The following is a 57215-nucleotide window of genomic DNA, read 5'->3' on the forward strand; positions in this document are numbered from 1 at the left end:
AATTTACTTTCTGCAAGAACATTGTCAGCACTAGATAAGTATAATAATTGTCTTACGAACGACGTGAGTAAGACCAGCGCTATGCGTTTCCGATAATTGTCTTACGAACGACGTGAGTAAGACCAGCGCTATGCGATTCCGATAAATTGTCTTACGAACGACGTGAGTAAGACCAGCGCTATGCGATTCCGATAAATTGTCTTACGAACGACGTGAGTAAGACCAGCAATATGCGTTTCCAATAAAACAGGAAGAGGCCAACCAGAGAGAGACTTCAATGCGCATGCATTGCGTCTCGAGTCGGTTGGACTCTTCCTGTTTTTAGACTGTCTTAGTGCGACAGCCCCTAGTTTTGGTAAATATAATTTAGTGAATAACTGATTTTCCTTGAAAAGTAACCTTGTCAACTGGTTTGCAGGTGTCAAGATCGTAGACAAGAATATTAAGTCCATTTATGCCCCTACTTTGTTCTTCGCCTTCAATCAGCATTGAGCTAGAGGCGAATAGGTCTTTTCCACTACTCTGGAGCGAGTATACCGAGCGCCCGTCTCTGAAATTGCTGTTAAAACTTAGTGGCTCTCTTGAAGCCTGTTCCTTGACAACATTTCCTTCGATTATTGCCGCCATATATGATTTCCACGGCGAGCGATTGTATGAGCACTTAAGTCCCAGTTTTTTTAGCCCGCTCTTGATAGCGTGTCGCCTTAATATTGATGAGCAATCGCCGTGGGCAGTCATAAATACTGCGAATCGATTATTATCTAAAGCCTGCAAATATTCCGATTGGTCACCTATTCGAAGAAGATTAGCACATTTTTTTGTTTGCTCATAGTCTGCCTTTGTTGCTTCATACTGTTCGTCATGAGTAGGTGGCAATCCGTAGGTGCTTTGAAGCATGTCACCAAAGAAGCGGCTGGTTTTAATTGCTCCCCAGATATTATTGTGACCTACGATACTTTCTTCAGGGAGTTTTGCGCCAATTTGGTTATAGTAATCAGTTCGGCAAATATTATAATAGTCAATTCCCATATTCTTAGCATATTCTTCGTGTGTATTATTTATTCCGTCGTTCATTGTATTTCCCGGGAGATCAACGAGAATAAATTTTATATTGTTTTCCTTGCACAATTTCACAGTCTTGTCAAGATATTCCTGCATTAGTGGGACAAACTTCGCTCTTGCATTAGAATCCTTTTTTTCATATGTGGTATATGAGTTTGGACCGAGGGATTTGATTGGAGCATAGCCTTTTAATGGGGATTTGTCAACCAAATCACTTTCGAAGTCATACTCCTGCAGTTCTGTCCATCTTGCATGATATCTGATATTTGTCAGATAATAACTCAACTCAGATTGTGATTCATCTAGTTGACATAAATTGTGCACGGCTTCTGCTTTTACACCGGACCATTTCATAGGATCCAGGCACTTTCTGGCGAGTCCTTCGGTTGTATTTATAACCTCTTCCGGATGATTATTTACCATAAACTTCGCATCTAGAACAACAACTTTGGGCTTTTGGAATCTAAGTGCCTCCTTGAGCCAGTAGTAACTCAGGAATATACTTTGTTGCTCGCTTCCGAGATTGTAACTTCGTATTCCGAAGTTGTTATATATCTCTTGAGGAATAAATGCATTTACTGTTACACTTGAGCCCAAGAATAACACGTCTACTGAATTTTTCTCCATATTGTAGAACTGTCTATATGAAGAAGTTGTTGGCCAATTGGTATTTTTTAGGATGTATTTGGCTTCCAATACATGATTAATTATCAAGAGAGAAATGACGAGTATTGTCAGGAAAATACAGCTTTTTGCTATGCTTTTTACAATTTTCATTTCTTAAAAACCTCCGTAAATAAAATCCTGTGCGTTGAAGCCAAATCCATAGGAGCCAAAAATCCAGATGCTCCATATAGCTAACAAATAAGTTATCCATCTAACAGCGATGTTCTGTTTTGCGAACCAATCGCGGATTTTTACACCAGCTTCTTGTTTCGTGCTAATCACAAGTAACAATAATAGAGCAAGAATCAACACTGCGAACTCCTTCCATCCAAGACCGAGATTGAAGATCGAATCATCTCCCAGAATCCAAGGATTAAAATCAGAGAACATAGAGCGGATCATTTTCAATGATGTCTTAAAGGAAGCTGCTCGAAAAACAACCCAGGCAATCATAACAAGGAAAAATGTTCTGATTCGTCGCACATGCGTTGTTATTGCCGTGGGTTCTTTAGTGACTAGTTCAGGCTTGTGCTTCTTTGCAACTCTGAAGTACATTTCTCCACATATCTGATATACTGAATGGAGAAGGCCCCAAAATATATATTTGAGGCTGTCGCCGTGCCACAGACCGCTGACTCCAAATGTCACGAGCAGATTGAGCCATTTGCGGCCGAGACCAAACTTATTACCTCCAAGTGGAATGTATATATAATCTCGTAGCCAGAGGCTGAGTGACATATGCCATCTGCGCCAGAAGTCTTTTACTGAAGTTGAGAAGTAAGGTCTGTTAAAATTATCTGTCAGATTTATTCCAAGCATCTTTGACACGCCCTGAGAAATGGTAGTACATGATAAGAAATCAGTATAAAGCTGCAGGCTATAGAGAATTGCAGCTACCCATATATATGTGCCTCTATATGCCGGGAAGTTGTCAAAAACGGTATTTACGACTATAGATGCCTTATCAGCAATCATAAACTTTAAGAAAAATCCCCATATTACAAGTTGTATTCCCTTCATAAGGTTTTCCTGTTTGAAGTCATGGCCCTCGAATAGTTCACTTTTTAATTGACCATATCTTGGAATAGGTCCCTGTATGATTTGTGGGAAAAAAGTGGCAAATAGTGTGAATTTTAGAGGGTTTACCTGAACGGTAATCGTTCCCTTGTATATATCAACTAGGTAGGCTATGAGCTGCAGGCTGTAAAAGGACAATCCGACGGGGATTAAGATTGAGATATTTTCTGGGATTCCTTTATTTCCAAGGAGCAGACTGCCTGCTTTTTCTGCTAAAAGGGGAAGTGTTGAAAATCCTATTCCTGTAAATAATATCAGTCTCTTTTTGATAATATTACTGGATTTTTTGAGTTTTTGTAATATTAAACCACAGAAATAGGTGACGGTTAGAGAGAATAAGAGAATAAAGATTTGTCTCTTATCTGTCATTATTTGCCAATAAAAAAACAAACTTCCCGCAAGCAGAGACATCCATCTGAAGCGCTTAGGAAGTATATAATAAACTATTATTAGTAATAGTAAGAATGCAAAATATTCAAGTGAAGTGTAACTCATGATTTCCTCCTAACAAGGTATTTTTTCCAAATTTGCCATGGATAAGTGTATCATAATTATCTTGTCATGTCAATAAAACAAGGTCTTTTGCAAGGTTTTAATATAAAAGCACTTGACAAAAAAACGGTTATGCTGTTAGCTATAATATATAGAACATTTTATATGGAGTAAGAGCATGAAGTATTACTTTGCACCTCTAGAAGGGGTGACCAATGCCTTGTTTAGGCGAACTTATGACCGCGTTATCGGTGGTATTGATGCGTATTACAGTCCATTTGTGACGACACGAGATAGCGGTATCATGAAACGCAAAGAAAAAAGCGACATTGAACCGGCTAATAATCCCGGTTTTAAGCTGATTCCACAGCTTTTGACAACAGATGCATCTGCATTTATCCAATCATCTTTGCATATGGAGGAGATGGGATATGATGAGGTGAATCTTAATCTTGGATGTCCTTCCGGAACGGTGGTTCCCAAGGGAAAGGGAGCTGGTTTTTTGAGAACGCCGGATAAGTTGGATAGATTTTTGGAAGAAATCTTCGACAGATGTAGAATTCAAATATCCATCAAGACGAGGATTGGATTTGAGTCTGCAGATGAGTTTCCGAGGTTATTGGAAATCTATAACCAATATCCCGTGAAAGAGTTGACTATTCACCTTAGAACCAGAGAAGAGTTTTATCGAGGAAGTGTCCACGAAGAAGTTTTTCAGTATGCATATACACACAGCAAGGCTCCTTTGTGTTATAATGGAGATGTGAAGACGGTGGCGGACGTTAGAAGGTTGGAGGAAACTTATCCTGATTTGGAAGCAGTTATGATTGGGAGAGGCTTTCTGATAGATCCTGGATTCATAGGAAATTCCGGGCAGACTAGCGATGAAAAGCGTGCGAATATTTTCCTTGATGAGATGTGTAAGGAATACTGTCAAGTTATATCCGGAGATACTCACGTTCTTCACAAGATGAAGGAACTTTGGAATTACAGAAAAGATGCCTATGAAAATGGCGATAAGATTTTCAAGAAAATCAGGAAAGCGAGAAGCTTATCCGAGTACAAAGACATTTGCTATCAAATTAAGAGTAAGAAGGGAGAGATATAATATGGTAAAAAAGTTTAGAAAATTTGCGACAGCAGTGATGATTGCGTCGTTGGTTATGTGTGTTACGGCATGTGGAGAGAAAAAGACGGATGATGTTAGTGTAAATGATCAGACTGCACAGACTGTACAAAGTGCTGAGCCAACAAGTGCGGGAAGTGAAAAAACGGACAAAACAGAAGTAGATGAAACTAAGAAAGACGAACCTGAGAAGACAGAAGCAACTGCAGAACCTGAGAAATCTGAGGAAGGCGAGGATGAGGCAGGCGAAAGCATAGAAGGGGCATATGTTGATGGAGAAGGCACGCGCAAAATCGATGTCAAGCTCGAGAGTTCGGGTGTATACACATTCAGCGCAACCTGGGAAGTTGAAGAAGCTACTTTTTCATGGACTTTTTCTGGTAAATTGAATGGCAATACAGTTAAGTACAAAAATGGTGTTAAGACTATGACAGAAAAAGAGTCTTCTGGTCATGCTGACGCTCTTGAGGAGTACAGCGATGGTTGCGGAAAAGTGACAATCAAGGATGGAACTCTTTCCTGGAAAGATGAGGAAGAGGACTGTGCTAGGGGTATTGTCTTTAAGAAGGAATAATATGTTTTTTGCAAATGGCGCACAGACGCTCGAAAGGCGCGATGAGTGCCAGTGTTGCTATGAAGGATATGATGACGAATAGGTATTTTTCGTCTTCATTGACATAAAAATATTCTAGTATATTCATTGGGATTCTTTGGAGAATATATATTGGAAATAGATGTTTTCCAAGGAATCCTAGGAAGTTGGAATCCAATTTGATTTTAAGAGTTCCCAGTATAATTATAGCAGCAAAGAAACATGACCTTGCGGTAAAAACTATAATGCTTGTGCTATGAAGAGAGTATGTAAAGCAATATCCAAGAACAGCGCAGAAAATTAAAATCATGTAAACAGCATCATTTCGCTTTATAAGTTTTTCTATGCGCTCTTTAAGAACTGAATACCAGCAGCCAAGCGCCATCATTAGGACGGTGTTATAGCAATATGGAGGTCTGTTGACATGTCGTTGCACCAAAACAAAGACAAACACAAGGATGGTAAAAATCGTTGTGCCTGTCACCTGGCGGAACATTTTTCCTTTGTTTCTAAAAAATATAAATGAAACTATAAATAGAAGATAAGCGACAAAAATCTCGAACATATACCAGTTAGAGTTTTTGACAGATGTATAGGCAGTGAATGATAACAGTAGTTCATATGTCTTGGCATGATATTTGATAAAATGATTTACAATAAGAAAGATTACTACCGCTATGTCGAAGTTGAGTAGCGTGGGAAGAAATCTGTTCTTGAAGAGCCCGGTTATATAGCTGGGTCCTTTTTTTTCCATGGATTCCATCATGCCATAACCGGAGTAGAAGAAAAACATTACGACGACAAGTTGACCTAGATGTATTCTGAAATCTAGGTAGGTACTGTCAAGTGTTCCATGTAAATTTATGTACTGGGCGCTATGGCTTAGAAAAACCAAAAAGATAAATATTCCTTTGATAATATCAGTGTGTGCTGGAGCCATATAATCTCCATTGAATGTTTTAGGCTTTTGAAACCTTGCAGATGAAATGATAATGCATAGTAGTATAATTAAGAATATTAACATATGTCCTCCTAAGATATCCTACAGGCCGTCTTGTATTCTCGTCAAACATTTCAAAAAAATCAAAAAAATGGTTGACATGACTGGAACACTATGATATAGTGGAATATACGGTACTGTGTTATAGTAGGCTTATTAGCCCTACGTAATACATTATAAACCAGTTTCGTAATAATTACAAGGAGAGAATCATCGATGGAAAAAAACAGAATTCGCCCTGTCCCAGTGGGCAACGGTGTAAGAATGAGTTACTCGAGGCAAAAAGAAGTCTTAGACATGCCGAACTTGATTGCAGTTCAGACGGACTCATACAAGTGGTTCTTGGAAGAAGGTTTAAAGGAAGTATTTAGAGATATTTCCCCTATTTCCGATTACAATGGCAATCTCAGTCTGGAATTTGTTGATTTCGAATTATGTGAGGACGATGTTAAGTACACTATTGAAGAGTGTAAAGAGCGCGATGCCACATATGCGGCGCCACTTAAAGTTAAAGTTCGCCTCCATAATCGTGAGACCGCAGATGAGATAAGTGAACATGAGATTTTCATGGGAGATCTTCCACTTATGACAGCCACCGGCACGTTTGTAATTAATGGTGCTGAGCGTGTTATCGTAAGCCAGTTGGTTCGTTCTCCTGGTATTTACTATGGAATAGCACATGATAAAATCGGTAAGGAGTTGTATTCATCAACAGTTATTCCTAACCGTGGTGCGTGGCTCGAATACGAGACCGATTCCAATGATATATTCTATGTTCGTGTGGACCGTAACCGCAAGGTTCCTATTACGGTTCTTATTCGTGCGCTCGGAATTGGAACAAATCAGCAGATTATTGATATGTTTGGTGACGAGCCTAAGATTGAGGCAAGTTTTACAAAGGACTCATCTGAGAGTTATGAAGATGGACTCTTAGAGCTTTACAAGAAGCTTCGTCCGGGCGAGCCTCTCTCAGTAGATAGTGCTGAGAATCTTATCAATAGCATGTTCTTCGATGTGAGAAGATATGATCTTGCTAAGGTTGGACGTTATAAGTTCAACAAGAAGCTTGCGTTCCGCAACCGTATTACAGGTTTTTCATTGTCTGAGGATGTAGTTGATACTACCACAGGCGAGGTAGTTGCTGAGGCGGGCACAGTAGTTTCTGAAGAGCTTGCTGACAAGATTCAGAACACTGGAATTGATTATGTAATGATTCAGACAGAGGAGAAGAATGTCAAGGTTCTCTCCAATAAGATGGTAGATCTTCATGCTTTCCTTCCAAATGCAGATAAGGAAGCACTCGGTGTTACTGAGGAAGTTTACTATCCTGTTTTGAAAGATATATTAGAGGCTAACAGTGATGAAGAGGCAATCTATGCTGCGATTAAGGAAGAGATTGATGACTTGATTCCTAAGCACATCACTAAAGATGATATTTTTGCATCAATCAACTACAACATCCATCTTGAGTATGGTCTTGGTAGCGATGATGATATCGACCACTTGGGTAACCGTCGTATTCGTGCGGTTGGTGAGTTGTTGCAGAATCAGTATCGTATCGGACTTTCTCGTATGGAGCGTGTAGTTCGTGAGAGAATGACAACTCAGGATATCACTACTATTTCAGCGCAGTCACTTATTAATATTAAGCCTGTTACTGCAGCTGTCAAGGAGTTCTTCGGTAGTTCCCAGTTGTCACAGTTTATGGATCAGAATAACCCACTTAGTGAGTTGACTCATAAGAGACGTCTTTCAGCTCTTGGTCCTGGTGGTCTTTCAAGAGATCGTGCCGGATTTGAGGTTCGTGACGTGCACTATTCTCACTATGGAAGAATGTGTCCTATCGAGACACCCGAAGGTCCTAACATCGGACTTATCAACTCACTTGCTTCATATGCGAGAATTAATGAGTATGGTTTCGTAGAGGCACCATATCGTAAGGTTGACAAGAGTGACCCTGAAAATCCACGAGTAACAGATGAGGTTGTATACATGACAGCTGATGAAGAGGATCGTTATCATGTGGCACAGGCGAACGAAGCTCTTGACGAGAATGGATACTTTGTTCGTAAGAATATTTCAGGACGTTACCGCGAGGAGACAACAGAGTTTAGAAGAAGCATGATTGATTACATGGACGTTTCTCCTAAGATGGTATTCTCCGTAGCTACAGCCATGATCCCATTCCTTGAGAATGACGATGCTAACCGTGCTCTGATGGGATCTAACATGCAGCGTCAGGCGGTTCCACTTCTTGTTACAGAGGCTCCTGTAGTTGGAACAGGAATGGAGATGAAAGCAGCAGTTGATTCAGGAAACTGTGTAATTGCTAAAAAAGGTGGAGTAGTCGACAGAGTAGAGTCAAATCGAGTTGTTATCAAGGAAGATGATGGCAACAGAGAAACATATAAATTGGCCAAATTCGTTAGAAGTAACCAAGGTACATGTATGAATCAGCGTCCTATCGTTAACAAAGGCGATAGAGTAGAGGCTGGACAGGTACTTGCAGATGGCCCATCAACTTCAGGTGGAGAGATTGCCCTTGGAAAGAATCCTCTTATCGGATTCATGACATGGGAAGGTTACAACTACGAGGATGCGGTACTTCTCAGCGAGCGTCTTGTTCAGCAGGATGTTTATACATCTGTTCATATTACGGAGTATGAGACAGAGGCGAGAGATACAAAGCTCGGACCTGAAGAGATTACAAGAGACGTTCCGGGTGTCGGTGAAGATGCACTTAAGGATTTGGATGAGAAGGGAATCATCCGCATCGGTGCAGAAGTTCGCGCGGGAGATATTCTTGTAGGTAAGGTTACACCTAAGGGGGAGACAGAGCTTACAGCGGAGGAGAGATTGCTCCGTGCTATCTTCGGTGAGAAGGCTAGAGAGGTAAGAGATACTTCACTTAGAGTTCCACATGGAGAATTTGGTATCATCGTTGATACAAAAGTATTTACTAGAGATAATGGAGACGAGTTGTCACCTGGTGTCAACAAGTCTGTAAGAATATATATTGCTCAGAAGAGAAAGATTCAGGTAGGAGATAAGATGGCCGGACGTCACGGTAACAAGGGTGTCGTTTCCAGAGTTCTTCCGGTAGAAGACATGCCATTCCTTCCTAATGGACGTCCACTGGATATCGTGCTTAACCCATTGGGTGTGCCATCTCGTATGAACATTGGACAGGTGCTTGAGATTCACTTGAGTCTTGCTGCAAAGGCGCTTGGATTTAATGTAGCTACACCTGTATTTGATGGTGCTAACGAGAGAGATATCATGGATACTCTTAAGCTTGCTAATGATTATGTCAACACTCCACTTGAGGAGTTTGAGGCAAAATACAAGGATGTTCTTGATCCGGAGGTTATGAAGTATCTCATCGAAAATCAGGAATATCGCAAAGAGTGGGAAGGCGTTCCTATCAAAGAGGACGGAAAAGTTCAGCTTAGAGATGGACGTAGCGGAGAGTTCTTTGATGGTGAAGTTACAATCGGTTTCATGCACTACTTGAAACTCCACCACTTGGTAGACGACAAGATTCATGCTCGATCAACCGGACCATACTCACTTGTAACTCAGCAGCCACTTGGTGGTAAAGCTCAGTTTGGTGGACAGCGTTTCGGAGAGATGGAGGTTTGGGCGCTCGAGGCATATGGAGCTGCTTATACACTTCAGGAAATTCTTACAGTTAAGTCTGATGATGTTGTAGGACGTGTTAAGACTTATGAGGCTATTATCAAGGGTGATAATATTTCTGAACCTGGTATACCTGAGTCATTCAAGGTATTGCTTAAGGAATTACAGTCACTGGCTCTTGATGTAACTGTATTAGATGAAGACGACAATGAGATTCGCATGACCGAATCAGTTGATGACGAGATGAGTGATGTGGAAGATATTTCCGGCATCATTGAAGGTGATCGTTTTGAACTTGAAGAAGAGTCATTCGAAAACGCAGGATTCGTTGAACAGGACTATGAAGAGATGGTTCAAGGATCAGAAGAGTAAAGTTGTTGTTACCAAGAAAAGTCGTAGAAAGGACAGGTGCGATATATGTTACAGTCAAGTGATGAAATGCAAGAAACATTAAGATATGACAAGATTAAGATTCGTCTGGCATCACCTAGCAAGATTCGTGAGTGGTCACGAGGAGAGGTTAAGAAGCCTGAGACGATCAACTATAGAACACTCAAGCCAGAAAAAGATGGTTTGTATTGTGAAAAGATTTTTGGACCAAGCAAGGACTGGGAATGTCACTGTGGTAAGTACAAGAAGGTACGTTATAAAGGCGTTGTCTGCGACCGCTGTGGCGTTGAGGTTACTAAGTCAAGTGTAAGACGTGAGAGAATGGGACATATTGAGCTTGCAGCTCCCGTTTCACATATTTGGTATTTCAAGGGAATTCCAAGTAGAATGGGACTTGTTCTCGATATTTCACCAAAGGTATTGGAAAAAGTTTTATACTTTGCTGCTTACATCGTTCTTGAGTCTGATGTTCCGGAAATCAAGACTAAGCAGATTCTCAGCGAGGCCGAGTATACAAAGGCCCGTGAGGATTATGGTGATGCATTCCGTGTAGGTATGGGTGCAGAGTCAATTCAGGAATTGTTGCAGAGAGTAGATTTGGATGAGGAAGCTAAGACACTTAAAGCTGAACTCAAGACATCTACCGGACAGAAGAGAGCTAGAATTATCAAGCGTCTCGAGGTGGTTGAGGCATTCCGTGAGTCAGGCAATAAGCCGGATTGGATGATTCTCACAGTTATTCCTGTTATTCCACCAGATCTTCGACCAATGGTTCAGTTGGATGGAGGTAGATTTGCCACATCTGACATGAATGATTTGTACAGAAGAATTATCAATAGAAATAATCGTCTTAAGAGACTTTTGGAGCTTGGAGCCCCAGATATTATCGTTCGTAACGAGAAGCGTATGCTTCAGGAGGCAGTTGATGCCCTCATCGATAATGGACGTCGCGGCAGACCAGTTACAGGTCCTGGTAACCGTGCTCTTAAGTCACTTTCAGATATGCTCAAAGGTAAGCAAGGACGTTTCCGTCAGAACCTTCTTGGTAAGCGTGTTGACTATTCAGGACGTTCGGTTATCGTCGTTGGACCGGAGCTTAAGATTTATCAGTGTGGTTTGCCTAAGGAAATGGCAATCGAATTGTTCAAGCCTTTTGTTATGAAAGAGCTTGTTGACAAACAAATCGCACACAATATCAAGAATGCCAAGAAAATGGTAGAGAAGTTAGAGCCAGCAGTTTGGGATATCCTTGAAAAGGTAATCAAGGAGCATCCGGTAATGCTTAACCGTGCTCCTACACTTCACAGACTTGGTATTCAGGCATTTGAGCCAACTCTCGTAGAAGGAAAGGCGATAAAGCTTCATCCATTGGTATGTACAGCCTTCAACGCCGACTTCGATGGAGACCAGATGGCCGTGCATCTTCCACTTTCAGTTGAGGCACAGGCCGAGTGTAGATTCTTGTTGTTATCACCTAACAACCTTTTGAAACCATCTGATGGAGGTCCTGTGGCAGTACCTTCTCAGGATATGGTTCTCGGTATTTACTATCTTACACAGGAGAGACCGGGAAGCAAGGGTGAAGGCAAGATCTTCAAGAACATGAATGAGGCTATTATTGCATACGAAAATCAAGAGATTACACTTCATGCCAAAGTTAAGATTCGTCGCGAGGGAATTAATTCCAAGGGCGAGGTTGAGCAGCGCGTGATCGAGTCAACTCTCGGAAGATTTATCTTCAATGAGATTCTTCCGGAAAATCTTGGATTTATCGACAAGTCTCTTGATGAGAACTTCCTCAAGTTGGAGGTAGACTTCCATGTAGGAAAGAAGCAGTTGAAGCAGATTCTTGAGAAATGTATCAATAACTATGGTGCAACTCAGACTGCAGAGACACTTGATGCAATTAAGTCACTTGGTTATAAGTACTCTACAAGAGCTGCCATGACTGTATCTATTTCAGATATGAAGGTGCCTGAGTCTAAGAGTGAGATTCTCAGTGATGCAGAGAGTACAGTAGAAGAGATTACAACTCAATTCCGTCGTGGTCTTTTGACAGAGGAAGAGAGATATAAAGCAGTTATAGAGACATGGAATGAGGCTGATAATCAGCTTACACATGCCCTTATGGATGGTCTTGATGCATACAATAACATCTTTATGATGGCTGACTCCGGAGCCCGTGGATCACAGGCACAGATTAAGCAGCTTGCAGGTATGCGTGGATTGATGGCTGATACAACAGGTCGTACAATCGAACTTCCTATCAAGTCAAACTTCCGTGAAGGACTTGACGTATTGGAGTACTTTATCTCAGCTCATGGAGCTCGTAAAGGACTTTCAGATACAGCTCTTAGAACAGCCGATTCTGGATATCTTACACGTCGTTTGGTTGACGTATCACAGGAGCTTATCATCCGTGAGACAGACTGTTGTGAGGGAACTGGTGAGATTCCAGGAATGGAGATTAGCGCATTTATGGAGGGCAAGGAAGTTATCGAGTCCCTCGAAGAGCGTATCACAGGTAGATATGCATGCGAGGATATGTATGATGATAACGGCGAGCTTATCGTAAAAGCTAATCACATGATTACAAGAAAGCGTGCAGCTAAGATTGTAAATACTAAGGCTATTATCGATGCTGGTGTAAAGGCGAAAGTTAAGATTAGAACAAACTTAACATGTAGATCACACATCGGTATTTGTGCAAAATGTTATGGATCTAACATGGCAACAGGTGAGCCGGTACAGGTAGGAGAAGCAGTAGGTATTATCGCTGCTCAGTCTATCGGAGAACCTGGTACACAGCTTACAATGCGTACTTTCCATACCGGAGGAGTTGCCGGTGACGATATCACTCAGGGTCTTCCTCGTGTCGAGGAGTTGTTTGAGGCAAGAAAACCTAAGGGACTTGCTATCATCTCTGAGATTGCCGGTATTGTTGAGATCAAGGATACAAAGAAGAAGCGTGAAGTTATCGTCAGAGATGATGAAAATGGTCAGTCAAAGACTTATCTGATTCCTTACGGTTCACGTATTAAGGTAATGGACGGTCAGGACATCGAGGCCGGTGACGAGTTGACAGAAGGTAGCGTAAATCCACATGATATCCTCAAGATTAAGGGTATTCGTGCAGTTCAGGATTACATGCTTCGTGAAGTTCAGCGTGTATACAGGCTTCAGGGTGTTGAGATTAACGATAAGCACATCGAGGTTATCGTTCGTCAGATGCTTAAGAAGATTCGTATCGAGAACAACGGAGATTCTAACTTCTTGCCGGGAACACTTGTTGATATTCTTGAGTTTGATGATATGGTTAAGGAACTCACAGAGCAAGGTCTTGAGCCACCTGAAGGAAAGAGAATTATCCTTGGTATTACTAAGGCCAGTCTTGCAACAAACTCATTCCTTTCAGCAGCATCATTCCAGGAGACAACCAAAGTCCTCACTGATGCAGCAATCAAAGGAAAGGTTGATCCATTGATTGGATTGAAGGAAAATGTTCTGATTGGTAAGCTTATTCCTGCCGGAACAGGTATGAAGAGATATCGCAATATCTCACTTTACAGTGATTTGGTAGACAGTCTCGAGCCACCTGCTAAGGTTCCGGAAGAAGAGGAAGTTGATTTCTCAAGTCTAATTCCAGGTGAGAACAAGGATGAAAAGTCAGTGTTTGATTCAAGTGATTTTGACGAGGAACTTGACGAAGAATTCAATGATTCATTTGACTTTGATATTGATGACGACGAAGAGTTGGATATCGATGATGATGTAGTTGATTCAGATAATACAGAAGAATAATATATTCATGAGTTTTTAACTTGATGAATTGGTATAGAAAATGCCCCCGCCGAATGAAATCGACAGGGGCATTTTGTAAGGTGTGTGGTACAATACAAACATGATAACAAATTCAATAAAATCTAGTCTACTTTCTTATCTTCTTTTTTATACTCTATTCCGTCTCGCCACGCCTCAAGTTTTTTGATTGTTGTATCAACTGTTTTGGAGCAAATTGATGGAAGTTCACCGCCCCATGACTTAGTTGCGGCTGAAAGTCCTTTTTTTACGGCATTTATCATTTTGTCGGCCATAGTGCTATCTCCGCCGCTAAGTGCCTGGGCCATCTCAACTAACCTGTTGCTGGTTTTCTCGACTCCCCATTCGCCCTCTTCCTCATCGATGTCTTGTTTAGCTTGTTCTACGATTTGTGGATCGACTTTAATCTTGCCATTGGCAATATCATTGAAGAAATCAGAAAGTGTATTATATTTATCAGCTTGTCCAGTTAGCAATGAGTTGACTAGATTTTGCATGCGCTCAGTTTGTGCTGCTTGAGCACTTTTGAGCTGTTGTACAACTGCAGAATAATCGATAGTTGCATTTTTGTTGGTGCTGCTATTGCTTACGGTTTCATCGCTATTTGATCCGGGTTCATATACAACACCTTGATTTGAAATCTCATTGTTAGCTGAATCTGTTGTTTTCTTGGAATTTTGATTAGAGGTCTTTCCCATATAACCGCTGTTAAGGGCATTTGTTACTGCTGAAATGCTCATTACATCGCCTCCTTGCCGGTGGATAATAATCCATTTTCAATACTATTCTTAATTATTTATCGACAAGGTGGCGAGAAAAGTTTATATGTTTGTGTAAAATATTACCAATTGCTATAATGATTGCATTTCTCAGTTGGCTCAGTTCCGGCAACAAAATACTCTTTTATCTTGTTGGATGTAGAGCTGTCCTTCTTTAAAAGCTTTCCGCATTTTGTACAGATATAAGCGGATTTGATATCTAGAGGTTTTTCGAATTGTTTCTTTTCGTATTTTGAATTTATCTTTTCCATTATGGTGCGCCAAATTATTTTGTGATAGGTTGTATTGCTTTGACTATCATTGGCATCATATCCACCCCAAACACCTGCGGTTAGATAAGGTGTATAGCCAACAAACCACAAGTCTTTGTTCTTTGTTGTAGTTCCTGTTTTACCCGCTACGGGCATATCTAGATTCTTAAACTTGAGTAGACCACCTGTACCTCTTGAAATAACGGTTCTCATGGCACTTGTTAGAAGCCAAGCAGTAGTGTCTTTGATAACTCGCTTGGAGCTTGGTGTGCTCATGATAACATCTGAACCGTCTACCGAGATTCCGGTCTGCTTTGGAGTGTTGTCCAGTAAAATATTCCCATCGTGATCCACTATCTTTGTATAGAAAGTTGCATCATTATGAATGCCACCATTGGCTATGGTAGCAAAGGCTGAAGTGAGCTCGAGATTGGACACACCATTGGTTAGACCTCCCAGCGCCATAGGAAGGGCTATGTCTGAGTATATCTTGCCGCTTGGTGAAGTATATGTGTCCACCAGAGAAGTAAATCCTAAACTCATCAAATAGTCATATCCGGTTTTAGGAGTAACCTTTTCTAAAGTTTTAACTGCAACTACATTCATTGATTGCTCAATTGCTTTTCGAATAGTCACATCGCCGCGGTAGCCGCTGTACCAGTTCTTGACAGCTCTCTTTGTTCCGGGATAGTAATGTGGTTCATCGGTCATAATGGTGCCGAGGGTGAAGCCCATAGTGTCAAGTGCCGGAAGGTAGGTTGAGAGAATCTTAAATGTTGATCCGGGTTGTCGCAAGCTGGTAGTAGCTCTGTTGAGTGTACGACTTCCCGCTTTATCGCCTCGTCCACCGGCGATTGCACGCACTTGTCCATTGGCTTGATCCATGATGACAAATGAAGCCTGTGGTTCAAGTGAGAAGTGTATATTTTCACCTTCAACTTTAGATTTTTTGCCCTTGCTCATAGCTTTTTTGAATGCTTTAATAAGCTTTTTGGCTTTTTTCTGATCAGTAAAGTAGAGGCTTATCTTTTTCTTCTTTTTTGCATACCAATTTTTCATGGATCCGGCGTTGTAATTATGACTTTTTCCTTTGGCATCCGTTACTGTAAGCTGATAATCAAGCATATAGCGAGAGTCAGCCGGATAGTATTTGGGATTGTCTATAACGCTATCCACAATCTTTTGCATGGATGTATTCTGTGTGGAATAAATAGTCAGACCACCGCGGTAAAGTGCATTATATGCCTGTGTCTCGGTGTACCCAAGTTTTTCCTTCATGTCTTTGATTATCTGATCTATGAGGGCGTCGGTAAAGTATGAGTTTGCTTTCTTTGTGCCGCTCATAGCATTGTTTACTGCCTTGATTCTTGAGTAAACCTTGTCCTTGACTGCCTCTTCGTACTCGTCAGAGGTTATATATCCCTGATTCTTCATATAAGACAGCACAGTTAGACGCTTGGCAGCATTCTTCTTTGGATGTGTAATAGGATTATATCCAGAAGGATTTTGAGTAATACCCGCGATAACAGCTGCTTCACTTATTGTGAGTTTTGAAACATGTTTATTAAAATAGCGTTTTGCAGCCGCCTGAACTCCAAGGGTGTTCTGACCGAGATTTATGGTATTTAGATAATATTCCATAATCTGATTTTTTGAAATCTTGTTTTCGAGTTGGATGGCGAGATACTGTTCCTGGACCTTTCTCTTAAGTCTTTGAACCATGGTTTTTTCTTCTCCACCGCCAAATACCTGGTTTTTGAGAAGCTGCTGAGTTAGCGTACTGGCACCCTGGTTGAAGTGACCACCGTTGCTAAGTCCGGTAGCTGTGGCTCTCATAACGCCGTAGAGGTCTACGCCGTCATGCTTCCAAAATCTCTCGTCCTCTATGGCGACAAAGGCATTCTGCAAGTGAAGTGGAATCTTGTCAAGAGTTACATATTCGCGGTTGGCATCGCGTCCAACCAATGTCTGCAATAGGTCTCCTTTGGCAGACAGGATTCTAGTGGAGTAGCCATCCGGAATAACATTGACAGAATCAATTTTTGGAGCTGTCTCTATAATGCCGTTAAATATTCCGCTAGCTGAGCTAAATCCTGCCACGGCAACTAGAACGACTAGGATAACTGCCAGTCGCTCAATTGCTACTTTTATCTTAAATATTCTATGTGTTTTAGATGACTTGAGCTGTTTCATCTTGCGCTCTATGTCTTCTTTGCTATAACTCACAGAAAAACCTCGCTTTCAAAAAAGTTTATATGGTGGGACGTAACCGTGAAATTTGTGTTGTCACAGACTATTTCCCGTAAATTTTATTATACCAAAATTTTGAGAAAAATGGAAGAGTGATTTGAGTTTACGCATACTTGCCTCGAGAGTTTTCGTAAAACTTGTCAAGAATACAGGCATTGTGTTATAATAAATGATGTATGTTTTTTTGACAATAATATGATGGCGTAAGCTATCTACAAGATACAAGTGGAGGATGAATTATTATGGCACAATCAATGCCGAAGAAAAATAAAAAAGTTAAGAAACACCCTAAGTTTTGGCTTGGATTCAAGATTTTTATACTTATAACGCTTTTGGCGATACTTACAGGAGGAATAATATTCTATGTTAAGTATGGTAAAGATCTTATAAGATATAGAAATTCTGCAGTGGATCTTGTCAACAAGTCAACACAGGATACATTTATGGATTCAGAGACGAGTATTGCTTACAATTACAAAGGAAAGCAGATGTGCGTATTGAAGGGAGACAAGGACTCTTATTATATGAGCATCAAGGAGATTCCTGAGTATGTGAAGAATGCTTTTATCGTAACTGAAGATAAAAAGTTCTATGAACACAATGGAATTGACGCAGGAGGAATTGTCAGAGCTGTTTGGACTCAGATTAAGAACAGAGGACAGATTACGCAGGGAGCTAGTACTATAACTCAGCAGCTGGCCCGCGGAACATTTTTGACTACTGAAAAAACATATGAGAGAAAGATTAAGGAAATATTCCTGGCACAGGAAATGGAGAAGAAGTATACTAAGGATCAGATCTTTGAGTTCTATCTGAATTCGATTTATTTCTCTAACGGATATTATGGTATAGAGGCGGCGGCCAAGGGTTACTTCAGCAAGAGTTGTAAGGAGTTAAGCTTGTCGCAGCTGGTGTTTTTGTGCGCAATTCCCAACAATCCATCTCTCTATAATCCAGAGACTCATATGGATAATACTATAAGCAGAAGAGATAGAATTTTGGCACAGATGTTGACGGATGGCGTAATTTCTCAGGCGGAACACGACCTTGCAACAGCTGAGAAAATCAAGCTTAAGCAGACGACTCCGAAGAAGAGAAACTATGTCCAGACATTTGTTATGTACTGTGCGACAAAGAAGGTTATGGAACTGAACGGCTTCAAGTTTATGTATGGATTCGACTCCGAAGAAGAGAAGAACCTATATGAAGAACGTTACAAAGAAGCTTATGATAATGCGCAAAAGCAAGTGCTAAACAAAGGATATAGAATTTATACATCGATTGATCTTAAGAAGCAGAAAGCGCTTCAGAAGGCAATTAATGATAATCTCAAAGATTTCAAGGAAAAGGGAACTGACGGAACTTACAAGATGCAGGGAGCTGCAGTTTGTGTGGATAATTCTACAGGAAGGGTTGTTGCGGCAGTTGGCGGTAGGAGCCAGAATACTACTGGGTATACTCTCAACAGATCATTCCAGTCATTTAGACAGCCTGGAAGTTCGATCAAGCCTGTTATCGTCTATACTCCAAGCTTGGAGAGGGACTATACACCTGATTCTACAGTCCACGACTTCCAATTCAAGGGTGGACCGGCGAATTCAGATGGAAGTTACGCTGGATATATATCGCTTCGCTATGCGGTTGAAAAGTCCAAGAATACCGTTGCATGGCAGCTTTTTGACAAGTTGACTCCTGAGGTTGGATTGCAGTATTTGTTAGATATGCATTTTTCAAAAATAGTCAAAAGTGATTACTATAATGCAGCTTCCCTTGGAGGATTGACATATGGTTGTAGTGCCCTTGAAATGGCTTCTGCATATGCGACAATCGAAAATAACGGAAAATACCGTGAGCCAACATGTATCGTGAAAATTACAGACTCTGAGGGGAATGAGATTGTCAAGGACAAGGTCGAGGAAAAGTATATATACGATTCAGTAGCAGCTAACGAAATGGTGGAGATTATGAAGGGAGTTCTTACACGTGGAACAGGTGTTGGTTTATCCCTTGATAATGGAATGATTGCAGCGGGAAAAACAGGAACCACTAATGATAAGAAGGATGGATGGTTCTGTGGATTTACACCATACTATACAACTGCAGTGTGGATTGGATGTGATACACCGGTAGCTATAGATAGTCTGACGGGTGCCAGTTATCCTGGTCATACTTGGCAGGCGTTTATGAATGCGATTCATCAGGGGCTTGAAGTTATACCTTTCCAGTATGATGAAAGTGACGGTAAAAGCAAGAAGAAATCTTCAAGTAGCTATAGTGGTTATAGCCAGAGAAGTAATAGCAACTATAGTAATCGCAGTGATGATAGTGATGACGATGAGGATGATGAGGGAGATTCTGAGGAGCCAAAACCTGAGAAGAAAAAGGTTACTCCGGCAAAGAAAAAACAGGATAATCAGGTTGCAGAGCCTGATCCTAATGCCGGACAGGATCCGGCTCCGGTAGCGGACCCTGCTAATAATCCACCGGCTAATAACCAGAATAATAATTCGAATAATAATAGCAATAATAATAATTCCAATAAATCGAATACTAATGTAGATGATGGAAATAGTACTAGTAACGATAATACGCAGTATAAGGAGGACGATACTACGTATAGTGATGATGAAGGTGGAGAGTAAGCGATAACAGGAGAAAGAGAATATTCAGTCGTATCGCCAGGATAATCCTATTTGGGGTGATGATAAGATAGGAAAATCATCATTTACGCTTGCTTCGTCAGGATGCGTAATTACATGTATTTCCTCAATGTTGTCTCTTACGGACAATGTGATGAATCCGCAAGAATTGAATTCTTATCTGACGGAGCATGGAGTTTTTGATGATGAGGGAAATCTTCAATGGGGAATTCTAGATGCTATTGAGGGGTTTCATGCTGAGGTGTTTAATGAAGTCAGTAGTGATATTATTGATAAGTGCCTGGCGGAAGGGAAGTTGCCCATTATAAAAGTTCACCAGAATAATCTCGTGAGTTATCATCACTTTATACTTGTGATTGGTGCTGAAGATGGAGAGTATATATGCATGGATCCACTTCAGGACCATTTAACGAAATTGAGCGAGTATAATAACAAAGTTTTTTCTATAAGATGCGTTAGCTATAATGGGTGAATGAGAGTTTGTGCTGAAATTTGTGGTAAAAGATTTAAAAAATTACTTGACAAACTGTGGTTTTTTTCTTATAATTTTATAGGTGCTATTTCTTGTGCACAAAATTACACCAAAAATATAAATACAAAGGAGAAAAACAATGATCAAGTTAAAGAAAATAGCAGCGACAGCTATGGTGACTTGTCTTGCAATGTCTGCCGTGTTTGGGATTGCAGATGCAAAGGTAAAGATTGCTGAAGCCGATGGAAGAGGTGGAAGTGCGTCTTGTCAATTGAAAGGTAAATATGTTAAGGCAAGAATCTGGGTAGAAAAGAAAGCCAAAGGATATGGATTTTTGTATATAAAAGATCCATTTATGTGGCATAAAAGAATGTTCGTATCTGGTAATGGTGGGGACAGAGTGGATAGGACTTATGAAAACCCAAAAACTAATCCTGGAGCAGGTAAGAATGCAGAATGGAAAATCCAAACTAACAATGCTTTCGGACGATTGAGAGTATCAAATAATTGGAATGAAGTGTAAATAGTATCTAAATACACTGTAAGGTGACTAAGCTATAATGGGTGAATAAACAAATAGAGGGAAAAAATGGAACTGTACAAAATAAATTTGAAGATATTTTTAAAGATTAAAAGCGTCATAATTCCATATATACTTATGATAGGAACATTTATATATATGGGAGTAAAATGCATCAATGCATATTTGCATGACAATACAAACATTGGAACACCGTTGCTCTTTATAGCCGATTTCTCGTTGACATGTGTGATTGCGATGATAGTATTTATGCTGATTTCATATGAATATATGAGAAGGGGAGAAAAATCTAATATTTCAGAAGTTTTCTATAAAACACCAACCTATACGTATAAATATAGAATGCTAGTGCTGTTAAGCTCTTGTGTAGTTTATGCATTAATTAATGTTATTTTATTTTCCATTGCATATATGGTTTTAGGATTCCCGGCAGATATGCGTGAGCAGATACTGTATTTTGTGGCTATAGATGTTTTTTTGATGTCTATAGGAGCAATATCTATAGGATACATGATTTCAAAGGTACGAAACCTATATATTGGTTATGGAATAATTTTTCTGATTGTGATATTATTTACACCGGTATTTGATGATTTTGCCCGTGGATTCTATGCGGAATACGGATTGGATATCTCATTGTTTAGAAAATGGATGCCACTTATAGATCCTAATTATATGGCGTTTCCGGATCCACTGTATGGAACTACGCATGAACCGGTTAGATTCGCTGCACCAGTGTTGCTGATTTGCGTTGCTTCATTTATCTATTGCAAAAAAATACTAAATAAGATTATAAAATTATTAGTTATAGGTATATGTTCACTGTGTAGCATTATTTGTATTTATAATATCGTTGATCAAGGTTCCACACTTAGAGTAAAAGATTTAGGAATGCAATTTAGATTTGCACATGAAGAGGCAGATGAACCTGCACAATTTAAGGTTTCCAACTACGATATGGATTTCAGTATCGGGAAGAGGTTAAAAGCGACAGTTGCAATGGACTTAATTGACACAGATAAAGTAGGAGAAACGTATGATTTTACCCTGTGGGATGGGTATAAGGTTTTGGATGTTAAAGATGAGAGTGGAAAGACTCTTGATTACGAGAGAAATGGATATTATTTAAGTATAAAGTCGCCTAATAAAAAACTGAGCAAAGTGACGATTATTTATGATGGCTATGATAATATTTTTTATTCCAATTCTACGGCATGTTTTTTGCCGGGATTTTTCCCTTATTATCCCAAAGTTGGGAAAAAGACCATTTTAGATAATTCTGGACAATATAATTGCATTGATTCATATAAATCTCACTTCAAGGTGAATGTATCCGGGCTTGATGTTGTGTCAAATGTTCCGGGAAAAGACAATTGCTTTGAGGGTGATTCTTCTAATATTATATTATTGGGAGGGATTTATGAAATAAGAAATGTAGATGGGCGAAAAAGCCTCGGATATCCGCTTAATGGTGCTACAGAGGATTATAAGTATAAATTGGAAAATCTTCTGCCGCCTGAGACTAACGCGTGCAACAACGAAGTGATAAAACTTCTCGGTCTGTCCAAGGAGTATATTCACGAGTATCCGTCTAAGGATAAATTTGTGATTCAGCTACCTAACAGTTTAGGTATGAGCGTAATCAATCAAGATTATTTCTTTGATGATTATGTTTTGATAAATACATCTTCATTCGTTCCTTCGTTTGTTGACAAGGATTTGAAGAATCAGCATGTGGTTGATCTTCCGTATTTCGTACAAAATGCAGCATTTGCATATGTAAAGAATGGAAAAAGAGAATTGACAAACGAGGAATTAGATGGGATATTTGAGGAAATACCTTATGCCGAGTTCTATGATCAGAAAGAGGAGATTAAAAATCTAATCTCGAAACATGGAATATCAAAGGTGCTTCCTGAAATGGTAAAATCTATGAATGACAATGAAGAGATGACTGATTTGGAAATAATTAAAGATGTAATGGAAAGGTTGGAAAAATGATAAACATATATAATATTAGTAAAAGTTTCAAGCGAAGAAATGTATTAAATGATTTGAGTGTTGATTTTGAAAGGGGCTGTTATGGGCTTTTGGGACCAAATGGGGCCGGAAAGACAACACTTATTAGATGCATACTTGGTTTATATAAAACAGATGAGGGGAGTATTAAAGTAGGCGATGATATTCAGATTGGATATCTACCACAGAACTTTGGAATGTTTAATGAATTATCTCTAAAGGACATGATGGAGTACTTTGCTGCATCTAAGAAGATTCCCAAAGATAAGAGAGCAGAGGAGATAGAAAAGGCATTGACTTATGTGAATCTTGCGGACAGAATGAATGATAGAGTATCCCATTTGTCAGGTGGAATGAAGAGAAGAGCTGGTATTGCACAAGCAATCTTGGGAAATCCTGATGTTTTGATTTTTGATGAGCCCACAACTGGACTTGATCCGGAGGAGAGAGCAAGATTCAAAGAAGTAATTAAGAGGTTGCGAGAAGATGGAAAGTGCATTATTATATCAACTCACATTGTTGATGATGTTGAGCATATTTGTGACAAGGTTGTTATTGTCAAGGATGGACATGTATTGATAAACTCAACTGTTGAAGATGTGATTGGTAAGGTTGGGCTTGTGGATGCAACCCTGGAGCAGGGATATCTCGCTCTTTTGAGCAAATTTTAACTAATAAAAGAAATCATTTTGAGAGGTTATATATATGTCGACAACGATAGAGCTTTTTTGGATGAGGGTAAAAAAGAATAAGATTAAAGTTATTTTACCTCTTATATTTCTGTTAGTGATTTTGCCTGTGTTCATCCATGTGATAAATAACTCAGGATTACAGCCGGAGGAAATAGCGGAAAAAGTGAGAACTCAGCTTCATACTTGGATAATGGTACTAGCCGGATGGTGGAGTGCTTGCGTTTTTGGGGACTTTTTTGATCAGAGCGGCAACGAACTAATATATCTTGTCAATAAAAAGAAGGATATTATAATCAACCATGTTTTGGCTGCGGTTATCTATAGTGTAGTTGTATCCCTGCTTTTTGTTGTATATAGTCATATGACTGAGCTGGACTATGGAACACTTGTTAATCTCTTGGCTGAGGGAGTGTTTATTGATGGCGTGGCTATTATGCTATCTTTTGCACTTCAGGGGATTGGTCCCGCGTTAATGATTTCTGTTGCATATAGTTTTTTGACTAATGTTCTTGATACAATGGGACAATTTAAGATTATTTCTGTATCTCCTAGAACCGCATATGATTATAAATTGGCAGCAATTGCAACTGCAATTGGAATAATTTTGTCTGCTATTGGAGTAAAGCTCTCCCAAGATAAGAGAGAATATTATTAAAATATTTGGAGGAAGTCATGACAATATTAAGTAAAACTGCGAAATTATACTTAAAGGGAAAGGATACATTTATCTCGGCTCTAGTGGAATATGCAGCTGTGATGCTTGTTTTGATAATAAATGTTTACTCGATTTATAATGGAGAGGGTGGTAGTAATCAGCCATACTTTGTTCTAATATATACTTATTATTCTAATTTAATAATAATACTATTTAGCCTAATAAAGTCAGTATTATTTTTTAGAAAAGGAAAAAGATCAAATCTCGATGAAGTTTTAGGTAAAAGTGCATATAAAATTAATCTAGCGAAGTTTATAGTGCTATTCATCAACTTGATTATTTTGGCAATATCGATTGGAGTGACAGAGGGCTTGGCTATGAAAGCGCTCGGTGCAACGAATTCCATGTACGGATACTTGCTTATGAAAGTTCTTGTTGAGATAGTTTTGGTTGGACTTACCTTGATTTTTGTAGGATTTGCTTTATCACAAATCCCCAATGTATTCGCGTCCTATGGTTTGTGCTTGGTGATGATATATCTGGCAAGTAACGCCAGCAGAATAAGTGTTTTTGAGGCGAGACAGAAAATGGGATTCTTGCCATTTATGGAACTATTTTCGCTTATGACACCACAGAATGTTGAGGGTTATAGCCTGCTTTACGGCATGCAAGTTGAATCTACAAGAGTATATGGTATGCTATTTGTCATAGCGCTCTGTGCATTGACAATTATTATAGTAAAATATTTCGCAAATATAAAAAAACTAATGGTGTTTGCGCTTTCGATTGCATGTATTATGATTCTTTTTGCGTTGAAGGCAATTAATATAGGAAGTATGTATAGACCGCTCAGTGCTACATTGGCAGAATGCTATTGCAGTGATGAGGAGGATGCAAAGTTAGACCAAGATGAAGCGAGGACAAATAAGGGATTTAATGTTGAACCAACAGATTATAGGGTGACAGCTTATAATATGAAATTTCACATTGACAATGAGCTTACCGCTTCTGTGAATATGAGAATAGAGAATCGTGGTGTACCGGACGAATATGTTTTTGGCCTGTTTGGAGGCTATGAAATATCGAGTTTGACCGGAAGTGCAGGAGAAAAACTTGATTATACTAAGGAAGGAAATGTGATAAAAATACACAATTCCTCTGGAAAGAATATAGATGAGATAACCATAAAATACCATGGAAAGAGCTACAGGTGCTGGACCAATTCCAAGTCAGTTTTTCTACCGGGATATTTTTCTTATTATCCGAGACCAGTAGATTTGGAGAAAACCGAAGATTTTTCCTGTGGGGCCTATCTTGATTGCAACAAAGCAGACTATGACGTCATGATTGATGGCGTAAAAACCTATAGTAATCTCAGAGAAACCGGTGGTCACTTTGTTGGAAATAGTGCCAATGTGTTCTTCTTGGGTGGCGAATGCGAGAAGAGAAGCGTTGAAGGCCATGATTATATTGTTCCGACTTTGTTGGTTGACAAAAAGTACTCAGCTCTTAAAGCTTTCTCGGATGTTGATGAAATGAAAGCCAAGCAGAATGCTGATGATAAGCTGACAGAGAAGCTTCAAGCAAATCGCTCTAATAAGATGATTGTTGATAGAAGTTTATTTGTTGAAGATATTAAAAATGGAGATCCAAGGTTCAATGCATATGAATCGTATGACTATATAGTTTACTAATTATATTGAAAGAGCACAACCTATTACCCAAGGTTGTGCTCTTTGATATTTCTGTAATACCAGAACGGTAAATCTTTGTCTGTCTTATCATGAACCATCTCTATATCATATTTGGTCTGATACTTATAGGTATCTGAACCTGATATATGGGCCCCTTCCGAGTTGAGTAAGTATGTTATATACTCAATTGAGGATTGAAACTTAATCACAGATTCATTTGAGTTGTCTGTGTAACCTATAATCTCAGTTTGATGAACCTTGATATCTTTGAAAAGACGCTTTACTTTATCATTCTTATCCGTCGCCAGATTGTCCTTAAGCTGTTCGTTGATTCTGAACATTGTGGCATCGTTAATTTCCTTGATGCCCTCGCTCCAAGCGTGAAGAAATACTGAAATGATTGTTGAAGCATTACCTCTAGCTTCGTCGCATCCAAAATCCCCATAGTTATCCGTTATTTTTGGGAGTAATTCTGCAGTTCTGGCCAATACTTGCTTTGGTTTGCCCGACAGCTCTTTGCGCATAGAATCAGATATTTGGTAAAAATTATCTGTTCCGAAAACAGCCTTGCTTGATTGCTTTGTTCTCTTTGATATCCTTAAGTATGCATATATGATTGAACCGATTGAGGCCAATACGCATATCGCGATTATAATTGGACCTATACTAGCCATAGCGTCCTCCTTTGTGGTAAAATGTTTATGAATAAAGTATATCGTATTGGCGGAATATTTTCAAGGAGGTTTTGCATTGTGGATAGATTTGATGAAATGTATGATATGAATAGGGATGGGGAGTTAGATGAAAGAGAAGAGGTCTTTGCGGAATTTGAGAGATTGGACGAATTTGATAGACTTTATCGCGACAAGGAAAAGACGCTGGAGGAAGAACTGGATGACTTTCTTGATGATGATATGGACGATGATTTCTAACATGTCGACAGGTTGCAAAGAGTTTCTTCCTATATATAATATGTGGGACTGTGAAATGTGTTACAGAAGTATTAACGTAAATTAATACAATTGTCACGATAACGTTTTCGGAAAATTTATACTTTTTTTATAATTGTCTCAAAAACCAACTCTCGGAAGCGCGTATTTTCGGGGGTTATAACTAATTGGTTATGTCGATATAAGCAAAAACATATGGGAAATTGTTTATTTTCTATTGACTTGTCTGAATATCTTATGTATAATTCAAACTGTTTTGAGGGGCAGTGTTATCAAAACTGAAGAAAGTGTATGGAAGTGGAATATTTCCAAATAATTTACTTACCGAGAAAGGAAGAGAAGAAAATGTTTAGTAACATTGGAAAGAAGGCACAGTCAATCATTCTCATGGTTGCTATGCTTGCATCGGTTGTAGGAACAAACAGCTTTGTAACATCAGATGCAAACGCAGCAGAGAAAAGCGGGGAAAAATATCCTTATGATTATTCTATCGAAAATTTCCTATCAGATTATCAGTACGTGGCAAAATCAAATTTAACAGCTAACAGTCATACTGTTGGTAGTATCGCTGCAGGTGGAGATGTATCAATGTCCACTGGTGGTGAGGCAATGACGATGCCAATGTACATGGGAAACATCAAGAAAATTGTGGATATAAACGCTACAAAGTATGAAGGTGTTCCAAAAGATAGCATTAGTAATAAAATTTATTTTGATTCTGCAGAAGAGGGATCATATCCTTCATATCTCACAGATAGAATTACATTCCAGAAGAATCAGTATATCGATATGGATGCGGCATTCACTGCTATCGCTTCACAGTCAAGTGCTTTGGCTGGCGCGGCTAGTACACAGGCTGCATATATCTCTGGATATGATTGGTGTGGAAATCAATATATCAATGTGGATTTTTCGGAATCTAAGAATGTAAAGATTCCGGCAAATCTACTAAGCAAAACTAAAGTAAATATAATCAATATTGTCGGAGTGAAAGACGTAAAAGATTTCTCAGGTAATGAGTACTCAATCTCATTTACAGGAATTGATGACAATTCAGTATTTATGTCATACAATAATTCCACAAATTCTGCATATACATATAACGTTAATTTTGTGATGAATTATTGTTCGCTTGAAAATGTATTTATGAATAAGTTGGATGAGTGTTATGCCGGAGGCCAGTTCTGCAACGCAGGATTGAAACTCATCACAAACTTCCCGGATGCAAAGGACGAAATCAAAACTGAGTATCAGGCGGGTCATCTTGTTGCTCCAAAGGCATCAGTTGATGTATCCGGCGGTAGATTTGAGGGTGGCGTAATTGCAGCTGATATCACATCAGGTGCTGAGGGACACTTCTATCCATACTATCCGGTTGGAACTGATAGAAAGATAAATAGTCCGACAGCAAAGCCAACTGTAAAGCCAACAGTTGCACCAACAGCAAAGCCAACCGTAAAGCCAACAGTTGCACCAACTGCGAAGCCAACTGTAAAGCCAACAGTTGCACCAACTGTGGCTCCAACTGTAAAGCCAACGGTAGCTCCAACGGCTGCACCAAAGAAAATTGTTAAAGTTGATCTTAACAGCGACAACGTATATGTAGGTGAGACTCTTACAGCGGTTTCAGTTACAGATGCAGATGCAAAGAACGTTGTTATTAATGATAAGAACATGACACTTCAGTGGCAGGTATATGACAAGGCTGCAAAGAAGTGGAATAATATTGCAGGAGCAACAACAGCAAGCCTTGTAACAAAGGATGCTTATGAAGGAAAGACAGTTCGCATTGTAGTAAAAGGAATCAATGCATATACAGGAACAGCAACAGATGAAGCAGTTGTAAGATGTTTGACACCGGTACAGAAGGATGCAACACCTACAACAATTACAATCAAGTCTGAGCCTGGTTATGAATATGAATTGCTCGATAAGGACGGCAAGGTAGTTAAGCCATGGACACCAGCGACATCAGAGGCGTTGGAGTTTGACGGACTTACACCTGACACAGAGTATACAGCAGTTAAACGTGTAGTGGACGAGCCAAAGACAGAGAGTAAACCTGGAAAGGTTAGCACAGCTGCTGCCAAGGAAATCGTAGAGCTTCAACTTGATAGCGATAATGTATACGTAGGCGACAAGCTTACAGCAGTTGTTGTTAAGGACAATAACGGTGATGTTGTTGCCAAAACTCCTGAGAATGTAAAATTCCAGTGGCAGGTATTTGTAGAAGATTTCAAGACTTGGATCAATATAGAAGGTGAGACAGCGGAATATTTTACTCCTTCATCATTATTTGAGGCGAAAAATGTTCGCTGTGTGGTAACAGGAATCAACAACTACACGGGAACAGCAACAGATGATGCAATCGTTAGATGCTTGCAGCCAACACAGAAGGATGCAACACCTACTACAATCACAATTGATGCTGAGCCTGGATTTGAGTATGAGTTGATTGACAAGGACGGCAAAGTAGTTAAGCCATGGACACCTGCAACCGGAATGGAGCTTGTGTTTGATGGACTCACACCGGATACAGAATACAAGGCAGTTAAGCGCAAGGTAAATGTTCCGGAGACAGAGAGCAAACCAAGTGTTGTCAAGACAGCTAAAGCTAAGAAAGTAGTTGAACTTCAGCTTGACAGCGACAATGTATATGTAGGTGACAAGCTTACAGCAGTAGTTGTAAATGATGACAATGGTGATGTTGTACCTCAGACAGCGAAGAATGTAAAATTTGCTTGGCAGGTATACAATGACAATACAAAGAAGTGGGAAGACCTTGGAGTAAATGTAAATAATCTCACAACTACAGACAAACTTGAGGGAAAGACAGTTCGTTGTGTAGTGACAGGAATTAACGATTACACAGGAACAGCAACAGATGATGCGGTTGTAAGATGTGTGACTCCGGTTCAGAAGAGTGGAACACCAACAACAGTTACAATCGATGCTGAGCCAGGATTTGAATATGAGTTGCTTGACAAAGATGGCAAAGTAGTTAAGCCATGGACACCTGCAACAGCAGAGGCATTGACATTTGATGGTCTTACACCTGATACTGAGTACAAGACTGTTAAGCGCGTGCCTAATAAACCGGCTACAGAGAGTAAGCCTGGAACTGCTAAGACAGATAAAGCACCAGTGCCAACGGTAGCACCAACAGTAGCGCCAACAGCTGCACCAACAGTAGCGCCAACTGCAGCGCCAACAGCTGCACCAACAGTTAAGCCAACTGCAGCGCCAACAGCTGCACCAACAGCTAAGCCAACTGCAGCGCCTACACCAGCTCCTAAGAAGGAAGTTGTAGAGCTTCAGCTTGACAAAGAGAGCGCATATGTGGGCGATACATTTACAGCGATTGTTGTAAAGGATAACAACGGAGATAATGTAGTAATAAATGATACCAATGTAGAGTTCCAGTGGAAAGTTTACATTGATGAATACAAAGCATGGGTAGACCTTCCTGGTCAGACAGGTGTTAAGCTTGTAGCGACAGACAACTTGGAAGGCAAGACAGTTCGTTGCGTGGTAACAGGAATCAACAATTACACAGGAACAGCAACAGATGACGCTGTTGTTAAGTGTGTTACTCCTGTGCAGGAAGAAGCAACACCGGTAGCGGTTACAATTGATGCTGAGCCTGGATTTGAGTATCAGTTGCTCGATGAAGATGGAAATGTGGTTAAGCCATGGACACCAGCAACAGCAGAAGCATTGACATTCGACGGCCTTACACCGGATACAGAGTATCAGGTAGTTAAGCGCGTACCTAATAAGCCAGAGACAGAGAGTAAGCCTGGAACTGTTAAGACAGACAAGGCGCCGGAGCCAACAGTAGCTCCAACAGTAGCGCCAACAGCTGCGCCTACAGTTGCACCTACAGCAGCTCCTACAGCAGCGCCAACAGTTGCCCCAACAGCAGAGCCTACAGTTGCACCAACGGTAGCGCCAACAGCGGAGCCAACAAAAGCTCCTGAGGTTGTTAGAATTAGATTAGACCTTGATGATGTTTATATTGGATCTCCGGTAACAGTAAAGGTTGTCAATGATGGCGACGGAAATCCTATGGATATAAATGGAGATAATGTAGAGTATCAGTGGCAGGCGTACAACGATGCAACAGGTCAGTGGACAAACATCCCTGGTGCCACAGGAATAACATATGTTCCAACAGATGCTGTTGAAGCCAAGACAATTAGATGTCAGGTAAATGGTACTAATGGATATACGGGAACAGCAACAGACGATGTAATCGTTCATGCTCTTCCACCAATTGAATATTACTCAGAGCCAACAAGCATTACAATTCAGGGTGACTATGGATTCGAGTATGAGCTTCGCACTCCGGATGGAAAAGTTGTTGTGCCTTGGGTTAAGCCTGAGATTAAGGGTGGAATGCCTTCAGGTACTGTAACATTCGAGGGACTTGATCCTGAGACATCATATATCGCAGTTAAACGCGGTGAGGCAGCTCCTAAGACAGAGAGTAAGCCAACTGCTCTTGCGACAAAGAAGAATGAGACAGCAGCTCCAACAGCTGCACCAACGGTAGCTCCTACAGCAGCACCTACAGGTGATCCGGTTGTGGATGTACTTGCAACACCTGGTGCTAATAATGCTACAAGCAGTGACGTGGATCAGCTTGCAACTGCAACACCGTCTGCAGATGAGTCTGCAACCCCAGCAGTGGACGCCACATCAACTCCTTCACCAGAGGAGCAGGCCAAAGCTGATAAAGCCAACTTCAAGAAAGTTGAGCTCAATATCCCTACAATCGTTATGAAGAAGATCATGGGACATAAGATGAAGTTCAAGATCAAGCTTCTTAACAAGAAGGGTGCTAAGGTTAGATGTGCATCTTCAAACAAGAAGATTGCCACAATCAGCAAGAGTGGTCTTGTTAAGTCTAAGAAGAAGAATGGTAAATGCAAGCTCGTAATCAACATGGTTAAGGGCAAGTGGAAAATGCAGTACATTGTTAACCTTGTTGTAAGAAAGAGCTGCAAGAAGAACTACAGCCTTTACAAGTATAAGTCAAAGTATAAGCACACAAGTGTGGCACTTTATAAGTTGCTTCCAAAGGGCAAGGTTTATAGAATTAGATTTAAGCATGTCAACAAGACTGCTAAGAAGACGTTTATTTCGACGAAGAAGAAGTTTGCGACAGTAACAAAGAAGGGTAAGGTTGTACCACATAAAAATGGTCGTACAGACGTAACTGCTATCATCAAGCAGAACGGCGTAACTTACAAGTATTTCGTTGTTGTCAGAGTAACAGAAAAGGGCGTAGAGTCCAACACTTCTTATTTGAAAGTTATAAAATAATGTAATACCCTACGGGGGGCTGTCGCACTAAGACAGTCTAAAAACAGGAAGAGTCCAACCGACTCGAGACGCAATGCATGCGCATTGAAGTCTCTCTCTGGTTGGCCTCTTCCTGTTTTTTTTCGGAATCGCATAGCGCTGGTCTTACTCCCTGTGGTCGTAAGACATTAGCAGGAAAAATTCTTAAGCCAGGGAAGCATGATTCTTGGAAGTTGATTTTTCCGTACTTGTTTGGAGGTGATGGGTTTGCGTTCAGCATTTTGGGGTAAAAGTACGGCTAGATATCTTGATTATGCGAGTTTTTCCGTACTTACCGGCAATTGAGAATTTTGCGTTCAGAGTTTTTGGGGGGAAGTACGGCTAGATTTCCTGATTTCGTGTTTTTTTCCGTACTCGTCGTGGATTGAGAGGTTTGTGTTTGACGTATTTGGGGGAGAGTACGGCAAGATTTGAGAATTTTGAGAATTTTTCCGTAATATCTTAAAAGAGCTCGTGACAAGCTTCAGTGCTTGACCTGAGAGTACGGCAAAATTCTAGAATTTTGAATAAATTTCCGTAATATCTTAAAAGAGGTCGTGACAAGCGTTAGTGCATGACCTGAAAGTACGGCAAGATTCTTGGTTTCTCGAGATATTGCCGTACTGACCCCCATCCCCGCGAAAAACGATTTTCAAGAAATCATCCGTATGTGACGGGAATCGCATTCTGCTGGTCTTACTCCCTGCGGTCGTAAGACAATTTATCGGAATCGCATAGCGCTGATCTTACTCCCTGTGGTCGTAAGACATTAGCAGGATATGCAATTTAGAAGATATCTGACAAAAGGTGCTGCCAATGTTCTTGCAGAAAGTACTTTGCTAGCAATAGCTCGAAATATAAATAAGCTTAATAACAAAAAATATTAATAAAATCTCCATAGTTTAGACATAAAAATGTTCCTCTCGACTTGTCTTGTCAATCCCCCCGATTCTGTGGTATAATATTATTACTATAAACTTGCAAAGGAGTGTGAAGAAATATGAAAAAAAGGATTTTTTTATGTGTCATTATGATCGCTGCACTTCTTGTGAATATGATCGCATTTTCGCCAAAAGTCGGAGCTAAGAAACTCAAGCTCAGCAGATCCAAACTAACTCTCAAAGTCGGCAAAACTTATAAATTGAAGCTTGCTGGCAAGAAAAAAGTGACATGGGTGAGTAGCAATAACCGAGTAAAGGTTAGTAAAAAGGGCGTAGTTACAGCTAAGAAAGCTGGGAATGCCAAAGTTATTGCCATATATAAGGGAAGAGCATATACGTGCAAGGTAAAGGTTCTCGCAAGCGGTGGTGCCACCAGTGCCAAGTCCATGAGCGCGGCAAAAGCGGTACTGAACATTGTCAACGATGAGCGAAGCAAAGTTGGAGCCAAGACTCTGAAACTTGATTCCAAACTCTGCGAGCTGGCCATGAAACGTGCCAAAGAGCTGACCAATGTATTCTCCCACACTCGTCCAAATGGAAGAAGTTGCTTCACCATGTTGAAAGAAAACAAGGTGACCTATAGGATAGCCGCAGAGAATATTGCCGCCGGTCAACCGACGCCAAAACGTGTTATGGATGGATTTATGGCCTCTCCAGGTCACAAGAAAAATATTCTGCACAAGTCTTTCAGAAAAGTCGGAATTGCGTGTTATGAGTCCAATGGAGGTTATGGGTTCTATTGGGTGCAGATTTTTACAAATTAAGTATGAAGTATGGAAAAGCCGTTGCTGGCGAGATGAATTGTCGGCGATGGCTTTTTTTGGAAACGCATATTGCTGGTCTTACAAGCTTTGCTTGTAAGACAATTTTTGCGTAGAAAAATGTAAAATATTCCGAAAAAAATTTGACAAAATTGAAAAATCGTGATATTCTTATATAGCATGCGTAAATGTATGCAAAATCGACGTCGGAATATTTTTCCGCGTTAAAAAATTTTAAAAAGAAAGAGGTGAAAATTAATGCCAACTTTTAACCAATTAGTAAAGCAGGGTAGAAAATCGGTTGCCAAGAAGTCTAATTCTCCAGCCCTTCAGTACACCTACAACTCATTGAAGAAGAAGTCTAACGAGAATCCTTCTCCACAGAAGAGAGGAGTTTGTACTGTTGTTCGTACTGCTACACCTAAGAAGCCTAACTCAGCACTTCGTAAGATTGCCAGAGTTCGTCTTTCTAATGGTATCGAGGTAACAAGTTATATTCCAGGTGAGGGACATAACCTTCAGGAGCATAGCGTTGTTATGATTCGTGGAGGAAGAGTAAAAGACCTTCCAGGTACACGTTATCATATCATCCGTGGAACACTTGATACTGCTGGTGTTGCTGATAGAAAGCAGGCTCGCTCCAAGTATGGTGCGAAGAGACCAAAGGCAAGCAAGTAATTGATTGCTGAACTAATTTAAGAAAGTGCCGGATTAATTTTTGCTTAAGAGATATATGCAAGATTTAAGCTGGTGCGGACACACAAGTATGTGAGTACCTGTGAATTAATAATTTTATTAAGGAGGGAAGTAACGTGCCACGTAAAGGACATATTGCTAAGAGAGATGTACTGGCAGATCCAGTATATAAGAACAAAGTCGTTACAAAGCTTATCAACAACATCATGTTGGATGGTAAGAAAGGTACAGCCCAGAAGATAGTGTACGGTGCATTTGAGGAAGTTGCTGAGAAGACAGGAAAGGATGCACTTGAGGTATTTGAAGAAGCTATGAACAACGTTATGCCAGAACTTGAGGTTAAGGCAAGACGTATCGGTGGATCAACATACCAGGTACCTATGGAGGTAAGACCTGATCGTAGACAGGCTTTGGCACTTCGTTGGTTGACTCTTTATTCTCGCGCTAGAGCTGAGAAGACAATGAAAGAGAGACTTGCTAACGAGATTATGGATGCGGCTAACAATACAGGTGCATCTGTAAAGAAGAAAGAAGATATGCACAAGATGGCAGAGGCAAACAAGGCTTTCGCACACTATCGTTGGTAAGATGCGAAGGAGGCTGGCTCGCGGAATATTTTTCAGAGCTTGCAACCTTGATTGCATAGTCATTTGGACAGATTATATTATTTTTATTTAAGGAGGATACAGTTTTGGCTGGAAGAGAGTACCCACTTGAGCGTACCAGAAATATTGGTATTATGGCTCATATCGATGCTGGTAAGACAACGCTTACAGAGCGTATCTTATACTATACTGGTGTTAACTATAAAATTGGTGAGACTCATGATGGAGCTTCTACAATGGACTGGATGGAGCAGGAGCAGGAAAGAGGTATTACTATCACTTCTGCTGCTACAACATGTCACTGGACATTGGAAGATCATCATAAGGCAAAAGCTGGAGCTCAGGAGCACCGCATCAATATTATCGACACTCCAGGACACGTAGACTTCACTGTTGAGGTTGAGCGTTCACTCCGTGTACTTGACGGAGCTGTAGGTGTGTTTGATGCTAAGGCTGGTGTTGAGCCTCAGTCTGAGAATGTTTGGCGTCAGGCTGATACATACAATGTACCAAGAATGGCATTCATCAATAAGATGGATAAGATGGGAGCAGACTTCTTCATGTCTGTTCAGACAATTATTGACCGTTTGGGCAAAAATGCTATTCCTGTTCAGATTCCAATCGGTAAGGAAGATGACTTCATCGGACTTGTTGATTTGTTTGAGATGGAGGCATACTATTATAAAGATGACAAGGGCGAGGATATCGAGATTACAGAGATCCCTGCTGACTTGAAGGATTTGGCTGACGAGTGGCATGAAAACCTCATTGAGAAGATCTGTGAGTTGGATGACGACTTGATGATGCAGTATCTTGAAGGTGAGGAGCCAAGCGTTGACGATCTTAAGGCAGTACTTCGTAAAGGAACAATCGCATGTGAGGCTGTTCCTGTATACTGCGGATCTGCTTACAAGAATAAGGGTGTTCAGAAGTTGCTTGATGGTGTAATAGAGTACATGCCAGCACCAACTGACATTCCTGATATCACAGGTGTTGATGAGGATGGAAATGAAGTAACTCGTAAGTCTTCAGATGATGAGCCATTCTCAGCACTTGCATTTAAGATTATGGCTGACCCATTTGTAGGTAAGTTGGCATTCTTCCGTGTTTATTCCGGAACATTGAACTCAGGTTCATATGTGCTTAATGCTACAAAGGGCAAGAAAGAGCGTGTTGGACGTATCGTACAGATGCATGCTAACAAGCGTAATGAGATAGATAAGGTATATTCAGGAGATATCGCTGCTGCAGTAGGATTTAAGCTTACTACAACAGGTGATACAATCTGCGACGAGCAGCATCCTGTTATCCTTGAGTCAATGGAATTCCCTGAGCCAGTTATCGAGCTCGCTATCGAGCCTAAGACAAAGAATGACCAGGGTAAGATGGGAGAGGCTCTTGCAAAACTTGCAGAAGAGGATCCTACATTCCGTGCTCATACAGATACAGAGACTGGACAGACAATCATCGCCGGAATGGGCGAGCTCCACTTGGAAGTAATCGTAGATCGTTTGCTTCGTGAGTTCAACGTAGATGCTAACGTAGGTGCACCTCAGGTTGCTTACAAAGAGACATTTACTAAGGCTGTTGATATCGATAGCAAGTATGCTAAGCAGTCAGGTGGACGTGGTCAGTATGGTCACTGTAAAGTTAAATTCACACCAATGGATCCTAATGGTGAGGAGACATTCAAGTTTGAGTCAACAGTAGTTGGTGGAGCTATTCCTAAGGAATACATCCCAGCTGTTGGTGAAGGTATCGAGGAAGCAGCAGCTGCTGGTATCCTTGGTGGATATCCTGTACTTGGTGTACATGCTAACGTATGGGATGGTTCATACCATGAAGTAGACTCAAGTGAGATGGCATTCCACATTGCTGGTTCTATGGCATTCAAGGATGCTATGAAGCAGGGTGATCCAGTACTTCTTGAGCCTATCATGAAGGTTGAGGTAACAATGCCAGAAGAGTACATGGGTGACGTTATCGGAAGCTTGAACGCTAAGCGTGGACAGATCGAAGGAATGGATGATATCGGAGGCGGTAAGATTGTACGTGCTTACGTACCACTTGCTGAGATGTTCGGTTATTCTACAGAGCTTCGTTCATCTACTCAGGGACGTGGAAACTACTCTATGTTCTTCGAGAGATATGACAAGTGTCCTAAGAATGTTCAGGACAAAGTTCTTTCTGCAAAGAACGGAAACTAATTTGGTAATTCATTCTGCAAAGAATTGAAAATATCAGAACATTTTACTACTAAATGAGTAAAATGTAGTGACTTTTAGTATTTGGGATTGATTTTTTTGAAAAAATCTCATATAATAAAGTCATGTCGTTAATTCGTGAGATTCTCCTACGGGAGACCACGACAAATGGGCTTTCGTGGGGTACATGAAAGTTCAGTAATTAAGATTGAAGCAAAATTTCTAAAAATTATAAAAAATGTTAGGAGGACGTTTAGAAATGGCTAAGGAAAAATTCGAGAGAACCAAACCACATTGTAACATAGGAACTATCGGTCACGTAGACCATGGTAAAACAACACTTACAGCTGCTATCACAGCTACACTTGCTGCAAGAGTAGCTGGTAACGAGGCTGTAGACTTTGCAAATATCGACAAGGCTCCAGAAGAGCGTGAAAGAGGTATCACAATTTCAACAACTAACATTGAGTACGAGACAGCAAAGAGACACTACGCACACGTTGACTGTCCAGGACATGCTGACTACGTTAAGAACATGATCACTGGTGCTGCTCAGATGGACGGAGCTATCCTTGTTGTAGCTGCTACTGACGGTGTAATGGCTCAGACAAAAGAGCACATTCTTCTTTCTCGTCAGGTAGGTGTACCTTACATCATCGTATTCATGAACAAGTGTGACATGGTTGATGACGAAGAGCTTCTTGAGCTCGTAGAGATGGAGATTAATGAGATTCTTGAAGAGTATGGATTCTCAGATTGCCCAATTATCAAGGGATCAGCTCTTGGTGCTTTGGAAGATCCTAACGGCAAGTGGGGAGATGCAATCATGGAGCTTATGGATACTGTTGATGAGTATATCCCAGATCCAGAGCGTGATACAGATAAGCCATTCGTAATGCCTGTAGAGGACGTATTCTCAATCACAGGTCGTGGTACAGTTGCTACAGGACGTGTAGAGGCTGGTACACTTCACCTTAATGATGAGGTTGAAATCGTAGGTATCAAAGAGGAGACAATGAAGTCTGTTGTAACTGGTATCGAGATGTTCCACAAAGAGCTTGATGAGGCTCAGGCTGGAGACAACGCTGGAGTACTTCTCCGTGGTATCCAGAAGACAGAGATCGAGCGTGGACAGGTACTTGCTCAGCCAGGTACATTGACATGCCACACAAAGTTTACTGCTCAGGTATACGTATTGACTAAGGACGAGGGTGGACGTCATACTCCATTCTTCAACAACTATCGTCCACAGTTCTACTTCCGTACAACTGACGTAACTGGTGTTATCGAGCTTCCAGAAGGAACAGAGATGTGCATGCCTGGTGATAACGTAGAGATGACAATCGAGCTCATCCACCCAATCGCTATGAGTCAGGGTCTTACATTCGCTATCCGTGAGGGTGGACGTACAGTAGGATCAGGACGTGTAGCTTCTATCATCGAGTAATTTGCGCGAAAGCAACGAGAAGATTAGATAAGTATAAAATATCCCGGGGGAGAATTTATTCTCACCTCGGGATTTTTATGCTTATCTTTAAGCGGCGACTGCCGCGATGAAATAGCCACGAAGTGGCTATGAATAGCTTCTCGTTGTGCAAGCTTGCTTGTCTTCGGGAATTCTAGAGTATTGGTGGGAAGGTTGATATGTTAGTATAACCAATTGTATGAAATAAATAATTAGGAAATGAGGATTTAGTATGAAAAATAAAATAATAATATTTTTATTATTACTACTATCAGTTTTGTTGATGTGTTCATGCGGAAGTAAGGAGCAAAATGCTAGTAACGCTAATAGTAACCACTTTTCAGATCAAACAGACCATAAAAAAGAGGGGAATACCTTAAAAAAAATAGAAGGCAAAGATATGTTTAAAATCGAAGATGGGATACTTATTAAATATCTTGGCAATTATAAAAACGAGGCAGAGGTTGTCTTGCCTAAGGAGGTGAAGAAAATAGGGAAACATGCTTTTGCAATAAGTAAAAAAGAGAAGAAAAAAGAAAAAAAGACATTACATCTGACAATTGGTCAGAATGTAAAGTTAGAGGAATGTTCATTTGAAAAATGCGGACCTATGAAAATTGAGTTTGAAGAAGGAAGAGAAAAAATTGAGAAACGTAGTTTTATGTGGGGACCATATTCAGATTCTGAGGTTGAAGTTATAATTCCTAAATCAGTAAAAGTAATTGAAGAAAGAGCATTTTATAATGATATTGGGTACAGCGGAGTTATTCATGTGAAAATGGAAGAAGGGATTGAGAGAATTGAAGATGAGGCATTTGAAGGGATAAAGACTGATAAAATACCAGATTCAGTTCGATATATTGGGAAAAATGCATTTGGTGCGATGGAAAATGTTGAAAACATATTGCCTTCAAATTTGGAAACTTTGCAGGAATGTAGTTTTCAATGTTATGGTGGGAAAGTTGTAATTCCAGCATCGGTAAAATATATAGCGATTAATGCGATAGAGTGGTTAGATTGTTATAACGATATTCATGGATACAATGTTACAAAAGATAATCCGTATTATAAGAGTGACGAAAATGGTTGGCTTTATTCAAAGGATGGCAAGACATTATACTTTGCATATCGAGTTAATACAGGGAGTTTAGTGATACCAAAGGGCGTAAAGTATGTGTATAAAGAGGGTATTGACTTGGGAAATGAGGACGCACCTGAAGGAGAAGAGGCTAAGATACTTGCAGATAAGGATGTAGAGTTTCGATAATAAAGGCTTTATAATGGTGTAAATTAAGAAAATTAAGCTTCCTAAAAATGTAAGGACGGTAACAATGTCAGCATTTATAGGGACTAGTTTAAAGAAAATTTTGCTTCCGTCAAAAGTTCAGGTGATAAAGGTACCAAAATCCAAGAAAAAGAAATATACCAAAATGCTTCGAAAGAGTGGATTAAGTAAGAAAATAAAGATTAAGTCTTTATGTTGAAATTTTGGAGGTAGTCTATGAAAGTGAAAATAGTTATGCTTTTGTTATGTATAGTTCTTTCTGGTTGTAATCCAAATGAGTCTGCGAAGAATAAACTAGAAGAAAATACAAATAAAAAGTTTAAAGTGACTAGTGAGGAATCCAGTTCTTTTGAAATTCCAGATACAAGTAAAATAAATCAATCCTATGCATACACAGTTAGTAGAGATGCAAAAAATAATAAACAGTTCTCCTGTGATTTATTAGCACATTTAGATGATTTTTATTCCTTTCAAGCAAGCGTATATAAACTAAATTCATATTATATAAAAATGGGAAAGGAATGCGGGAATAATCAGGTAAAGTTTATTGAAGTAACTCCTAAAAGTCTATTGGGGAACAGAAAAGAATTAAAAAGATACCGAATAGGCAAGGTTAAGTGGGATTCTTCAAGTGCACAATGTGATGCTTTTTTTGGAAAGCCATTTAAGAGTAACGAGGGAGAAAGATGTTATAGATATAATGACTATGAAATTGTTTTGTCTTTTAAAAAGGATAAGGTTAACTTTATGGGTATATATCACAAAAACAAAGAAGAGGCATTGAAAGCATATCAGAAAAATAACTTTGTTATGCAAGGGTGCAGACTTGTAAAATATACCGGCAATTATAATGGTAAAAAAATAGATTTGCCAAAGGATATTGTTTCTATAGAAAAGAGTGCTTTTGAATTAAAAAAGAGCAAGGAACCAACTGCATATAACGAATATAACAAAAATCCAGATGGCTCAAAGGTTCAAAAGATTTCTATTTCTATTCCAAGTTATGTGCATATTGAGCCGAAGGCATTTTACAAAAGTGGACCAATTGATATTACATTGGAAGAGGGGAGAAAAGAGGTTGAACCTTATGCCTTTTGGGATGCCGCTTTAATCGATAGATATGGACATAGTGTAAGATTGCCAAAGTCGATTACGCGAATCAGGGAGTGCGCGTTCATGCAAAGTGTGGGAAGTGCAGGAAATGTTAGCCTTTATATGGGCGACAATATCAAAAGAATGGATGATTACGCACTTTACGGTGTTGTATTTGACAAGCTGCCTGAAAATTTAGAAAATATTGGGAATAATTGCATTCGAATTCGGTGTCAAAAAGAAAAGTTAATAATACCTCAAAGGGTAAGGAAATTAGGTTATAATCCAATAAGCTTAGGGTTTTCTAGTGAAGATGAAAAGTTAGGCATTATGGTGGATAAGAAAAATAAATGGTTTAAAAGTGACAAAGATGGCAATTTGAACAGTAAAGATGGTCATACTTTGTATTTTACTTATGAAACAGAAAAGAAATATATTCCAAAGTCGGTAAAGAATTTGATGTGTGAGCTATATTCGTAAGGTTGATAACTAATTCTAGACAGATCTTGAAAATAGTCCGCCATAAAAGTATAATTATAGTATATTATGATGTGCGAGGAGAGGTTTATGGAGAATCTAGATAGATTGAGAATGGGGATGGAGACTGCATATATTGATGGAACAGCAGTGTCTGACCCGTCTTATAGACATCAGTTTGTATTCAATGATTACAGGCAAGGAAAGAAGGTTTTCTCGGCTATTGAGGCCGAGCTTTTGGCATGCGATTATTTTCGGATTAGTGTGGCTTTTATCACGGATAGCGGTTTGGAGCCATTTCTTATGGTACTGAAAGAATTGGAGAAGCGTGGAATTCCGGGGGAGGTATTGACGACAAATTATCTGAATTTTAGTCAGCCTAAGGCGCTTGAAAAGTTAAATAATCTGCAAAATATAACTGTAAAAATGTATGATGTTGAGGCTTCGAAAAGGGGATTTCATACCAAGGGTTATATTTTTGGTAAAGATGAATCTTATCGAATAATTGTTGGAAGTGCCAATATGACGCAGAGCGCCATGATGGAGAATCATGAGTGGAATATGAAGATTGTTTCAACTGAGGAAGGCGAAGTTGCGCGGAATATTTTACAGGAATTTAGTGAGCTGTGGAATAGCGAGTATGCGTTGGATTATGATGAGTTTATAGAGGATTACAGGGAGAAGTACAAGATTTCCAAGGAGCAGCGCGATGTGGCTGAGAGGCAGAGGCGGATTGCGCAAAGTGGAAAGATTACATCTCTTGAAAAGTATAGATTGAAGCCCAATTCCATGCAGGCGGAGTTTATTTGCAAGCTGAGGGAATTGGTGGAGCGAGGGGAAGAACGGGCGCTGTTAATCTCGGCTACCGGAACCGGAAAGACCTATGCGTCGGCGTTTGCCATGAGAGAGTTGGGATTTAAGCGCGTTTTGTTTTTGGTGCACAGAGGGCAGTTGGCAAAGCAGGCTTTGGCGTCTTTTAGAAGAGTATTTGATGAAAAAAAGACCATGGGAATTGTGGGAGCAGGGTTTGAGGAGTATGATAGGGATTATGTGTTTGCTACTGTTCAGACGTTGAATCGAGATGAACACTTGTTGCAATACAAATCAGATTACTTTGATGCCATTTGTCTAGATGAAGCCCATCACGTCCCGGCTGCAACGTACCAGAAAATCATGCGTCATTTTAATCCGAAGCTATGGTTAGGAATGACGGCAACTCCGGATAAAAGAGATGACAATATTGAGGGGCGGAATGTATATGAAATATTCAATCATCAGATAGCATGCGAGATTCGTTTGCAACAGGCTATGGAAGAAAACCTTTTATGTCCTTTTCATTATTTTGGCATAACGGATTTATCTGTCGTGGGAGATGAGACGGACCGTGATTTTAATGTTTTGACAAGTGATGAGCGCGTGAGACATATTGTAGAGCAGGCATCTTACTATGGTTTTAGTGGCGAAAGGGTAAAGGGGCTGATTTTTTGTAGCTCAATAAGGGAGTCTGAGGTTCTTTCAGAAAAATTGAATCATACAATCAATCCAGAGACAGGAGAGTACTATAGGACTCTAGCTTTGAATGGAAGTGCATCAGAAGCGGAGAGAGCAGAAGCTTTTGAGCGGCTGGCAACAGAAGAACTTGATGGAGGAGAAGTAAAACCTCTTGATTATATCCTGTCTGTTGAAATCCTGAATGAAGGTGTTGATATTGTAGAAGTTAATCAGGTCATTATGCTTAGACCGACGCAATCGCCAATTGTATTTGTACAACAGCTGGGAAGGGGGTTGCGAAAGGCGCAAGGAAAAGATTATGTTGTTATCTTAGATTTTATCGGGAATTATAACAATAATTTTATGATTCCGATTGCTTTATCAGGGGATAAGACATATAACAAAGATAATATAAGGCGATTTGTTACAGAGGGAGGACGAGTAATTCCTGGGGCGTCCACGATTCATTTTGATGAAATTAGCAAGAAGAGGATTTTTGCCTCTGTGGATAATGCGAATTTCAGTGATATAAAGTTAATCAAAGATAATTATATGAATTTGAAGAATAAGCTGGGACGAATCCCTGCATTGGCGGATTTTGATAGGTATGGTGAGATGGATGTGCTTCGAATATTTGATAATGTACGGCTTGGCTCGTATTACAAATTTCTTGTAAAGTATGAAAAAGATTATAAGGTGCGTTTATCAGATGCTGAAGATAAGATTATAGAATTTGTCTCACGAAAACTGGCAGACGGGAAAAGGATACAAGAACTTTTGTTGTTTAAAAGATTGTTATCATATCGTCGTGTGAGCTCTAAAATCGGATTATTTAGTGGACTTGAAGAGGATTTGAAAAAATGTGACAAGACCCTAAGCGATATACAGAGAGAAAATATTGCGAATATTTTAACAAACAAGTTTCCGACAGGTTCTGGCAAGAAGACATATAAACAGTGTGTATTTATAGAAAAAGCAGAAGGGGATTATAGGCCTACAAAGTCTATTCTAGACATGCTATCCAATGATGAGTTTTATGAGATGTTAAAAGAACTTGTGGATTTTGGGATCAGCAGATATGAGAGAGATTATTATAAAAGTTATAAGAATACAGATTTGGTTTTGTATCAAAAGTACACTTATGAGGACGTATGTAGACTTTTGAACTGGGAGAATAATGTGGTGCCCTTAAATATTGGAGGCTACAGATATGACAAGAAGACCAAGACATTTCCTGTTTTTATAAATTATGAAAAGGCTGATGACATCAGTGACACGACAAAATATGAGGACTATTTTGTTAACAATAGGAGATTGATAGCTATATCAAAGTCCGGACGGAGCATGCAGTCCGAGGATGTAAGGAATTTCCTTGAGTCAAAAGAACGGGGAATTAGTGTGGAACTTTTTGTCAGAAAAAATAAGGACGATAAAGTGTCCAAGGAATTTTATTATCTCGGGAAAATGCGTCCGAGTGGTCGGGCGGAAGAATTCACAATGGCTAATACAGATAAAACCGCTGTTGAGATTGAATGGATTCTAGATGAACCGGTCCGAGATGATATATATGAATATATTGTTAGCATATAAGGAGATTGTAAATACTATGAAAATCTACACAGTAAACCAAATTACAGAGGCAGACTTTGGATGCGAAGAAACAGGTCGAACAGAGCCGACTGCCCTCTTGCAACTTGTATCAGGGGAAGAGGAGAAGTACTTAGAGGTTACCGAAAGCAAATTGGAGAGAGATGGCATAAGTGAAGGCAAGAAGGTGGTTTTCTCTTCTGATGGAGAAGTACTTAAATACGTCCGCGTAGTGGCAGCGGTGATACATTCACAGGTGGATGGCGAAGAGAAAGTTTTCGCAACAGCGCGAGGATATGGAGAATACCAGGGATGGTGGGAGTTTCCAGGAGGGAAAATTGAAGAGGGTGAGAGACCCGAAGAAGCGTTGGTGAGGGAAATCCGGGAGGAGTTGACTGCGAAGATTGAAGTTGGAGAGTTGATCCGAACTGTGGAGTATGACTATCCGTCTTTCCACCTATCTATGGACTGTTTCTTGGCTGAGGTTGTAGAGGGTGAGCTTGTGTTGAAGGAAGCCGAGGCCGCTAAATGGTTGGGGTTGGGAGAATTGGGCGAAGTGAATTGGTTGCCAGCGGATCTGGAGCTTATCGATGAAATAAGAAATATTGCGTTTTAGACTTTTTTTTTCTAGTCAAAATGCAAAGTTTATCTGAAAATGTTCGGTCTGAACTTGCTATTTGTACAGAGAAGATTGCCTATTCAAGGCATATTAGGGATTGTTTAATATTATAATATTGCAGATAAGAAGCTGCTTATTTTACAATAAAATGAGGACAAAAGTCCGTTCATTTTGCAATGTTTTGCCTTTAAAATAAAAAAAGTCTACAAAATGCTTGAAATCAGCTTGAAATGATGTTACAATGTGAATACATGATGAGCGTAAGGGGAGTTGTAGAGGGATTGACGGACAGAAAATGATGTTATCTAATTTTGACAAGGAGAGATGATGATGAGATTAAAGAGAACTGTAGGAGCTATGGTAGTAGCATGTTCAGTACTCGCTACAGCAGTATCACCGGCAGATACTTTTGCAGCAAAGGCGCCAAAGTTTGCCAAGAAGTCTGTTACTGTAAATGTAGGAAAGAAGGCTAAGGTAAGTCTTAAGAATGTATCAAAGAAGGCTAAAGTAAAGTGGGCAGTTAAGAGTAAGAAAGTTGCAAAGCTCGTTAAAAAGACTAAGAAGAAAGCCTTTGTTAAGGGAGTAAAGGCTGGAAAAACTCAAGTTACAGCGACTATAAAAGTTGGAAAGAAAAAGAAAGTCCTTAAGTGCAAAGTTGTTGTTAAGGGCAAATCAGAGAATAAAACAGAACAAACTCCAGTACCAGGAGTATCAGCTACACCTGCTTCTGCTGCAGCAACTGCAAGTGCAACTGCAAATGCAAGTACTTCAAGTGCAACACCAGCATCTTCAGCTGTTGCAACAGTAGCACCAACAACAGCTCCAACAGCTGTACCTACACCGGTTGCCACAGAGGCTCCAAAGCTTAAGTGGGTTTCTACTTGGGGAACTGCTGAAGAGAAGACAGATATCCAAGGTGGAACATCTAATCCGGGACTTGCATTTGAGGGATCTACTGTAAGACAGATTGTACGTGTTACAACAACAGGTGCGAAAGTTAGACTTAAGTTCTCTAACCAGTATGGAAAGAGTGATGTTGAGGTTAAGTCAGTGCACATTGCTAAGCAGGGAGAGGATGCTAGATCTCCTGAGACAGTTGCATCAACTGATACTAAGGTAACTGTTAATGGCAGCGAGTCATTTAGCATTCCGGCTGGTAAGACTATCACTACTGATCCGGTAGACTTCCAGATCAATGCATTGGAGAACATGGCTATCTCAATGTACTTTGGCAAGACACCTACATCCAATATCACAGGACACAGAGGTGCAAGAGCCACAACATATCAGATGGCAGGTAATGCAGTTTCAGATGCAGAGTTTAACTATGAAGAGGCTTCAACATCGTGGTATTTCTTGGCAGAGGTATCTATGGAATTAGACGCAGATGCCAGAGCAGTTGTATGTTTCGGTGACTCTATCACAGATGGTTATGGAACAGATGCCGGATACCTTGGCAAGAAGCCAGACAGCTACACTCGTTGGGGAGATTACTTCGCTAAGAGACTTCAGGCCAATGAAGCTACAAAGAACGTTGGAGTAATCAACGAGGGTATCGGAGCTAACTCAATTCTCGGTTCTTATCCTACAGATGCAGGTAAAGATAGATTCCTTCGTGATCTCGTAGAGCATGATGGTGTAGAGTATTGTATTCTTCACTTCGGTGTAAATGATATCACAGGAGCTAAGGATACTAATAAATACAATTCACTCATCGCTGAGTACAAGAAGATGATTCAGATTTGTCACGAGAATAACGTTAAGATTTACGTGGCACCAATCCTTCCATTTGGAACAAGTAAAGACTACTATACAGAGAAGGCTGAGGAACTCCGTGTAATGATTAATACATGGTTGACTTCAGATGAAGCCGGAGCAGATGGAATTATTGATTTTGCAAGTGCAGTTGTTGATCCGGCAAATCCAATCAACATTCGTAAGGAGTATACTCACGATGACGGACTTCATCCATATGATGGATATAGCGCAATGGCAGATGCTATTGATTTGAAGTTGTTCGAGAGATAAGGTAAAAATAGGAAAAATTCATATAAGTATATTCGATGCTCATGTTGACTTTGGTCAGCATGAGCATTGATTTTTTGAGATAAAATATTCCGTTACTCAGTTTGACAAGCGCCGGAATATAGTTTAAAATTTAATTACTCACGAATTCGTCAAAACGGCGAAAGAAAGGACAAATTATGAAATTAATATCTTGGAATGTCAACGGACTTAGAGCATGCGTTGGCAAAAATTTTATGGAATTTTTTGAGGAGATTGATGCAGACATTTTCTGCGTTCAGGAAACCAAGTTACAGGAGGGGCAGATTGATCTTGAGCTGCCTGGATATAAGCAGTATTGGAACTATGCTGAGAAAAAGGGATATTCGGGAACTGCGGTATTTACAAAGAAGGAGCCTATGAATGTTACATATGGTCTTGGAATCGAGGAACATGACAAAGAGGGAAGAGTGATTACACTTGAGTTTGATGATTTCTACTTTGTTACAGTTTATACTCCTAACTCACAGAATGAATTAAAGAGACTTGACTATAGAATGACATGGGAAGATGCATTTCGAGAGTATCTTGTCGACTTGGCCGGCAAGAAAGGAGTTGTTGTTACCGGAGATATGAACGTAGCTCACAAGGAGATTGACCTGAAAAATCCCAAGGCGAATCACAAAAATGCGGGATTCACAGATGAGGAACGAGGAAAATTTTCCGAACTCTTGGATAGCGGTTTTATAGATACTTTCAGATATTTCTATCCTGATATGGAGCAGATATACAGCTGGTGGTCATATAGATTTAATTCCAGGAGTAGAAATGCGGGATGGCGCATTGATTATTTCCTTGTTTCTGAAGATATGAAGGACAGGATGGTAGATGCCAAGATTCATACGGATGTTTTAGGATCGGACCATTGTCCTGTGGAACTTGAAATCAAGTAAAGGAGAAGTATATGATTAATGAAAACTGGAATTCCATGTATGATGATTTGGTGGAAAAGGCGATTAATATGAGAAAATTTGCCTATGCACCGTATTCGAAGTTTACTGTGGGAGCGGCTCTTATGGCATGGGATGGGACGGTATTTACGGGATGCAATATCGAGAATGCAGCCTATTCTGTGTGTAATTGTGCGGAGAGAACGGCGCTTTTTAAGGGTGTGAGCGAGGGTTACAAGGATTATCGCCTGATAGTGATAGCGGGGGCAAAGGCTGACGTATACGGAAGCGATTTGTGCACCCCATGTGGCACGTGCAGGCAGGCATTGAGGGAGTTTTGCAATCCGGAGGAGTTTAAGGTGATATGTGTAAAAACAGATGATGATGAAAACGTGGAGGATTTTAGGATATATACCCTAGATGAGCTTTTGGTGGACAGTTTTGGACCTGAAAACTTGCACTAAAATTTCAGAATATTTCACAAAAAATAATCAAAAATAGTAGGAATTTTGTGAAAAATGTGGTAAAATATCCTTATACGGTTTTCGCAATATCGTAGAATATTAGTAGTTCTGAAAGAATGTTTTTGAGTCACATATATTGTCGCAGTATGAGAAAGGATGAATTTGCTATGGAGAATAACATTTTACAAAGTCTAGAAAATGAAGAAACTAAGAGGAATAACTTTCTGGCATTATCGAGCCATCTGGCATTGGACATCGTGATTTCGGCAGCTTACTTTGCCGAGTTTATCAAGGGAGATAGAGCACTGGGGTATGCCCTTTTGACGGTAGCTTTGGGACTTATATTCCCGATTATCGAGATGATTATTTACCAGAGAAACAAATCCAGTAAGAGTCTTAAGCATGTTATAGGTATTGGTTTCGGAATATTTTACATGTTTACTTCTTTTACGACGGTTAATAAACTGGCATTTACATTTGTGTTGCCGATGCTTATTGCGTTGGTAGTATATGGTGATTACAAGTATTGCCTCAGACTTAGTATAGGAACTGTAGTCATAAATATTGCGCAGATTGTCATTCTTTTCGCTAGGGGTGTTTATACAAGCGCGGATACTGCAACTATCGAGATTCAGATCCTCTTGATCATTGTGATTGGATTCTTCGAAGCCATGGGAACGAGAAGTGTGCAGAAAAATAATCAGGACAAGTTAAATATTATGATGGAGCAGAATTCCAGTACATCTAGCGCTCTGGCTCAGATGAAATTAGTGTCAGAAGAGATAGGAACAGTTGTGGCAAAGGTGACAGAGGATGTCAAGGAACTTAAGCAGTCCGTTGAGATTACCAAGGATGCCATGAAGGAAGTAGATATAGGAAGTGCGGATACTGCAGAGACTATACAGAATCAGCTTGAGATGACAGAGCAGATTCGAATTACAGTAGAAGAAGTTGAAGAGAGAACAGATGAGATTGTCAACAGCCTTAGCGAGGCAAATGAATCGGTTAAGCAGGGTGGAAAGAATATAGCAGAGTTGGTGGAAAAGGTTGACGAATCGGTTCATCTTGGAAATGATGTTAAGGCTCGTCTTGAAGAGCTATGTGAAAGCATGGAGAAGATGCATTCGGTTATTGAGATTATCAATGGAATTACTTCCCAGACAAGTCTTCTTGCTCTTAATGCGAGTATTGAGGCTGCAAGAGCAGGGGAAGCAGGAAGAGGTTTCGCGGTTGTTGCTTCTGAGATTTCAAAGATGGCAGGAGAGACAGAGGCTGCTACCAATGAAATTAAGCAGATGCTCCAGGATTTTGCGGATACTATCAATGGTGTAGTTGACGTTACGGGTGGAATTATAGAGAAGATTGAAAGCCAGCATCAGGCAACAGAGAACACTGAGCAGGTATTCAAAGATATATCAGTAGCTACCAATGGAATTCTTGAGGTTGCCAGCACTCTTCAGAGATGTGTGGATGAATTGTCCAAGAATAATCATGAAATTGCAGATAGCGTATCTACAGTATCAGCGATTTCGGAGGAGGTTACAAGCCACGCTAGCAATACACTTGACATTAGTGAAAAGAATATTATTGCAGTAGATTCTGTTGCAGATGCTACAGTTCAGTTGAATGAACTCGCTGAGAAGTTGAAATCTAATTAATTAAACATAGTTTGTAAGAAGAGGAAACGGCATATTGCTATTATGAAAAAGGATTTGATTATATGCAAACGGCGATGTATTATAATGTAGCCGCAGTCATATTATGTGTTTTGATGATATTTAGCATGTTCTTGCGCGGCCTTGTTAGGGGGTTATCGAGTAAGCTATATATAATCTTTACCGCGTTTCTGATTATATCGGGGCTATTGGATATGGCTGCCAATATATATGGACCAATAATAAGTGGAAGTGCTCATAATGCGACTTATCAGGAGTTGCTTGGAAGCATTTCCCTTTTGGTGCGTAATTTTACACCGTTGTTATTCTTACTATATGTTTTTGCAGGACTTGATATATGGCATAAGATAAAGGAAAGTTTTTATGTAAAAGTGGGGCTGTACGGACCATATGCGGTTGTTGCATTACTGATTTTGACGAACCATTTTACAGGATTTATATTTACACTTGACAGCAAAGGAAACATGCTTCATGGACGGTACGAGGGAATAATCTACATAGTTGTTTTATATTACGTGGTTGCAACTTCAATTATGGTATTCATTCACAGAAAGGCTATCGATTTTAGGAAGGCTATTGTTCTCGAACTATTTTTCCCGGTGAACATACTGGCAGTTTTTATTCAGTATAATTATCCCAATATGAGAATTGAATTATTTGTTGCGTCGGTTATGATGGTTTTGGTTGCGCTGAGTGTGCTTCGACCTGAGGAGCGAATTGGCCACGACATCAAGCTTTTCAGCGGTGCGGCGTTTGTGGAGGACGTGAGAAAGTGCGTCCATACCAAGAAGTCCGTGAGCATTATGTTGGGAAATGTGATAAATATCAATAATATTCTCTCTGTGGTGGGACAGGAAGCATTTACAGAGTTTTCGAATTTGCTGGGAAAAACTACGCTTAAGTTGGGAAAGAGCTTGAAAATCAGCATGAAGGAGTACTATCTTGAGCGCGGAACATTTGCCATTATGGTCGATCATGGGGAAAAGGAGAAGTTGGTGGAGTATTCGGAGCGATTCCTGGCCCTTATGACTGATTCGATTGAAGAGAAAAAGACTGGGTTGGAGATAGAAGTTCGCTCAGTAATTGTGGATTTTCCGGAGGATATTAGCAATCCGGATGAGTTGATAACGTTCACTAAGAGATTTCAGGATATCATCCCCAATGAGCCGGGAATTGTGCTGATATCTAATCACATTGGATCAAAGGATTTCACGATCAAGTCAAATATTGATTCTATAATATCCAGAGCGATAAAGAATAATTATCTCAGCATGTATTATCAGCCGATATACTCGATTTCGGAAGATAGATTTTTGTCCAGTGAGGCATTGATAAGAATGATGGATCCCGAGTATGGATTTATCTCTCCCGCGTTTTTTATCGAGGCGGCTGAGAAGAGTGGGGCGATTCATGTTATCGGAAACTTTGTGCTTGAGGCGGTTGCAAAATTTATACATGACAGCCGAATCACGGACATGGGCGTGGATTATGTGGAGATTAATCTATCGGCGGTGCAGTGCGTGGAGCCGCTTTTGATAAAGAAGGTCAATAGCATTATAGACAAGTATCAGCTGGATCATTCATCAGTGAATCTGGAGATTACGGAGACGGCCATGGACAGCAATCACAAGATGGCCTATTCCAATATTGTTGGTTTGCATAATTCCGGATACTCTTTTGCTCTTGATGACTACGGAACGGGGTACGCAAGTATCAAGAAAATAGTCGCATTCCCATTTGACATAGTAAAGATAGACAAGAGCTTGGCGGATATGATAAATGAGGAGAATATGTATAAGGTCATTGCAAGTACCGTCAATACTTTGAAAAAATTAGACAAAAAGATTTTGGTGGAGGGCGTTGAGGACGAGGAAACCTTCAAGGTGTTCAAGGAACTTGGATGTGATTATATCCAGGGGTATTACTTTTCGAGACCCCTCCCGGAGGCGGAGTATCTAAAGTTTATCAAGGAGCATCAAGCGGGATATTTTAGATTATGAGGAGGTGAGACAGATGGGAGGCTACGTACTTGAGTTTAATATATGCGCAATACTTCTAGTTAGTATTATATTGATTTCTAACATTACCAGAGGCCTGTATAAGGGGCGTTCAAACCATCTGTTCATCGTTCTTTTGATATTGTCACTTTTTGCGGCTGTATCTGGTTTTTTGGCGGCTTATGGAACGGAAAACTATGCAAAAACTGAGACCAATAGGACTCTGATATACATATATAATTATATCTACTTCTTTTCCCATGACAATATAATAATTGTCTATTATTTGTATGCATTTTCCAGTATTGGAATCTGGAAACAGACCAAGAAAACTAGGATTTCCAGGACATGTTTTATGTTGGGAATGACCTTGATGAATCTGCTGATTTTCAGCAATATAATCTTTGGACAAACCTTCACGATTGATGCTGACTTGATATATCACAGAGGACCATTGTTGTACTTGACATATGTGATGACAATTTTCAGTTTTATCTGCGGAATTTATATATTGTCAAGGTTTAAGGGTGTGGTCAGCAAAACCAAGTATATCATGCTCCAATCTATGATACCGATTAATCTGATAGGAGTGGGGATTCAGCTGATATGGCCTAAGATGCTGATAGAACTCTTCTTCCTAAGTGCACAGATTGCAGTATTTGTAATGGTTGTTCAGTATCATGATGAGACCTACGATGTTGTTACCAAGGCAAAAACTTATGGGGAGGAAATTGACAAGCTAAAGCACATGAAAGAGCTTGGAATCGAAAATACTACCGTATTTGTCAAGGTCAGCAATATTAACAGTATAAGCATGTATCTTGGAAGAGATGGATTCAACAAATACCTGTTTGAGACAGCGGAATACATACGAATGATGCAGCGAAGCTATTGTGTAAAGGGCGAGCTTTACTATCTCAATTCAGAGACTTTTGCCTTTATATCAAGCGAAAAAGACGGCGAGAGAATGGAGCATTTTGCTGATAGTATCTATGGTCATCTGAGAGTTGGCGGAGGCGAGAGCGAATTGGATATGATGGCTGAGGTATGTGTATGCATTGTTTCATGTCCCCGTGACATTAGTTCCTATGATGATTATATCAACTTTGCAGCAACTTTTGACCAGTTTGTGGCAACTAATCTCGGAGTGGTTCGCTATAAAGACTTCCTTGATAATAAGCGATTTGTCCTAAATAATAATCTGGAGCATATAATAAAAAATTGTATAAAGAATAATAAGATAGAAGTTTACTACCAACCTGTTTATTCTATCAAAGATGGTGTGTTTGATTCGGCAGAGGCACTGGTTAGAATCAAGGACGATGATATCGGCATAATTGCTCCGGATACTTTTCTGGGAATTGCGGAAAAGAAGGGCGACATCCATGCCATAGGGGATTTTGTTCTCGAAAATGTCTGTAGATTCTTAGCGGGCAGTGATATTAAGAAGTATGGGTTGAAAAATATTCACATCAATTTATCTGCGCCACAATGTGTCGAAACAAATATGGTAGAAAAGATAATTGGGACAATTCAGCGCTACGGAATCAGCACAGATGAATTGTGCTTTGAGCTCAACGAATCAGCAGCTGATTTTGCTCCGGATATCGTGGATAATAACATCTCAAGGCTTCACGAGAAGGGAATCCACTTTGCACTCGATAATTATGGAATAGGTTATTCAAACACCAAGAGAGTAATTGACTTGCCTTTTGATATCGTAAAACTTGACAAAGACTTCGTTTCCGATTATGATGATGAAGGAAACAATATAATAATAAGCGATACTATTAAGATGTTGAGGTCAATTGGAGCAGAAGTAGTAGTGAGCGGCATTGAGAATAAGAAAATTGCGGACTATTTTATAGGGGAAGATAGGATAGATAGAGAAAATATTCGGTCGGCTCAGGGATTTTACCTATGCAAACCGCTTTCTGAGGCGGATTTCATCAATTTTTTGAAGGCCCACAACGAGGTAAGGTATTGCTAAATATGAATTCATAAAAGAGAGGTTATTGAGATGAGCGAATGTACACACGATTGTAGTAGCTGTAGCCAAAATTGCGGAAGCAGAGAGCCACAGTCATTGATAAAGAAACCACATAAGAATAGTAGTATAGAAAATGTAATAGGTGTAGTCAGCGGCAAGGGAGGCGTTGGAAAGTCTCTTGTAACTGATTTGCTTTCCCTAACTCTTCACAGAAGAGGAAATAAAGTTGGAATTCTTGACGCCGATATCACAGGCCCTTCGATTCCAAAGGCATTTGGTTTGACGGGGAGAGCTGAGGGAAATCAGGATGGTATTTTCCCGGTAAAGACGAAGGGCGGAATAGATGTTATGTCAATCAACTTGTTGTTGGAGAATTCCACGGATCCGGTGCTCTGGAGAGGTCCGATAATTGCCGGTATGGTAACCCAGTTTTGGACTGAAGTCGACTGGGGAGAGAAGGATTTTCTCGTGATTGATATGCCACCCGGAACGGGAGATGTTCCACTTACAGTTTATCAGTCAATTCCAATGACTGGGATTGTCATTGTGGCAACTCCACAGGATCTTGTCTCAGATATCGTCGAGAAGGCTGTAAAAATGGCCGAGATGATGGATGTTCCAATCATAGGAATCATTGAAAATATGAGCTATGTGAAGTGCCCTGATTGCGGAAAAGAGATAAATATTTTCGGCAAAAGCCACGTTGACGATATTGCAATTCAATATCACATCCCTGTATTGGCGCGAATTCCGATTGACCCAGCTGTGACAGCTGCAGTGGACGCGGGAGAATTCGAAACATTGCAGGTGGACTATGTTGATTCAGCAGCGGATATTATAGAAAAATTGTCCGGTAAATAATCTCCTGGCAAGACGAGAGGAGAGATGAGATATGGACAACGCTACATGCTACATATTTGGGGCTGGAGAATTTGAACCATGCCCGATAGAGTTGACTAGCAGAGACCTAGTTATTGCAGCCGACGGTGGCTATGACTACTTAGTGGAAATGGGCCTTCGCGCAGACATAGTTTTGGGGGACTTCGATTCCATCACTTCCTTCGATGTATGGGACGACACCAATTGCGAGAAACTCACTTATCCACCTGAAAAGGACGACACCGACATGCTCTTGGCTATCAAACTCGGAATAAGCAGAGGCTATGAGAACTTTGCCATTTACGGTGGACTTGGGGGAAGAATGGATCACAGCATCTCTAACATCCAGGCCCTGACATATATTGCAAGACAGGGAGTCAAGGGAGTGCTCTACCATCACAACCATGCCATGACAGTTATTAACAATTCAAGCTACATAATTCCCAAGGAAACCAAGGGCTACGTCAGCATCTTTTCCTTGAGCGATGTCAGTGAAAATGTTACGATTAAAGGACTCAAGTACGATATTTACGGCGAAAATATCACCAATGATTTTCCCATCGGAACCAGCAACGAGGCCATCGGAAAGAAGGGATTTATCAGCGTTGGCAATGGAACCCTACTGATAATGTGGCAGATTGACTCAGAGGAGTAGCAATGCTTTGAACGTAAAAGTTATAAAGCCACCTGAGGGCTTTATAAAATATAAGCAAAAACTATTTAATTTAAGGAGGTACACATAATGAATTACGAGATTAAAGGAGCACCTATGCCAGTGGTAGAGGTGAAACTTGAGGCGGGAGAAACTCTTCAATGCGAAGGCGGCGCTATGAGTTGGATGTCAGACAATCTCAAGATGGAGACACAGGGAGGCGGCATCGGAAAAATGTTCTCACGCGCCCTATCAGGCGAGTCTTTGTTTCTCAACAAGTACACTGCTGAGGGAAAAGAAGGAATGATTGCATTCGCATCCTCCTTCCCGGGAGATATTATTGCAATTGAACTTCAGGCCGGCGAGTCAATCGTATGCCAAAAATCAGCATACTTGGCCAGCTCAGAAAGCGTTGAACTCAGCATCTTCTTCCAGAAAAAGCTAGGCGCCGGCTTCTTCGGCGGTGAGGGATTCATCATGCAGAAGCTCGTTGGCCCCGGAATCGTGTTCCTAGAGATTGATGGCTCAACTGTTACTAAGGAATTGGCAGCAGGCGAGAAAATCATCCTTGACACCGGCCATCTCGCCATGATGGATGAAACTTGCTCAGTAAACATAGTTACAGTCAAAGGTATCAAGAATAAAATGCTCGGTGGAGAGGGCTTCTTCAACACAGAAGTTACAGGCCCTGGAAAGGTAACTCTCCAGACTCTTCCGGCACCACAGTTGGCTGGGGTTATTGGAAAGTATATTCCTACGGCATCTAATTGATGACGCATATCGACAAAAAAGGGGCTGTCGCACTAAGATAGTCTAAAAACAGGAAGAGTCCAACCGACTCGAGACTAGGTGCATGCGCATTGAAGTCTCTCTCTGGTTGGCCTCTTCCTGTTTTGTGTTTGCGCGCCATGGGCGCGCTCTAACGGGTGCAAGTCCCGAACACGCCCAGATAGTGGGAAGTGTATAGCTGAACAGCAAGGGTGTCCATCGTGAGGTGGAATCTGAAGGAAGCTGCAAGCAAATCTCTGGTCCGACGGACAGAAATCACATATAAGGCTAGGCTACGAGAGATAAGTTGGCATAAAACAACGAAGTCTAATAACTATCACATTTGTAGTAGCAGAGTAAATGTGGCGGATATATGGAGAGAAAGAGCGTGCACCTTAAGCGTGGAGGTCTCACAGAGGTTCCATTAGCCTAGTAACAAC

The 57215-nt window shown here is 40.2% G+C and carries 37 protein-coding genes; 31 read left to right on the forward strand and 6 right to left on the reverse strand.

Annotated features, from left to right (window positions below):
- Positions 1–366: 366 nt before the first annotated feature.
- Positions 367–1839, reverse strand: a complete 1473-nt coding sequence (locus tag L877_RS0105620) for a hypothetical protein (RefSeq protein ID WP_026835253.1) — start codon at positions 1837–1839, stop codon at positions 367–369.
- A 3-nt stretch (positions 1840–1842) separates the two neighbouring features.
- Positions 1843–3300 (reverse strand): MBOAT family O-acyltransferase, encoded by a 1458-nt coding sequence (locus tag L877_RS0105625; RefSeq protein ID WP_026835254.1) that lies wholly within the window; start codon positions 3298–3300, stop codon positions 1843–1845.
- Positions 3301–3475: 175 nt separating this feature from the next.
- Here L877_RS0105625 and L877_RS0105630 point away from each other — a divergent pair, with 175 nt between their 5' ends.
- The gene (locus L877_RS0105630; RefSeq protein WP_026835255.1) at positions 3476–4405 is read left to right on the forward strand and encodes a tRNA dihydrouridine synthase; all 930 of its coding nucleotides are present in this window, start codon (positions 3476–3478) and stop codon (positions 4403–4405) included.
- A gap of 1 nt (position 4406) precedes the next feature.
- On the forward strand, positions 4407–4997 hold the full coding sequence (locus tag L877_RS0105635) for a hypothetical protein (RefSeq protein ID WP_026835256.1): 591 nt from the start codon (positions 4407–4409) through the stop codon (positions 4995–4997).
- On the opposite strand, the gene L877_RS14575 is transcribed toward L877_RS0105635, so the two are convergent.
- Positions 4984–6039, reverse strand: coding sequence for an acyltransferase family protein (locus L877_RS14575; protein ID WP_051437703.1), 1056 nt, complete (start codon positions 6037–6039; stop codon positions 4984–4986). The genes L877_RS0105635 and L877_RS14575 overlap by 14 nt on opposite strands.
- 192 nt (positions 6040–6231) lie before the next feature.
- Here L877_RS14575 and rpoB point away from each other — a divergent pair, with 192 nt between their 5' ends.
- Positions 6232–10026: a DNA-directed RNA polymerase subunit beta gene (gene rpoB / locus L877_RS12335; protein ID WP_034785205.1), complete on the forward strand. Its 3795-nt coding sequence runs from the start codon at positions 6232–6234 to the stop codon at positions 10024–10026.
- Between the two features lie 66 nt (positions 10027–10092).
- Entirely contained in the window at positions 10093–13845 is a 3753-nt protein-coding gene (gene rpoC / locus L877_RS0105650) for a DNA-directed RNA polymerase subunit beta' (RefSeq protein WP_423219302.1), read from the forward strand.
- A gap of 122 nt (positions 13846–13967) precedes the next feature.
- Here rpoC and L877_RS12340 read toward each other — a convergent pair whose 3' ends face one another.
- Both L877_RS12340 and L877_RS12345 read right to left on the reverse strand, forming a co-directional pair.
- On the reverse strand, positions 13968–14603 hold the full coding sequence (locus L877_RS12340; protein WP_034785200.1) for a hypothetical protein: 636 nt from the start codon (positions 14601–14603) through the stop codon (positions 13968–13970).
- Between the two features lie 101 nt (positions 14604–14704).
- Positions 14705–17119 (reverse strand): transglycosylase domain-containing protein, encoded by a 2415-nt coding sequence (locus tag L877_RS12345; RefSeq protein ID WP_051437704.1) that lies wholly within the window; start codon positions 17117–17119, stop codon positions 14705–14707.
- A 266-nt stretch (positions 17120–17385) separates the two neighbouring features.
- Here L877_RS12345 and L877_RS12350 point away from each other — a divergent pair, with 266 nt between their 5' ends.
- The 7 genes from L877_RS12350 (at position 17386) to L877_RS0105695 (ending at position 25876) form a co-directional block, all read left to right on the forward strand.
- Positions 17386–19785: a transglycosylase domain-containing protein gene (locus tag L877_RS12350; protein ID WP_051437705.1), complete on the forward strand. Its 2400-nt coding sequence runs from the start codon at positions 17386–17388 to the stop codon at positions 19783–19785.
- A gap of 151 nt (positions 19786–19936) precedes the next feature.
- Positions 19937–20275: a hypothetical protein gene (locus tag L877_RS0105670; RefSeq protein ID WP_169729783.1), complete on the forward strand. Its 339-nt coding sequence runs from the start codon at positions 19937–19939 to the stop codon at positions 20273–20275.
- Between the two features lie 139 nt (positions 20276–20414).
- Positions 20415–20798: a hypothetical protein gene (locus tag L877_RS0105675; protein ID WP_026835259.1), complete on the forward strand. Its 384-nt coding sequence runs from the start codon at positions 20415–20417 to the stop codon at positions 20796–20798.
- A gap of 87 nt (positions 20799–20885) precedes the next feature.
- Positions 20886–22817 carry an ABC-2 transporter permease gene (locus L877_RS0105680; RefSeq protein WP_207637235.1) on the forward strand — a complete coding sequence of 644 codons (1932 nt, stop codon included), beginning with the start codon at positions 20886–20888 and terminating at the stop codon, positions 22815–22817.
- Positions 22814–23506, forward strand: a complete 693-nt coding sequence (locus tag L877_RS12355; RefSeq protein ID WP_051437706.1) for an ABC transporter ATP-binding protein — start codon at positions 22814–22816, stop codon at positions 23504–23506. The genes L877_RS0105680 and L877_RS12355 overlap by 4 nt, the downstream gene beginning before the upstream one ends.
- 34 nt (positions 23507–23540) lie before the next feature.
- The gene (locus L877_RS0105690; protein ID WP_026835261.1) at positions 23541–24182 is read left to right on the forward strand and encodes a hypothetical protein; all 642 of its coding nucleotides are present in this window, start codon (positions 23541–23543) and stop codon (positions 24180–24182) included.
- A gap of 17 nt (positions 24183–24199) precedes the next feature.
- Positions 24200–25876: an ABC transporter permease gene (locus L877_RS0105695; protein WP_026835262.1), complete on the forward strand. Its 1677-nt coding sequence runs from the start codon at positions 24200–24202 to the stop codon at positions 25874–25876.
- A 23-nt stretch (positions 25877–25899) separates the two neighbouring features.
- Here L877_RS0105695 and L877_RS0105700 read toward each other — a convergent pair whose 3' ends face one another.
- Positions 25900–26550, reverse strand: a complete 651-nt coding sequence (locus L877_RS0105700) for a hypothetical protein (RefSeq protein ID WP_026835263.1) — start codon at positions 26548–26550, stop codon at positions 25900–25902.
- Positions 26551–26628: 78 nt separating this feature from the next.
- Between L877_RS0105700 and L877_RS0105705 the strand changes: the two genes are divergently transcribed.
- The 20 genes from L877_RS0105705 to L877_RS0105815 all read left to right on the forward strand — a co-directional run bounded on the left by L877_RS0105705 (position 26629) and on the right by L877_RS0105815 (position 56778).
- A complete protein-coding gene (locus L877_RS0105705) occupies positions 26629–26808 on the forward strand; it encodes a hypothetical protein (protein ID WP_026835264.1) in 180 nt (59 codons plus the stop codon).
- Between the two features lie 363 nt (positions 26809–27171).
- A complete protein-coding gene (locus tag L877_RS14095) occupies positions 27172–32154 on the forward strand; it encodes a collagen-binding domain-containing protein (RefSeq protein ID WP_026835265.1) in 4983 nt (1660 codons plus the stop codon).
- A gap of 1018 nt (positions 32155–33172) precedes the next feature.
- On the forward strand, positions 33173–33877 hold the full coding sequence (locus L877_RS13450) for a CAP domain-containing protein (protein ID WP_051437707.1): 705 nt from the start codon (positions 33173–33175) through the stop codon (positions 33875–33877).
- A 255-nt stretch (positions 33878–34132) separates the two neighbouring features.
- Positions 34133–34552: a 30S ribosomal protein S12 gene (gene rpsL, locus L877_RS0105725; protein WP_026835266.1), complete on the forward strand. Its 420-nt coding sequence runs from the start codon at positions 34133–34135 to the stop codon at positions 34550–34552.
- Positions 34553–34686: 134 nt separating this feature from the next.
- Positions 34687–35157: a 30S ribosomal protein S7 gene (gene rpsG, locus L877_RS0105730; RefSeq protein ID WP_026835267.1), complete on the forward strand. Its 471-nt coding sequence runs from the start codon at positions 34687–34689 to the stop codon at positions 35155–35157.
- 104 nt (positions 35158–35261) lie between these two features.
- A complete protein-coding gene (gene fusA / locus L877_RS0105735; RefSeq protein ID WP_026835268.1) occupies positions 35262–37382 on the forward strand; it encodes an elongation factor G in 2121 nt (706 codons plus the stop codon).
- A gap of 256 nt (positions 37383–37638) precedes the next feature.
- Positions 37639–38826, forward strand: a complete 1188-nt coding sequence (tuf, locus tag L877_RS0105745) for an elongation factor Tu (RefSeq protein ID WP_026835269.1) — start codon at positions 37639–37641, stop codon at positions 38824–38826.
- A 250-nt stretch (positions 38827–39076) separates the two neighbouring features.
- On the forward strand, positions 39077–40111 hold the full coding sequence (locus tag L877_RS0105750; protein ID WP_026835270.1) for a leucine-rich repeat domain-containing protein: 1035 nt from the start codon (positions 39077–39079) through the stop codon (positions 40109–40111).
- 234 nt (positions 40112–40345) lie between these two features.
- Complete coding sequence (locus L877_RS0105760; RefSeq protein ID WP_026835271.1) at positions 40346–41701, forward strand: leucine-rich repeat protein; 1356 nt, start codon at positions 40346–40348, stop codon at positions 41699–41701.
- Positions 41702–41788: 87 nt separating this feature from the next.
- Complete coding sequence (locus L877_RS0105765; protein ID WP_026835272.1) at positions 41789–44779, forward strand: DEAD/DEAH box helicase; 2991 nt, start codon at positions 41789–41791, stop codon at positions 44777–44779.
- Positions 44757–45392, forward strand: coding sequence for a (deoxy)nucleoside triphosphate pyrophosphohydrolase (locus tag L877_RS0105770; protein WP_341349136.1), 636 nt, complete (start codon positions 44757–44759; stop codon positions 45390–45392). Before L877_RS0105765 ends, L877_RS0105770 begins: the two co-directional genes overlap by 23 nt.
- 327 nt (positions 45393–45719) lie before the next feature.
- A complete protein-coding gene (locus L877_RS0105775) occupies positions 45720–47423 on the forward strand; it encodes a GDSL-type esterase/lipase family protein (RefSeq protein WP_084554795.1) in 1704 nt (567 codons plus the stop codon).
- Between the two features lie 176 nt (positions 47424–47599).
- Complete coding sequence (locus tag L877_RS0105780; protein ID WP_026835275.1) at positions 47600–48352, forward strand: exodeoxyribonuclease III; 753 nt, start codon at positions 47600–47602, stop codon at positions 48350–48352.
- Between the two features lie 11 nt (positions 48353–48363).
- Positions 48364–48813, forward strand: a complete 450-nt coding sequence (gene cdd, locus L877_RS0105785) for a cytidine deaminase (protein ID WP_242837125.1) — start codon at positions 48364–48366, stop codon at positions 48811–48813.
- 167 nt (positions 48814–48980) lie between these two features.
- Complete coding sequence (locus tag L877_RS0105790) at positions 48981–50471, forward strand: methyl-accepting chemotaxis protein (protein ID WP_026835277.1); 1491 nt, start codon at positions 48981–48983, stop codon at positions 50469–50471.
- A gap of 62 nt (positions 50472–50533) precedes the next feature.
- Complete coding sequence (locus tag L877_RS0105795) at positions 50534–52489, forward strand: EAL domain-containing protein (RefSeq protein ID WP_084554797.1); 1956 nt, start codon at positions 50534–50536, stop codon at positions 52487–52489.
- Between the two features lie 13 nt (positions 52490–52502).
- Entirely contained in the window at positions 52503–54476 is a 1974-nt protein-coding gene (locus L877_RS0105800; protein WP_026835279.1) for an EAL domain-containing protein, read from the forward strand.
- Positions 54477–54506: 30 nt separating this feature from the next.
- Entirely contained in the window at positions 54507–55337 is an 831-nt protein-coding gene (locus tag L877_RS0105805; RefSeq protein ID WP_026835280.1) for an Mrp/NBP35 family ATP-binding protein, read from the forward strand.
- Between the two features lie 31 nt (positions 55338–55368).
- Complete coding sequence (locus L877_RS12370; protein WP_034785202.1) at positions 55369–56010, forward strand: thiamine diphosphokinase; 642 nt, start codon at positions 55369–55371, stop codon at positions 56008–56010.
- 87 nt (positions 56011–56097) lie between these two features.
- Positions 56098–56778 (forward strand): TIGR00266 family protein, encoded by a 681-nt coding sequence (locus L877_RS0105815; protein WP_026835281.1) that lies wholly within the window; start codon positions 56098–56100, stop codon positions 56776–56778.
- Positions 56779–57215 lie beyond the last annotated feature (437 nt).

The sequence above is a fragment of the Eubacterium xylanophilum ATCC 35991 genome (genome assembly GCF_000518685.1).
Classification (GTDB): Bacteria; Bacillota; Clostridia; order Lachnospirales; family Lachnospiraceae; genus Eubacterium_F; species Eubacterium_F xylanophilum.

What these genes read in the sequence shown, in the direction of transcription:
- L877_RS0105620 (WP_026835253.1), bottom strand. Translation starts at nt 1,839, where the DNA reads ATGAAAATTGTAAAAAGCATAGCAAAAAGCTGTATTTTCCTGACAATA.
- L877_RS0105625 (WP_026835254.1), bottom strand. Translation starts at nt 3,300, where the DNA reads ATGAGTTACACTTCACTTGAATATTTTGCATTCTTACTATTACTAATA.
- L877_RS0105630 (WP_026835255.1), top strand. Translation starts at nt 3,476, where the DNA reads ATGAAGTATTACTTTGCACCTCTAGAAGGGGTGACCAATGCCTTGTTT.
- L877_RS0105635 (WP_026835256.1), top strand. Translation starts at nt 4,407, where the DNA reads ATGGTAAAAAAGTTTAGAAAATTTGCGACAGCAGTGATGATTGCGTCG.
- L877_RS14575 (WP_051437703.1), bottom strand. Translation starts at nt 6,039, where the DNA reads ATGTTAATATTCTTAATTATACTACTATGCATTATCATTTCATCTGCA.
- rpoB (WP_034785205.1), top strand. Translation starts at nt 6,232, where the DNA reads ATGGAAAAAAACAGAATTCGCCCTGTCCCAGTGGGCAACGGTGTAAGA.
- rpoC (WP_423219302.1), top strand. Translation starts at nt 10,093, where the DNA reads ATGCAAGAAACATTAAGATATGACAAGATTAAGATTCGTCTGGCATCA.
- L877_RS12340 (WP_034785200.1), bottom strand. Translation starts at nt 14,603, where the DNA reads ATGAGCATTTCAGCAGTAACAAATGCCCTTAACAGCGGTTATATGGGA.
- L877_RS12350 (WP_051437705.1), top strand. Translation starts at nt 17,386, where the DNA reads ATGGCACAATCAATGCCGAAGAAAAATAAAAAAGTTAAGAAACACCCT.
- L877_RS0105670 (WP_169729783.1), top strand. Translation starts at nt 19,937, where the DNA reads ATGAATCCGCAAGAATTGAATTCTTATCTGACGGAGCATGGAGTTTTT.
- L877_RS0105675 (WP_026835259.1), top strand. Translation starts at nt 20,415, where the DNA reads ATGATCAAGTTAAAGAAAATAGCAGCGACAGCTATGGTGACTTGTCTT.
- L877_RS12355 (WP_051437706.1), top strand. Translation starts at nt 22,814, where the DNA reads ATGATAAACATATATAATATTAGTAAAAGTTTCAAGCGAAGAAATGTA.
- L877_RS0105690 (WP_026835261.1), top strand. Translation starts at nt 23,541, where the DNA reads ATGTCGACAACGATAGAGCTTTTTTGGATGAGGGTAAAAAAGAATAAG.
- L877_RS0105695 (WP_026835262.1), top strand. Translation starts at nt 24,200, where the DNA reads ATGACAATATTAAGTAAAACTGCGAAATTATACTTAAAGGGAAAGGAT.
- L877_RS0105700 (WP_026835263.1), bottom strand. Translation starts at nt 26,550, where the DNA reads ATGGCTAGTATAGGTCCAATTATAATCGCGATATGCGTATTGGCCTCA.
- L877_RS14095 (WP_026835265.1), top strand. Translation starts at nt 27,172, where the DNA reads ATGTTTAGTAACATTGGAAAGAAGGCACAGTCAATCATTCTCATGGTT.
- L877_RS13450 (WP_051437707.1), top strand. Translation starts at nt 33,173, where the DNA reads ATGAAAAAAAGGATTTTTTTATGTGTCATTATGATCGCTGCACTTCTT.
- rpsL (WP_026835266.1), top strand. Translation starts at nt 34,133, where the DNA reads ATGCCAACTTTTAACCAATTAGTAAAGCAGGGTAGAAAATCGGTTGCC.
- tuf (WP_026835269.1), top strand. Translation starts at nt 37,639, where the DNA reads ATGGCTAAGGAAAAATTCGAGAGAACCAAACCACATTGTAACATAGGA.
- L877_RS0105750 (WP_026835270.1), top strand. Translation starts at nt 39,077, where the DNA reads ATGAAAAATAAAATAATAATATTTTTATTATTACTACTATCAGTTTTG.
- L877_RS0105760 (WP_026835271.1), top strand. Translation starts at nt 40,346, where the DNA reads ATGAAAGTGAAAATAGTTATGCTTTTGTTATGTATAGTTCTTTCTGGT.
- L877_RS0105765 (WP_026835272.1), top strand. Translation starts at nt 41,789, where the DNA reads ATGGAGAATCTAGATAGATTGAGAATGGGGATGGAGACTGCATATATT.
- L877_RS0105770 (WP_341349136.1), top strand. Translation starts at nt 44,757, where the DNA reads ATGAATATATTGTTAGCATATAAGGAGATTGTAAATACTATGAAAATC.
- L877_RS0105775 (WP_084554795.1), top strand. Translation starts at nt 45,720, where the DNA reads ATGATGATGAGATTAAAGAGAACTGTAGGAGCTATGGTAGTAGCATGT.
- L877_RS0105780 (WP_026835275.1), top strand. Translation starts at nt 47,600, where the DNA reads ATGAAATTAATATCTTGGAATGTCAACGGACTTAGAGCATGCGTTGGC.
- cdd (WP_242837125.1), top strand. Translation starts at nt 48,364, where the DNA reads ATGATTAATGAAAACTGGAATTCCATGTATGATGATTTGGTGGAAAAG.
- L877_RS0105790 (WP_026835277.1), top strand. Translation starts at nt 48,981, where the DNA reads ATGGAGAATAACATTTTACAAAGTCTAGAAAATGAAGAAACTAAGAGG.
- L877_RS0105795 (WP_084554797.1), top strand. Translation starts at nt 50,534, where the DNA reads ATGCAAACGGCGATGTATTATAATGTAGCCGCAGTCATATTATGTGTT.
- L877_RS0105800 (WP_026835279.1), top strand. Translation starts at nt 52,503, where the DNA reads ATGGGAGGCTACGTACTTGAGTTTAATATATGCGCAATACTTCTAGTT.
- L877_RS0105805 (WP_026835280.1), top strand. Translation starts at nt 54,507, where the DNA reads ATGAGCGAATGTACACACGATTGTAGTAGCTGTAGCCAAAATTGCGGA.
- L877_RS12370 (WP_034785202.1), top strand. Translation starts at nt 55,369, where the DNA reads ATGGACAACGCTACATGCTACATATTTGGGGCTGGAGAATTTGAACCA.
- L877_RS0105815 (WP_026835281.1), top strand. Translation starts at nt 56,098, where the DNA reads ATGAATTACGAGATTAAAGGAGCACCTATGCCAGTGGTAGAGGTGAAA.